The sequence below is a fragment of the Gluconobacter cadivus genome (assembly GCF_015244745.1).
Lineage (GTDB): Bacteria > Pseudomonadota > Alphaproteobacteria > Acetobacterales > Acetobacteraceae > Gluconobacter > Gluconobacter cadivus.
In genome coordinates this window covers 230,686-283,934 of the sequence record NZ_JABCQI010000003.1, presented here as the reverse complement: position 1 = coordinate 283,934, position 53,249 = coordinate 230,686, and the positions used below count along the sequence as shown (strand labels likewise).

General features: G+C 59.8%; 47 protein-coding genes (1 of these 47 running past the window's edge). 17 read left to right on the top strand and 30 right to left on the bottom strand.

Going from position 1 to position 53,249, the window contains the following annotated elements; translation table 11 throughout:
• Positions 1 to 150: 150 nt before the first annotated feature.
• The 3 genes from HKD28_RS06850 to HKD28_RS06840 form a co-directional block, all read right to left on the bottom strand.
• Positions 151 to 543: a hypothetical protein gene (locus HKD28_RS06850; protein WP_194267671.1), complete on the bottom strand. Its 393-nt coding sequence runs from the start codon at positions 541 to 543 to the stop codon at positions 151 to 153.
• 127 nt (positions 544 to 670) lie between these two features.
• The gene (locus HKD28_RS16045) at positions 671 to 1,030 is read right to left on the bottom strand and encodes a transposase (protein WP_207728893.1); all 360 of its coding nucleotides are present in this window, start codon (positions 1,028 to 1,030) and stop codon (positions 671 to 673) included.
• Positions 1,031 to 1,228: 198 nt separating this feature from the next.
• Positions 1,229 to 2,125 carry a LysR family transcriptional regulator gene (locus HKD28_RS06840; protein ID WP_194267670.1) on the bottom strand — a complete coding sequence of 299 codons (897 nt, stop codon included), beginning with the start codon at positions 2,123 to 2,125 and terminating at the stop codon, positions 1,229 to 1,231.
• Positions 2,126 to 2,239: 114 nt separating this feature from the next.
• Between HKD28_RS06840 and HKD28_RS06835 the strand changes: the two genes are divergently transcribed.
• From HKD28_RS06835 to HKD28_RS06810, 6 genes are all read left to right on the top strand, one after another.
• Positions 2,240 to 2,452, top strand: a complete 213-nt coding sequence (locus tag HKD28_RS06835; protein WP_194267669.1) for a hypothetical protein — start codon at positions 2,240 to 2,242, stop codon at positions 2,450 to 2,452.
• A gap of 103 nt (positions 2,453 to 2,555) precedes the next feature.
• Positions 2,556 to 3,233, top strand: coding sequence for a peroxiredoxin-like family protein (locus HKD28_RS06830; protein WP_194267668.1), 678 nt, complete (start codon positions 2,556 to 2,558; stop codon positions 3,231 to 3,233).
• A 101-nt stretch (positions 3,234 to 3,334) separates the two neighbouring features.
• Positions 3,335 to 4,054 carry a glutathione S-transferase family protein gene (locus HKD28_RS06825; RefSeq protein WP_194267667.1) on the top strand — a complete coding sequence of 240 codons (720 nt, stop codon included), beginning with the start codon at positions 3,335 to 3,337 and terminating at the stop codon, positions 4,052 to 4,054.
• Complete coding sequence (gene yghU, locus HKD28_RS06820) at positions 4,051 to 4,947, top strand: glutathione-dependent disulfide-bond oxidoreductase (RefSeq protein ID WP_194267666.1); 897 nt, start codon at positions 4,051 to 4,053, stop codon at positions 4,945 to 4,947. The genes HKD28_RS06825 and yghU overlap by 4 nt, the downstream gene beginning before the upstream one ends.
• A gap of 135 nt (positions 4,948 to 5,082) precedes the next feature.
• The gene (locus HKD28_RS06815; protein ID WP_194267665.1) at positions 5,083 to 5,784 is read left to right on the top strand and encodes a response regulator transcription factor; all 702 of its coding nucleotides are present in this window, start codon (positions 5,083 to 5,085) and stop codon (positions 5,782 to 5,784) included.
• 1 nt (position 5,785) lies between these two features.
• Entirely contained in the window at positions 5,786 to 7,162 is a 1,377-nt protein-coding gene (locus tag HKD28_RS06810) for a sensor histidine kinase (RefSeq protein WP_194267664.1), read from the top strand.
• Here HKD28_RS06810 and HKD28_RS06805 read toward each other — a convergent pair.
• Both HKD28_RS06805 and HKD28_RS06800 read right to left on the bottom strand, forming a co-directional pair.
• Positions 7,152 to 9,188 (bottom strand): TonB-dependent receptor, encoded by a 2,037-nt coding sequence (locus tag HKD28_RS06805; protein WP_194267663.1) that lies wholly within the window; start codon positions 9,186 to 9,188, stop codon positions 7,152 to 7,154. The genes HKD28_RS06810 and HKD28_RS06805 overlap by 11 nt on opposite strands.
• Positions 9,189 to 9,536: 348 nt before the next feature.
• Entirely contained in the window at positions 9,537 to 10,520 is a 984-nt protein-coding gene (locus HKD28_RS06800) for a nitrilase-related carbon-nitrogen hydrolase (protein ID WP_328749460.1), read from the bottom strand.
• A 98-nt stretch (positions 10,521 to 10,618) separates the two neighbouring features.
• On the opposite strand from HKD28_RS06800, the gene HKD28_RS06795 reads away from it, so the two are divergent.
• Positions 10,619 to 11,542, top strand: a complete 924-nt coding sequence (locus tag HKD28_RS06795; protein WP_194267661.1) for a LysR family transcriptional regulator — start codon at positions 10,619 to 10,621, stop codon at positions 11,540 to 11,542.
• On the opposite strand, the gene nagB is transcribed toward HKD28_RS06795, so the two are convergent.
• The 4 genes from nagB to HKD28_RS06775 are packed head-to-tail and all read right to left on the bottom strand — an operon-like array spanning position 11,539 to position 15,648.
• Positions 11,539 to 12,273, bottom strand: a complete 735-nt coding sequence (gene nagB / locus HKD28_RS06790; protein WP_194267660.1) for a glucosamine-6-phosphate deaminase — start codon at positions 12,271 to 12,273, stop codon at positions 11,539 to 11,541. The two genes, HKD28_RS06795 and nagB, sit on opposite strands and share 4 nt — an antisense overlap.
• Positions 12,270 to 13,379, bottom strand: a complete 1,110-nt coding sequence (nagA, locus tag HKD28_RS06785) for an N-acetylglucosamine-6-phosphate deacetylase (RefSeq protein WP_194267659.1) — start codon at positions 13,377 to 13,379, stop codon at positions 12,270 to 12,272. The genes nagB and nagA overlap by 4 nt, the downstream gene beginning before the upstream one ends.
• A complete protein-coding gene (gluP, locus tag HKD28_RS06780; RefSeq protein ID WP_328749456.1) occupies positions 13,376 to 14,665 on the bottom strand; it encodes a glucose/galactose MFS transporter in 1,290 nt (429 codons plus the stop codon). Before gluP ends, nagA begins: the two co-directional genes overlap by 4 nt.
• Entirely contained in the window at positions 14,662 to 15,648 is a 987-nt protein-coding gene (locus tag HKD28_RS06775) for an N-acetylglucosamine kinase (protein ID WP_194267658.1), read from the bottom strand. The genes gluP and HKD28_RS06775 overlap by 4 nt, the downstream gene beginning before the upstream one ends.
• A gap of 359 nt (positions 15,649 to 16,007) precedes the next feature.
• Between HKD28_RS06775 and HKD28_RS06770 the strand changes: the two genes are divergently transcribed.
• A complete protein-coding gene (locus tag HKD28_RS06770; RefSeq protein WP_235993348.1) occupies positions 16,008 to 18,161 on the top strand; it encodes a TonB-dependent receptor in 2,154 nt (717 codons plus the stop codon).
• 20 nt (positions 18,162 to 18,181) lie between these two features.
• Here the strand turns inward: HKD28_RS06770 and HKD28_RS06765 are convergent, their stop codons facing one another.
• From HKD28_RS06765 to HKD28_RS06695, 15 genes are all read right to left on the bottom strand, one after another.
• Entirely contained in the window at positions 18,182 to 19,405 is a 1,224-nt protein-coding gene (locus HKD28_RS06765; RefSeq protein WP_194267656.1) for a DUF1501 domain-containing protein, read from the bottom strand.
• A 3-nt stretch (positions 19,406 to 19,408) separates the two neighbouring features.
• Positions 19,409 to 20,716, bottom strand: a complete 1,308-nt coding sequence (locus tag HKD28_RS06760; RefSeq protein ID WP_194267655.1) for a DUF1800 domain-containing protein — start codon at positions 20,714 to 20,716, stop codon at positions 19,409 to 19,411.
• Positions 20,717 to 20,813: 97 nt separating this feature from the next.
• On the bottom strand, positions 20,814 to 22,028 hold the full coding sequence (locus tag HKD28_RS06755) for a glutathionylspermidine synthase family protein (RefSeq protein WP_194267654.1): 1,215 nt from the start codon (positions 22,026 to 22,028) through the stop codon (positions 20,814 to 20,816).
• Between the two features lie 9 nt (positions 22,029 to 22,037).
• A complete protein-coding gene (locus tag HKD28_RS06750) occupies positions 22,038 to 22,334 on the bottom strand; it encodes a hypothetical protein (protein ID WP_194267653.1) in 297 nt (98 codons plus the stop codon).
• A 63-nt stretch (positions 22,335 to 22,397) separates the two neighbouring features.
• Entirely contained in the window at positions 22,398 to 24,971 is a 2,574-nt protein-coding gene (locus HKD28_RS06745; protein ID WP_235993347.1) for a TonB-dependent receptor plug domain-containing protein, read from the bottom strand.
• Between the two features lie 97 nt (positions 24,972 to 25,068).
• On the bottom strand, positions 25,069 to 26,337 hold the full coding sequence (locus tag HKD28_RS06740) for an ArgE/DapE family deacylase (RefSeq protein ID WP_328749450.1): 1,269 nt from the start codon (positions 26,335 to 26,337) through the stop codon (positions 25,069 to 25,071).
• A gap of 111 nt (positions 26,338 to 26,448) precedes the next feature.
• Positions 26,449 to 27,183, bottom strand: coding sequence for an amino acid ABC transporter ATP-binding protein (locus HKD28_RS06735; protein WP_194267650.1), 735 nt, complete (start codon positions 27,181 to 27,183; stop codon positions 26,449 to 26,451).
• Positions 27,180 to 30,053, bottom strand: coding sequence for an FAD-dependent oxidoreductase (locus HKD28_RS06730; RefSeq protein ID WP_194267649.1), 2,874 nt, complete (start codon positions 30,051 to 30,053; stop codon positions 27,180 to 27,182). Before HKD28_RS06730 ends, HKD28_RS06735 begins: the two co-directional genes overlap by 4 nt.
• Positions 30,053 to 30,784 (bottom strand): amino acid ABC transporter permease, encoded by a 732-nt coding sequence (locus HKD28_RS06725; protein ID WP_194267648.1) that lies wholly within the window; start codon positions 30,782 to 30,784, stop codon positions 30,053 to 30,055. Before HKD28_RS06725 ends, HKD28_RS06730 begins: the two co-directional genes overlap by 1 nt.
• 38 nt (positions 30,785 to 30,822) lie before the next feature.
• The gene (locus HKD28_RS06720; protein ID WP_235993346.1) at positions 30,823 to 31,689 is read right to left on the bottom strand and encodes a transporter substrate-binding domain-containing protein; all 867 of its coding nucleotides are present in this window, start codon (positions 31,687 to 31,689) and stop codon (positions 30,823 to 30,825) included.
• The gene (locus tag HKD28_RS06715) at positions 31,673 to 32,563 is read right to left on the bottom strand and encodes a dihydrodipicolinate synthase family protein (protein WP_194267647.1); all 891 of its coding nucleotides are present in this window, start codon (positions 32,561 to 32,563) and stop codon (positions 31,673 to 31,675) included. The genes HKD28_RS06720 and HKD28_RS06715 overlap by 17 nt, the downstream gene beginning before the upstream one ends.
• 14 nt (positions 32,564 to 32,577) lie before the next feature.
• Positions 32,578 to 33,351, bottom strand: coding sequence for an amino acid ABC transporter ATP-binding protein (locus HKD28_RS06710; protein WP_194267646.1), 774 nt, complete (start codon positions 33,349 to 33,351; stop codon positions 32,578 to 32,580).
• Entirely contained in the window at positions 33,338 to 33,991 is a 654-nt protein-coding gene (locus HKD28_RS06705; protein ID WP_194267645.1) for an amino acid ABC transporter permease, read from the bottom strand. Before HKD28_RS06705 ends, HKD28_RS06710 begins: the two co-directional genes overlap by 14 nt.
• Positions 33,988 to 34,647 carry an amino acid ABC transporter permease gene (locus HKD28_RS06700; RefSeq protein WP_194267644.1) on the bottom strand — a complete coding sequence of 220 codons (660 nt, stop codon included), beginning with the start codon at positions 34,645 to 34,647 and terminating at the stop codon, positions 33,988 to 33,990. The genes HKD28_RS06705 and HKD28_RS06700 overlap by 4 nt, the downstream gene beginning before the upstream one ends.
• Entirely contained in the window at positions 34,644 to 35,444 is an 801-nt protein-coding gene (locus HKD28_RS06695; RefSeq protein WP_194267643.1) for a transporter substrate-binding domain-containing protein, read from the bottom strand. Before HKD28_RS06695 ends, HKD28_RS06700 begins: the two co-directional genes overlap by 4 nt.
• A gap of 127 nt (positions 35,445 to 35,571) precedes the next feature.
• Here HKD28_RS06695 and HKD28_RS06690 point away from each other — a divergent pair, with 127 nt between their 5' ends.
• The 6 genes from HKD28_RS06690 to hydA are packed head-to-tail and all read left to right on the top strand — an operon-like array spanning position 35,572 to position 41,404.
• Entirely contained in the window at positions 35,572 to 35,835 is a 264-nt protein-coding gene (locus HKD28_RS06690; RefSeq protein ID WP_194267642.1) for a (2Fe-2S)-binding protein, read from the top strand.
• Complete coding sequence (locus HKD28_RS06685) at positions 35,822 to 37,243, top strand: NAD(P)/FAD-dependent oxidoreductase (protein WP_194267641.1); 1,422 nt, start codon at positions 35,822 to 35,824, stop codon at positions 37,241 to 37,243. The genes HKD28_RS06690 and HKD28_RS06685 overlap by 14 nt, the downstream gene beginning before the upstream one ends.
• Positions 37,240 to 38,394: an NAD(P)/FAD-dependent oxidoreductase gene (locus HKD28_RS06680; protein WP_194267640.1), complete on the top strand. Its 1,155-nt coding sequence runs from the start codon at positions 37,240 to 37,242 to the stop codon at positions 38,392 to 38,394. Before HKD28_RS06685 ends, HKD28_RS06680 begins: the two co-directional genes overlap by 4 nt.
• The gene (locus HKD28_RS06675; protein WP_194267639.1) at positions 38,391 to 39,332 is read left to right on the top strand and encodes a dihydrodipicolinate synthase family protein; all 942 of its coding nucleotides are present in this window, start codon (positions 38,391 to 38,393) and stop codon (positions 39,330 to 39,332) included. Before HKD28_RS06680 ends, HKD28_RS06675 begins: the two co-directional genes overlap by 4 nt.
• Positions 39,332 to 39,985, top strand: a complete 654-nt coding sequence (locus tag HKD28_RS06670) for a GntR family transcriptional regulator (RefSeq protein WP_228125387.1) — start codon at positions 39,332 to 39,334, stop codon at positions 39,983 to 39,985. Before HKD28_RS06675 ends, HKD28_RS06670 begins: the two co-directional genes overlap by 1 nt.
• Positions 39,986 to 40,015: 30 nt before the next feature.
• Entirely contained in the window at positions 40,016 to 41,404 is a 1,389-nt protein-coding gene (hydA, locus tag HKD28_RS06665; protein WP_194267638.1) for a dihydropyrimidinase, read from the top strand.
• A 34-nt stretch (positions 41,405 to 41,438) separates the two neighbouring features.
• On the opposite strand, the gene HKD28_RS06660 is transcribed toward hydA, so the two are convergent.
• Both HKD28_RS06660 and HKD28_RS06655 read right to left on the bottom strand, forming a co-directional pair.
• Positions 41,439 to 42,230: a deaminated glutathione amidase gene (locus HKD28_RS06660; RefSeq protein WP_228125386.1), complete on the bottom strand. Its 792-nt coding sequence runs from the start codon at positions 42,228 to 42,230 to the stop codon at positions 41,439 to 41,441.
• Positions 42,231 to 42,508: 278 nt separating this feature from the next.
• Positions 42,509 to 42,667 (bottom strand): hypothetical protein, encoded by a 159-nt coding sequence (locus HKD28_RS06655; RefSeq protein ID WP_194267637.1) that lies wholly within the window; start codon positions 42,665 to 42,667, stop codon positions 42,509 to 42,511.
• A 58-nt stretch (positions 42,668 to 42,725) separates the two neighbouring features.
• Here HKD28_RS06655 and HKD28_RS06650 point away from each other — a divergent pair, with 58 nt between their 5' ends.
• The gene (locus tag HKD28_RS06650; RefSeq protein WP_194267693.1) at positions 42,726 to 44,657 is read left to right on the top strand and encodes a hypothetical protein; all 1,932 of its coding nucleotides are present in this window, start codon (positions 42,726 to 42,728) and stop codon (positions 44,655 to 44,657) included.
• A 22-nt stretch (positions 44,658 to 44,679) separates the two neighbouring features.
• Here HKD28_RS06650 and HKD28_RS06645 read toward each other — a convergent pair whose 3' ends face one another.
• From HKD28_RS06645 to HKD28_RS06635, 3 genes are read right to left on the bottom strand one after another with little or no spacing between them, the layout of a single operon-like run.
• Complete coding sequence (locus tag HKD28_RS06645) at positions 44,680 to 47,757, bottom strand: efflux RND transporter permease subunit (protein ID WP_194267636.1); 3,078 nt, start codon at positions 47,755 to 47,757, stop codon at positions 44,680 to 44,682.
• 9 nt (positions 47,758 to 47,766) lie between these two features.
• Positions 47,767 to 48,930, bottom strand: coding sequence for an efflux RND transporter periplasmic adaptor subunit (locus HKD28_RS06640; protein ID WP_194267635.1), 1,164 nt, complete (start codon positions 48,928 to 48,930; stop codon positions 47,767 to 47,769).
• Complete coding sequence (locus tag HKD28_RS06635; RefSeq protein ID WP_194261940.1) at positions 48,927 to 50,099, bottom strand: TolC family protein; 1,173 nt, start codon at positions 50,097 to 50,099, stop codon at positions 48,927 to 48,929. The genes HKD28_RS06640 and HKD28_RS06635 overlap by 4 nt, the downstream gene beginning before the upstream one ends.
• A gap of 285 nt (positions 50,100 to 50,384) precedes the next feature.
• Here HKD28_RS06635 and HKD28_RS06630 point away from each other — a divergent pair, with 285 nt between their 5' ends.
• The gene (locus HKD28_RS06630) at positions 50,385 to 51,068 is read left to right on the top strand and encodes a Fe2+-dependent dioxygenase (RefSeq protein ID WP_194267633.1); all 684 of its coding nucleotides are present in this window, start codon (positions 50,385 to 50,387) and stop codon (positions 51,066 to 51,068) included.
• A 287-nt stretch (positions 51,069 to 51,355) separates the two neighbouring features.
• Positions 51,356 to 53,113, top strand: a complete 1,758-nt coding sequence (locus HKD28_RS06625; protein WP_194267632.1) for a putative bifunctional diguanylate cyclase/phosphodiesterase — start codon at positions 51,356 to 51,358, stop codon at positions 53,111 to 53,113.
• A gap of 55 nt (positions 53,114 to 53,168) precedes the next feature.
• Here the strand turns inward: HKD28_RS06625 and HKD28_RS06620 are convergent, their stop codons facing one another.
• A protein-coding gene (locus HKD28_RS06620; RefSeq protein WP_194261728.1) for a TonB-dependent receptor crosses the window boundary here: on the bottom strand, positions 53,169 to 53,249 show its 3' end. 2,226 nt of this gene lie beyond the right edge of the window; 81 of the gene's 2,307 nt are visible here — the last part of the coding sequence; the start codon falls outside the window, past its right edge; it ends in the stop codon at positions 53,169 to 53,171.

Below are 53,249 nucleotides of genomic sequence, written 5' to 3'. Positions count from 1 at the left end.
ATGAGCTGGAAAGGCTCCAAGAAAAACGCAGCCAAGCACCAGCGAGCCGAGAGGCCGGCTTGATTCAAAAGAAGTATTCATGTGTTCGTTCTGATCTGAAAAACGCAGAAAGCCTTCCATCGCAGATGCGATAAAGGCGCTAAGTTTTTGTCAGATCAGGTTAGGAGGTCCTTGAGCATAAATGCCCGATAGCCGCCATAGAGGAGGCCCCCGCACGGGCGGGAAACACCAGAAAAAACTCCGCCCTGTCACAGACATGACGAGGAAAACAGCAGCGACGCATCCGATTATCAGGATCGTCAGCAGGTCGTCGACCACTGCAATCCCATCACCAACATCCGCTGCGTGATGATGATCAGGACTATGCGGACCAAAATCCTGGCTGTCGCAAAGGGTCGACAAGTTGGTGAACTGTTTTAACGGATCGTTGAGCAGGAACTGCGGTAAAGGCAGACTTCCAACGCTGAGGCGAATAATGATGGCAAGCAGAACCAGCGGCCAAAAGACCAGACTCCCTCCGCTATGCCGCGCACTTCGCATCATTCTTCTTCATTTAAAGCGGCTTGCAACACTGCGCCAGATGGAAATGTATTTTTCGACCGTTTGGGTTGTGATGCACGAAGCCCCAATAACGCCAACGCGGGGATTCAGGGACATTGGCCTGCAGGTGTCAAGACGGGGGGCGAAGGGCGCCTTCAGCCCGGCAGACTAGTGCTCTTAGGGGTGCCAAGCGGCGCCTGTGTAGAAGAAGCGGTCGAGGCCTACAGTGAAGATCAGGCAACCATAGAGACTGTGTTCTCCTTATGGGTCCCCCTTTTTCGTCGGCTGCTTGGCTATGACCTCGAACGAGCATACTGTCGATCATGTGTTGCCAGTCATCGGTCAGGCCGAGTTCGACCAGCGTTTCCAGCAAGGCATCCCAGACGCCTTGCTCAGCCCATCGACGGAACCGGACATAGACCGAGTTCCATGTTCCGTAGCGCGCGTGCATGTCCCGCCATGGGCAACCGACACGCAGGACATAAAGCATTCCATTGAAAAACAGGCGATTATCCTGTTCTGGTCGTTAGAAACGGCCATTTTCAGGCGTCAGTAAGCCGCCAATGATTGCCCATTCCTCGTCCGTCAGATCGACACGTATCTACAGGTCTCCGCAAAGACCAGTTTTGAATCACGTCCCAAACAGCCTGAAAAGACCTTCTGTCAACACACCCTAACACCGCGCCTTTCACACAGGCGAAACATCTGCGGCCTTCATGATGCTTTCCACAAAATCTCCGAAATGGCGCGCCTTGGCTGTCATCATCCGTCCTGCGGGAAAGACAGCCCAGAGATCGATCGAAGGCAGAGTCCACGCTTCGAGAACACGCACGACCGCTCCGTTTTCGAGTTCCGGCGCAAACATCCAGTCCGACGCAATGGTCAGGCCCATATCCGCCAGAACGGCCGCCCGCAGCCCCTCGGCCGCACTGACCTTGAGCCGTCCGCTGACAGACACCGACACCGCCGCACCATCGCGCAGGAATGACCACACACTCGGTAACTGGCTATAAATAATGGCTTCATGGTTCGCCAGATCCGCAGGAGAGCGAAGCCTTCCGGCACGCTTGAGATAGGCAGGCGTGGCAAGAACAGAACGTCGACCCGTTACGACCTTCCGGGCGATGGCGGTGGAATCCGAAAGCGTTCCCATCCGCAGGGAAATATCGACGCCTTCCGCCACAAGGTCGATCATTCGGTCATCAAGAATGATCTCCACTGTCAGGTGGGGATGTTCTGCCAAAAACCTCGGCAATTCCGGAATAATGTGCAGCCGTGCGAATGTCGTTGCCGCGGAAACCCGCAACCGGCCTGACAGACCCGCACCCGCTCCCTTGGCTGCAAGTTCCGCTTCATCAGCCTCCTGAATGGCATTGCGTGCCCGCTCGTAGAAATTCTGCCCTGCCTCGGTCGGCGTCAAACCATGCGTGGAGCGGATCAGCAGACTCACCTGCAGACGGGCTTCAAGCTGTGCGATGGTCTTGGACACCGCCGGTTGCCCCACCCCAAGCTGCCGGGCAGTTGCCGAGAACGAGCCTGTATCCACCACGCGGATGAACGTGGCCATTGCCTGATAACGGTCCATGATATTCCTCCAGGGAATGATCCTTATCGCCCCAAGCCATCTGACATGTCGAGTATGGAATAGGCATCTCTTGTGCATCACCCCGGACAAACCGGGTTTTGCAGGATCTCAGAGATGTTCGGTTCACTCATACGCACCATGTCCGGCCCCATCGTCACCGACAGTCTTCTGGCTTTTCACCTGTCAGGCAGCCTGCTGAACGTCGTCTCGATCCTAATCGGGCATGTCATTTCCGGCCCGTCATCTTCAGATCGTGGAAAACTTACCGACGCAGCACCGAGGCTTTACGGACCCACCGATTGCCCAAGCGCCGGAATCTCCAGCTGACGATTATTCCGGCACGGAATGACCAATAGTCCTCCATGCCATCATCCCTGAAAAACGCAGTCGCCCTAACGTCAGGCGTCGCCTCATTCCAAAGGAAAGAACAATGTCTCTTCAAGCAAAACTCGATGCCTTCAAAGCGGACTTCGAAGCAGGCAAGCCGCCTTACAATGTTCCCACGTCAGTCATCGAAGTCATGCATCGTGCGACCGCTGAACTGGTCGCTTCAGGTGCAGCCGAAAAAGCTCTCAAAGCTGGCGACAAGGCGCCGTCTTTCACGCTGAACGATCCGGATGGCAATCCGGTGTCCTCTGCCGATCTGCTGGCCAAAGGCCCGCTGGTCATCAGCTTCTATCGCGGCGTGTGGTGCCCGTACTGCAACATGGAACTTCAGGCCCTTGAAACGGCGCTTCCGTCTTTCCGCGAACTGGGCGCGAACCTGATTGCCATTTCCCCGCAAACAGCCGTGAACAGCCGCAAATCGGTCCGTCAGAACCATCTCGACTTCCCGATCCTGTCAGATACGCATAACGACGTTGCAGCCGCATTCGGCCTGCGGTTCGCGCTGCCGGACTACCTCGTCGACCTCTACACCAACCTGAAAAACGATCTTCCGTCCTTCAACGGTGACGACAGCTGGACCCTGCCGATGCCCGGCCGTTTCGTTATCGGACAGGACGGTGTGATCCTCTATGCCGAGGTCAATCCGGACTATACCCGCCGCCCGGAACCGGAAGACATGCTCCCTGCCCTTCGGAAAGCTGCCCAGTCTCCGGCAAACTGACCCTTAGTCTTCTGGCGTCCGGGTATAACCTTCTCGTTCGGGGTCATCCCGGTCGCCATCAGACAAAAATTTTTCCTGTATTGGCCCAAGGGAAGTGGCACATGATTGATTTTTACTATGGTCCGGGCCCGAACCCGCTCAAAATTGCGCTGTTTCTGGCTGAAACCGGCCTGCCCTTCAAAGCCAGACCCGTCGATACTTATCGCGGCGCCCAGCATGATGCCGCATTTCGGGCCCTCAATCCCAATGGCAAGGTGCCGGCCCTCGTGGATACGGATGGTCCAGAGGGCAGGGCTGCGATCGTGTTCGATTCCACAGCCATTCTCCTTTACCTCGCCGAAAAAACGGGACAATTCGTCGGAGAAGCGCAGGACCGTCCCCAGCTTCTGTCCTGGCTGATGTTTATTGCAACAGGTCTCGGCCCTTTCTCAGGACAGGCTGTGCATTTCCAGCATGCCGCCCCCAAAGGGCTGGACTACGCGGTCAATCGATATCGCCGGGAAGCAGAACGGCATTATCAGGTTCTGAACGATCATCTGGAAGGGCGATCTTTCATCGTCCGCGATCGTTATACCATCGTCGATATGTCCGCATGGGGCTGGCTGGACCGGGCCGTAAGAGTCATGAACGCTGAAGACCGTCCTCTTGAACGCTGGCCCAATCTTGTCCGTTTCATGGACATGATCAATGCTCGCCCGGCCGTTCAACACGCGCAAGCCATTATGAGCGGACACGCCTTCAAAACCACAATGGACGAAGAGGCGCGTCAGGCCATGTACCCGACCAGTTTTTCCCCAGCGTCAAAAGGAACAGTGTCATGAGCGAACCTTCCGATTATACGCCGTCCAAAGTCTGGACCTGGACGGCACCAAGCGGCGGCAAATTCGCCAGCACAAACCGCCCGACAGCAGGCGCGACACACGAACAAACGCTCCCTGTCGGACGACACCCCCTCCAGCTCTATTCCCTGGGCACGCCCAACGGAGTGAAAGTCACGATCCTGCTCGAAGAACTGCTTGCTACGGGTCACACGCAGGCCGAATATGACGCATGGCTTATCCGTATCGGCGAAGGCGACCAGTTCGGCTCCGGCTTTACGGACATCAATCCCAATTCCAAGATTCCGGCTCTTGTCGATCATAGCGGCGATCAGCCTCTGGCCGTTTTTGAATCCGGATCGATCCTGCTGTATCTGGCCGAGAAATTCGGTGCCTTTCTTCCCAAAGATATCGCGCATCGGACAACGTGCCTGAACTGGCTTTTCTGGCAGGTTGGCAGCGCGCCCTATATCGGCGGCGGATTTGGACATTTCTATGCCTATGCCCCGGAGAAAATCGAGTACGCGATCAATCGTTTTACCATGGAGGCCAAACGGCAACTGGACGTGCTTGATCGGCGCCTTGCGGAAAGTCCTTTCATAGCAGGGCCAGACTATACAATCGCCGATATGGCCATTTTCCCGTGGTATGGTGGCCTGGTGGAAGGCTGGCTCTACAATGATGCGGCCACGTTCCTGAGCGTACAGGACTATCCCCACCTCAAGGCATGGGCAGACCGCCTTCTGGAACGCCCAGCCGTGCAACGTGGACGGATGGTCAACCGGACATCCGGAGCCCTCTCCAGCCAGCTTCATGAACGTCACGACGCTTCCGATTTCGAGACAAAAACGCAGGATCGCCTTGAGAGGCAAAAGGAAAACTCTTCAAAGCCCTGACCTCACCGCTACGGCCCTCTTTCCCGATGTCAGCCTTGCCGTAATGCAGGGCTGACATTCCATCCACACACTCCTATTATATCTGGAGCGCTCGATCGGCTGAAAATACAACTTTGCACCATCACTCGGCAGGACATGATGAACGCGCCTCCGTCACATCCCCAGAATATTATCCTTCTGATCGAAGATGATCTGGATACAGCCGATTACATTGAAAAAGCCCTGTCAGGGCCGCACACCACAATCAGCATCGTTGCGGATGGACAACAGGGTAAAGACACGGCCATATCAGGCCACTGGGATTGCATTATCCTCGACCGACGCCTGCCACGCCTCGACGGGCTTTCCATCCTCAAAGACCTGCGCGCCATCGGTATTCAGACGCCCGTCCTGTTCCTGACAACAATGGACGGAATTCATGACCGTGTCACCGGACTGCGAAACGGCGCCGACGACTACCTCGTGAAGCCTTTTTCCGTTCAGGAACTCTCCGCACGTCTCGAAAATCTGCTGCGCAGAACACAGCAATCCTATGATCAGACCCGTCTGGTTTTTGCCGACCTTGAAATTGACCTCCTGACGCGTGAAGTCCGCCGGGGTGGAGAAAAACTCTACATTCAGGCGCAGGAACTCAAACTTCTGGAATATTTCATGCGACACCCACACATGACACTGTCACGCGAAATGATACTGCAAGCCGTGTGGGACATCGACTTTCCAGTCCATACCAATCTGGTGGACACCCATGTCAGTCGGCTGCGGGAACGTCTGGGCAGAGACGCCCCGCCCCTCCTCCAGACACTCAAGGGACAGGGCTATATGTTGAAGCGCATCTAGCATGCCAGCCTCTCTTCACAGCGCCCCGCTCCGCCTGCCGGTTTTACGCAGCTCATCCTTTCGGATCATCGCCATGTTCGCGGGGTGCTTTCTCTTCACAGGCATAACCGTAACCGCGCTCTCCGGCTATCACAGCCAACGCCTGCTCTCACAGCAGACAAAGCGCATTGTCGCAAATGAACGCGACGAAGCCCTGTCCGAAGCACAGGGCCAAGACGTCACACATCTGCAATCCACGGTCAAAGAACTGGTCCTGAACGAACCAGGATTTTACTATCTGCTACAGAATGCGCAGGAACAGGTTGTCGTCGGAAATATGTTTCATCTGCGCCCCATCACGGGCTGGAGATGGCTGTCATGGACGCATCGGACGCACCCGCCTGACCATCATCCTGTCATCGGTTACGGAACCGCACTGAATGACGGCGGTTACTTCTTTGTTGGAATTGACGCAACCCCTCTCCAGTCGCTCCGGCACGATCTCTGGCTGACACTGGCCTGGAGCGCACTCATGTTCCTTCTGATCGGACTGGGCGGCGGATTTCTCCTCAGCCGCCTTGTGCTCGGCAGGATTGAAGTCATCAGCCAGACGGCACGCAAAATCATGCGAGGCGATATTTCCCAAAGACTTGCCCTGAATGGAACAGGCGACGAATTCGATCATCTCGCCCACAGCCTCAACGCCATGCTCGACAGAAACGAAATACTGATCGCCAGTGTCCGTCAGATCAGTGACGACATCGCACATGATATGCGCCGCCCTCTGGCACGACTGGGCCAGAATCTCGACAAGGCCCAGACCGCCACGACCCATGACATCCAGAACACTGCGATCACACAGGCGCAAAACAATCTTCAGGACGCACTGGAAATTTTCTCGTCTCTTTTAAGACTTGCACAGTTCGAAGCCGGAGACCGTATTCCCGATCGCCAGACACTGGTCGTTGCAGATCTTTTCAACACGCTCGCTGGCCTCTATCAGCCCGTCGCACAGGAACAAGAACAGACACTGACAATTCTCAGCCCCGCCCAAAACCTGACACTTGAGGGCAACCGCATCCTTTTAACACAAACACTCTCCAACCTTATCGAAAATGCCATCAACCATTCGCCATCCGGAACGGTTATCACTCTGTCAGCTCGCATGCAGAACAACAGGATCATCATAACCGTTTCAGATAATGGCCCCGGCATTCCCGCCGAAGACCATGAGCGCGTTTTCGAAAAGATGGTCCGGCTCGACACCAGCCGAACCGTCCCCGGCACCGGATTAGGCCTCAGCATGGTCCGGGCCATCGTGAACCTGCACGGAGGCTCGATCCGGCTTGCGGATAATCATCCCGGCCTCCGCTGCGAGATCATTCTCCCTACATCTTGAAACTCAACTGGAACGTCACCGCACGCCCCGCAGCGATGCGCGAGTAATTGGTATAAATCCGATCATAATAACGCTTGTTTGTCAGGTTCTGTAAATTGGCCTGAAGATCCAGAGTCCGTGTAATCTGATAATCCGCAACCATATCAAGGCGCACATATTCCGGCACCCAAGTCAGATTATTAACGTTGGTATAGCGCTTGCTCATATATGTAATACCACCGCCCGCCTTGAGATGCGGCAACACGCGGTATGTGCTCCACAACGCCACGGAATTTCCCGGCGTATACGGAAACCGCTTCCCCACATTCGCATGCGTTGGCCCACCATTGAGAACCGTACTGTCAAGATACGTCCAGCCGCCGAACATTTCCCAACGTGGCGTTATGTTCCCCGCAACGTTGATCTCAGCACCACGAACCCGCTGGGTTCCCGCATTGATCTGATTGCCATATCCATCAGAAACCTGCGCATTCGTCATCTTGCCGTCAAACAGAGATCCGGTGATCGAAAAACGACCGTTGAACAGATCCGCTTTCGCTCCAACTTCGATGTTTTTGCCATTCTGCGGCGCCAGCTTGGTATTCGCCGTCGACAAAGCAATCTGCCCATCCGCACCTGCATCCACACCCACAGGGTTGGACGCGGTCGCATACGAGAAATACAGACTGACCGGCTTGATCGGTTTATAAACCGCACCGGCCTGATAATTGATGAAGCTCTGATTATTACTCAGACCCACATTCCCCTGCACGGCAGACGTCATGAAACGATCGAACCGCACGCCTCCGTTAATCAACAGATGATCGTGCCACATGCTCATCGTATCAAACGCATAGGCAGACCCGGTATCGACATTGGTATTCAAAGGCGCGATCCCAGGCTCGCCAACAGAATAAGAGCCTGTCCAAGGATTTGATGAACTCCAGCGCCCTGCATTCGGTGCGAGAATACAGTTATAAGCGACGGTGCATGGACCGCCATTCCGGAGGTTATTTCCAGCAGAATCCTTGATGTAATATTCATTACGGGTCAGACGCTCACGCGAGACTTCAATTCCCGTATTGATCGCATGATGAATAAATCCGGTATCGAATTTCCCCGACACCATGGCTTGTTCCTGAAAATTGTCCGTATGGAAAAGTCCTGATTTCGCCTCCAGCAAAATGGTCTGGTTTGCCGGAGACGCGCTCTGCCACTGGGGGTTGGTCGCAATGTAATCATATTGCGTACTGGTCCACTGCAACGTATTGCGAAAGACGAAATCATGCCACAAATCACGCTCAAGTATGATCTGCCCCAGATCCGTGGTGCTCCGTTCAAAATCGCGATCCTGCAATCCCAACACCGTATGCCGGGGAATATTCAGCGGCTCATGCGTCGTTTTACTATAAGGCGCTGAATAATCCGGCATGTCGAATGAATAGAGATGGTAATACCCCAACGTCAGCCGGGTCGGTGTGCCAAGCCCGAATGACAGGGAAGGCGCAACACCCCATTTGTGCCCACCCGCTGGCGCCCGCCCTGCCGTATCACCATCATCCCCCATCGCATTCAAACGAAACGCCGTGGAAGAGCCAATCTGGCGATTAATATCAACGGTTCCACGCTTGTAGGACGCCGTACCAAAACCGATCTGCCCGGATGTCAGGCTGCCAAGCTGGGCTTTTTTCGTCGTGATATTAATCTGCCCACCCAAACCACCACGCCCCCCATACACAGACCCCGGCCCTTTCAAGACCTCCATCTCGTCAACATCAAAAACCTCGCGCTGGCTAACGCCACTATCGCGCAGGCCATCGATGAACATATTGCTGTAAGACCCAAATCCACGAATGACAGGATAATTCCCGCCCGGCACGGCATAAGCGTCCCCACCCCGAAAACTGACCCCCGGGACAGTGCGCATGGCCTCTTCAAACGACGTCGCATTGACCAGTTTCATCTGCTCCTGCGTCACCACGGAAATGGATCTCGGCGTATCCAGCAAAGACGCCGTCAGTTTTTTATTCGGAGAAGTCCCGGTCAATTGCGGATGATTCTTCCCCCATACCGTCAAACGCTCCTGCCCGCCCGAGACCTTACTGCCCTGATAATTCAGCCCGTGGGCAGCAGTGTTCTGACCAGACGAAGGCAAATCATCTGTCGACGCGCCATAAGCACGGGACTGCAAAACTGTTCCTGCAAGACATCCCAACAGAAACGAACACGAGCGGAGACGAGAAAAATGCAGAGGGGCAGGCATGATGCTTTAATTCCAGATGCGAATGACTCGCATTGGCTACATTTCTTCTCACCTCCCGACAATGCCAAGTTGCCAGCATTGGGAATGTTTAATTTTACTGCTTCACCCACATCTTCACGTCAGCCCGTCCCCTTAAGAACAGGGCTTGACCGTTGCTTCTTCTTTACAATCCGGCAGAGCTTCCACAGCTTCAGAGAATGATACCGGACGCCGTGGTGCGTCATGAACCCGCAGACTGAAAATATCGGGACGGGCATAATGGCCTGCCACGTCCAGATCGTATTTCCCCCGGATCACATCATCCAGATCGATATCCGCCGTAAGGATCGCTTCGCGATCATAGATCGGTCCGGCAATGATGTCTCCAAGCGGACTGACGATCACACTGCCCCCCCGAATAAGCACGGTGTCCGGGTTATTGCCCTGATGACAGGCATACTCCTCCGGCGCATCCGCACGCGTCATGTACTGGCAGGCACTGAGAACAAACGTTCGTCCTTCATAGGCAATATGCCGCATGGAAGCCTGCCAGATGTCGCGCTCATCCACCGTGGGCGCACACCAGAGATTGATGCCCCGGGCATACATGCTCTGACGCAGGTCCGGCATATAGTTTTCCCAGCAGATCGCAGCCCCGATACGTCCAATATCCGTCTCAAAAACCGGAATGGTCGAGCCGTCGCCCTGCCCCCAGACCAGCCTCTCGGTTCCCGTCGGCATCAGCTTGCGATGTTTGCCCAAAAGCGCCCCGTCAGGTCCGAAAAAGAGCGCCGTACAATACAACGTCGCCCCATCACGTTCGATGACACCAACAACGAGATGGGCCTTCATTTTCGCCGCAAACGAGCCGATCCGCGCCGTTTCTGCGCCTGGCACGTCAATGGCAGATTTCCAGTAACGCAGATAATCCTCACGCCCTTCCAGAAAACGACTTCCCAGAATTGCGCCGAAACTCAGCCCTTTTGGATATCCGCCAACATACGCTTCCGGAAAAACTGCAAGCTCAACACCCTGTGCGGCAGCCGCATCACAATGGGCTTCCATCCGATCCAGTGTCCGGGGCGTGTCGAAAAGACAGGTTCCCGCCTGAATAACGGCGACGCGACGCTGGCTCATGTCCGGATCTCTCATGCATGTAGCGGATTACAGTGAGAGGAAGAGTGGACTTTCTCCCATTATCGGGCAAATTGATTGTTTTGATAATCAAAATCACCATGGTCGATATTTCACGCCTCGATTTCAATCTGGCCACCACGTTTCTGGCACTCTGGGAAGAACGCAGCGTCTCCAGAGCGGCACGCCGACTGTCCCTGAGTCAATCCGCCGTCAGCGCCTCTCTGGCCCGCCTGCGGGAAGCGGCGGATGACCCTCTGTTCGTCCGCACACGTGACGGCATGCAACCAACCCCTCGGGCAATTGCCATGGCAGAACCGCTGCAAAACGGAGCGACACTGATCCAGACCGCGTTCTCAACCGTCACGGCATTTGATCCGGCAACCAGCCGACAGCATTTCTCTTTGGGAATGTCCGACGATTTCCAGATCGCGGCTGGCCCCCTGATTGCACAACGTCTGGCAGCGGAAGCCCCACGGGTTTCCGTGACATTCAGACAGGCCAACAAACACCGGGTCGAGGCTCTTTTCGAAGCAGGAGACATCGATTTTGCCGTCGTCGCACAGCCCAATATACGCTCCGGATTACAGCATCAGGAGATCGGACAATCCGGTTACGCCTGCCTGCTTGATCCAACCGCCTGCGGCCTCACACTTCCCCTGAAACTGGAAGATTACCTCACTCTGCCACATCTTCTGGTGTCCTTTTCCGGACGGGAGGGGATCGTGGACCATGTGTTGAAAACTCTGGGCCACGCGCGCCGGGTACAATCGGCACTGACGCATTTTTCTGCGCTCCCCCCTTTCCTGATCGGAACGCGCGCCATTGCTACCCTGCCCCTCCATGCCGCGCAGAGCCTCGCTGCCGTCTCTGGCCTGACCGTCTGCGCGGCACCCATCGATTTGGGAGACTATTCTGTGTCGCTGCTCTGGCAACGGACAGCGGATAACCTCTGGATGCGCCAGATCATCAGCGACGCCTTCCGGGAGGCACTCCCGAACATGGAAGCGATCTGTCCGTCCTAACGCCGCCAGATCCGGGCCGCGGCTTCGTCCAGAATCACCGTCGCATCGTCATGAAGGCGGATGGCCGTGGCACTGACAGCCTCGCTGATCGGACCGTTCAGCGCCTCGTCAACGATCGCCGCCTTGCCCTCACCAACAGCCACCAGCACCAGACGGCGCGCTTCCAGGATCGTCCCCACCCCCATCGTCAGAGCGCGTTCCGGCACACGCTCCGGATCATCGCCGAACATGGCGCTGTTCTGCCGTCGCGTCACATCATCCAGATGGACAACCCGCGTCCGGCTGTCGAACGCGGAGGGCGGTTCGTTGAAACCGATATGCCCCGTCTCGCCAATGCCCAGAAGCTGCAACCCAAGCCCACCGGCCGCGCGAATGGCGGCCTCATAGCGCGCGCACTCAGCCTCCAGATCCACAGCAACACCATTCGGAACATGCCCCTGCCCTTCGGCCATGTTCACATGCGAAAACAGATGCTCCTGCATGTAGTGGCTGTAGGAATTCGGGTCCGTCGGCGGCAGACCGACATATTCGTCCAGATTGAACGACGTCGTGCCGGAAAAATCCAGCGTCCCCGCGTCATGATCCCGTACCAGAAGCTGGTAAATGCTCTCCATCGTGCGGCCCGTCGCCAGCCCCAGAATAGGCGCCTGAGATCCGCGGATTTCCTCCGCGATCATGTCCGCCGCGCGTTGAAACGCCTGACCGGGCGTGTCCGTGACGATGATTTTCATACCCTGCGCTCTCCATTGACCCAGACTTCGCTGACCTGAAACCTGTCATCCAGAACCGTGAAATCCGCCAGAAGATCCGGCGCAATCGCCCCCCGGTCCTGCAACCCGAGATAGGCCGCAGCATTCGTACTGACCAGACGCGCCGCCTTCGGAAGCGACATTCCGGCATCAAGAGCATTCCGCAACGCCTGATCCAGCGTCAGAATGCTCCCCGCAAGCGTGCCATCCGGCAGCCGCACCACCCCGTTACGGATCATCACATCCTGCCCGCCAAGCTGGCTCGGACCATCCGCCTCACCCGTACCCCGCATAGCATCCGTCACGAACAGCAGCCGCTGCCCCATCATCCGCTCCGCCAGCCGGAAGCTGGCAGGATGAACATGATGCGTATCGAAGATCATTTCCCCATAAGCCACATCACTGCACATCAGCGCCGTTACCGGCCCGGGACGCCGCCCCTCAATCGCCGACATGGCGTTGAACAGATGCGTCCCTCCAACGGTTCCCCCGGCCGCACAAACCAGACAGATCGCCCGCTCGGCACCTTCGAAATCCGTGGTGGTATGCCCCAGACTGACCCGGACACCCGCCTGCGCAAAGGCCTTCATGGCCGTCGGCGCGTGGTCCAGTTCCGGCGCGATCGTCACAACACGCACACACCCCGTCGCAACGGCTTCCGCCACCCGCTCGGCGGTCGGCTCGATATTGAACGGCGGCTGGGCCCCCAGCTTGTGCGGACTGACGAACGGCCCTTCCAGATGCGCGCCATGAATGCGCGGCCCACCCTCTACGCCCCGCTCACAAACTTCCGCCACCGCCCGCAGCGCGTCCATAACCTCCGCCCAGGGCGCGGTGATCGTCGTCGGCAGGATCGTCGTGGTTCCGTGGCCCAGATGAAAGCGCGAGAGCGTCTCGATGGCCGCAACCCCGTCCATCGTATCGGCCCCACCGCCACCATGGACATGACCATCAATAAAGCCCGGCAGGATATAGCGCTCCGGCACTCCGGACTGAGGCACGATCTCGCGGATATGACTGTCGAAATCCACCCGCCCCGAAACAATACGATCGCGCAGGACGATCCTGCCCTCAAGATGCGCCATCATGGCTCCTGATCCAGTGGTAAAAGCCCCGTCCGACCATAACGCTGCGCGTAAAGTAGCAAGGCCAGATAAGACGGCAGAACCAGCAGCGCAAACATGCCCTGAAAGCCCACGAACGGCTTGAGAATGACGTAAATCTGCGGAATGATCGCCCCGCCACTATACGCCATGACTAGCAGGGCGGATGCGAGCGGCGTCCACGCCCCCGCCCCCCGGATGGCAATCGGGAAAATCGAGGGCATCAGCATGGCATTGGCCGCCCCCAGCAACGCCACGCACAGAACCGAAACATAGCCCTGCGTCAGAAACGCCGCGACCGTCAGTCCCGCGCCCAGAAAACAGGCCAGTTCCATAAGCCGCTCCTGCGTCACAATCCGCGGCACAACCAGAAACCCGAGAATATATCCCCCCAGCATCCCGGCCAGCGTCAAGGACGTGAAAAAGCGCGTCTGACTGAGCGGCATACCAAAACCCTGCCCATAGGTCCCAATGGCGTCCCCGGCCATGACTTCCACGCCGACATACAGGAACATCACGACGATCCCGAACATCAGATGCGGCCGGAAAATACGCCGACTCCCCTCCAGAGGCCCCGGCAGCGCAGGCGCCTGCAAATCCGGCAGCGGGCAGAGCGCCACGCCGATGGCCGTCAGCAGCAGAACAACAGCCATCGTCATGTAAGGCGCATAAATCGCCTGCACGAACCCCGACAGAAGCGCATTGCGCGCCACAGGGTCCGTCGTCTCCTGCGCCCGCTGGGACAGCGTCCCAATATCCCCCATCACCACAGTCGCCAGAACGATGGGGGCCAGAATTCCCGCGCATTTGTTGCACACGCCCATAATGGCAATGCGCTGTGACGCTCGTTCGGACGGCCCTAGCAGACTGACCAGCGGGTTGATCACCACCTGCATCAGCGACAGCCCGGCCCCCATGACCAGCAATCCGGTCAGGGCACCCCCATAAAGACGCATGGCAATAAACTGTCCGAACAGCGCCACGCCCGCCGCACATAACACGAGCGAAACAGCCAGCCCCCGACGCAGACCAAGCCTCCGGGCCACGAAAGATGCAGGCAGGGAAAACAGGAAATACGAAAAATAGAAGACCATCGGCACGAGAAAGGCGCTCGTATCGCTCAGATCAAACGCCACACGCACGAACGAAATCAGCGGACCGTTCATCCAGGTCACAAAACCCATGATGAAGAAAATCGCCGCAGCCACACCCAGAGGCGCCAGTCCATAATCCCCGGTCAGCCCCCTGCCGGACTGGACAGGCCCCGTCACGACGTCAGCCCCGCATCACGCAGTGCAACAGACACGCGCTCAATCCACGCATCATCCACATCCCACCCGGCCAGACGCGCGGCATTGAGCAGCCCCCCTCCGACCGGCGGAAGACGCGGCGGCACAGGCGCACCATGCCGAACAGCAACGCTTTCCCGAAGAGACCGGCTCTGGAACGTTCCTCCGGCATAACTCCACGGCAGCGATGTTTCGGGAAAATGGCGCTGGGCTGCCTCGATATGGGCGCAAAGATGATCCGCCGCCTCACGCATCAGCCGCCGGGCCGGTTCCAGCCCGCCCTCGGCCAGATCCGAAACAATCCGTGCCAGAGCCGCAACACTGGCCCTCGGATGACGCAGCGCCCCGTACCATTCCAGAAGCGCCGTCCCACACGCTGCTTTTTCAGTCGGAAGTCCCATCGCCGCCACGAACGGCGCGAAAAACGCATGATCCGCCTGATTGCGCCCATCCAGAAGCGCCGTCAGCAGCGCCAACGCCTGACGCCCGATCCAGAACCCACTGCCCTCGTCCCCGAACAATCCACCCCAGCCGCCAATCTTGACCTGACCGCCCCGACCATCCGTAGCCCATGCCACCGACCCCGTACCCGACAGAACCAGAACCCCGGCGGCGCCCGCGAAAGCCCCGGTACAGGCCATCTCCACATCGCTACAGATGTTGAAAGGCCCCGCAAAAGCGTTCCCCACGACATCGCTCTGTTCGCGCCCCAAAACCCGCGTCTCCTCATACCCCGCAAGCCCCAGAGACAGAGCAGCTGTCGTGGAGGGAAGCTGCCTCAGCAAAGACTGCAACACATCCTGCCATCCGGCCTGATCAAACGGATTGGACCCTGCCCCCCGAAGCACTGGCCCCAGCGATCCGTCCCTTCCCACAACAGCAAGAAGCGTCTTGGTCCCCCCACCGTCTATGGCGGCAATGCAGGGCTGATGAAGGGGCATTAGGACCGGAGAAGAGACTGGCATGTTTTGACGCTTCGCTTGAGACAACAGAGGCAGAAAGAAAGACGGGCGAGCATGGCGGACGAATGATCGCATATCCAGTACCGTAATGATTTTTATCGCTTTTCAGACCACCCTGACAGAGGCTTTTCAGCTCCAGCCTCTCCCGATCTTTCGATTAGCCCCCAAGATAGATCCTCTGCTGATTGATATAGCATATTGCATATCATAACGCTGATGCTTTAAGTCTGAGCCTGCCCCCTAATTCCGGGTGGCTGAACCCCACGCCTCAGGCCACCCGCATGCACTCCAGCATATATAGCAAATACTATACCATGATCAGTTTACTATCGTGCCGGAAATGCTTCCGGACCTGCGGTTTGATGGCCGTCAGCCTGACCCTCATCGGCACGGGCTTCGCCAACGACATCCCATCCAAACACAAATCCCGGACCATCAAAAAAGCCGATCCCGCGAAAAAACCCGCCCCTTCCGAACACATCAGCGTCGTCGGACATCTCAACAGCGAACGCGCCCGCATTTTCCCCGGCCTCGGCGCCGTGGACTACACCATCGACCAGCGCCAGATCGCGACCACACCCGGCGGCCAGAACGCGGTCTTCAGCCAGATCCTCCTCCGCGTCCCCGGCGTCGTTCTCGACAGCTATGGGGAAGTCCATGTCCGCGGCGAACATGGCGGCCTGACCTATCGCGTCAACGGCGTGCTGCTGCCAGAAGGGCTGAACGGCTTCGGACAGGAACTCGACACGCGCATCATCCAGTCCGTGGACCTGCTGACCGGCACGCTGCCCGCGCAGTTCGGCTTCCGCACCGCAGGCGTGGTGGATGTCACGACCAAAACCGGCGACAGCCTCAAACACAATCAGGTCTCGCTGTATGGCGGCAGCTACAACACCTTCGTCCCGTCCGCGCAGTTTGGCGGCCAGCATGGAAAACTGGACTATTTCACCACCCTGTCCTTCACCCGCAACAATATCGGCATCGAAAACCCGAGCAACACGTTCCGCGCCATCCATGACGTGACCGAACAGGAAAAAGCCTTCGCGTATCTGTCCTACCATCTCGACGACGCAAGCCGGATCACGCTGCTGACGAGCGCCTCCTACGCGGATTTTGAAATCCCCAACTCGTTCAAAACGTTCGACACAACCAGCCCGGATTACACGACCCTGTACAATGTCGCGGGCGTCAATCCGCATGACCCGTCCATGAACTGGGCCAATCTGAACGACAGCCAGACCGAACAGAACTATTACGCCGTGCTGTCTTACCAGCGCACGACCGAGAAACTGAACCTTCAGGTTTCACCCTATTTCCGCTACGGCCGGATCGACTACACACCGGACCGTGACCGCGACCTGCTCTATCAGGGCGTCTCGGAACACGAAGTCAACGACTTCACAACCGGCGGCATGCAGGCGGATCTGTCCTACGACATCGCCCCCCATCACACCCTGCGGGCCGGTCTGCTGGGGCAGTACACGTCCGAACGTCTGGATACCGATACGCTGGCCTTCCCCGTGGACGACGCCGGAAACCAGACGTCCGACATCGCAAAACGCATGATCGACAATACTGGCAACTGGTCCGTCGAAGCGGGTGCCTATATTCAGGACGAGTATAAAATCACCCACACCCTGACCTTCAATTACGGCATCCGCTACGACCGCTTCGCCTCGTCCTTCGACAATGAAGGACAGTTAAGCCCGCGCGCGAACATGGTCTGGAAACCCACCCGCACCACGACGCTGCATCTCGGCTATTCGCGCTATTTCGCCCCGCCGTCCCCGCAATATGTCTACCCGTCCACACTCGCGCGCTTTGCAGGCACCACCAACGCGGCCGCGAACATGATCAACAACGCCACCAAAGTCGAGAAATCGAATTACGTCGATGGCGGCATCCTCCAGCGCATCACACCCGAATTCCAGATCACGCTCGATGCCTACGCCAAATGGGCGCATGACCTCACCGATCTCGGACAGTTCGGCCGCGCGGTCATCCTCGCCCCCTTCAGCTACAAACGCGGCCGCGTCTATGGCGCAGAATTCGGCAGCTCATGGCGGCATGGCCCCTGGTCGATGTACGGCAATTTTTCCTACGTCAAAACTTCAGCCCGGGACATCAATTCGGCAGAGTACCAATTCGATCTGGTCGAACTCGCCTATATCCGCAACCACGCAATCCAGCTCGACCATCAGGGCGAATTCACCGCCACCGCAGGCGCATCCTGGACCACGAAACACGACATGGCCTATGTCGATTTCGTCTATGGTTACGGCCTGCGCAGCGGCTTCGCCAATCTGGAAAAAGAGCCGCAATACGACGTCTTCAACATCGGCTATCAGCACACCTTCACGAAGGTCCCGGTCGGGCATGACATCAAAATCCGCGCGGACGTCATGAACCTGTTCGACAAACGCTACCAACTTCGCAATGGCAGCGGCGTCGGCATCTATCAGGCCCAGTACGGCCAGCGGCGCGGCACGTTTTTCTCAGTCGTCTCGGAGTTCTGAACGGATGGAAGAACCCGGCCTCACACCGGAACAACCAGCCCCCGCGCAGGTTCCACAGCCGCCCCCGGAAAGACCGTCCCCACCGCATGCTGCGGCAGATGCAGATGATCGCACAGCACCCCCGCCACGACCGACCGCAGATCGGTCGTCGGCGCAAGGTCCCGGTTCTCGAACAACTGCCCGGAGCGCAGACCGGGCCACGTCCCCCCGACCTTCCCGCCCGCAACCGCGCCACCCGCCAGAAACGCGACCGTCCCCGTCCCGTGATCCGTCCCGCCCGTGCCATTGATCCGCACGGTCCGCCCGAATTCCGTCAAAGCCAGAACCACGGTGCGGTTCCAGCTCTCGCCCAGCCCCTGACGCAGCGCCCCAATGCCGCGGTCAAGCTGCGCCAGCGGTCCGCCCAACCGCCCGAGCTGCCCGGCATGGGTGTCCCACCCCCCGATTTCCAGCGCCGCCACACGCGGACCATGCGCCGTCGCCAGCATCTCCCCCGCTGCCGTGGAAAGCTGCGTAAACGCGTCGATTTTCCGCGGCTTGCCCGCAGCATCCACGCCCGGCGCAGCAGCCATACCCTCCTGCGTCATGGCGGCATCCGAAAATCCCCGCGCTTTCAGAGCATTCCGCAACGCCGGTCCCGTCACAGGGTCGGACGCATTCAGCGCCAGAATCTGACCATAAAGATCCGCATCCGGATGCTGGCTCCCCGCAGGCGCATAGCTCCCAACCCGCGCCGAACCGCGCAGCAGAAGCGGCACCGTCAGCCCCATCGCCAGCCCATACCCATCCGGCCGGTTCGCCTTGCCCTGAAGCACGGAAACAGCCCGGTTCAGCCATCCGCTCCCCAGACGCTCATCCGCCCCGCTCTCCAGATAATCCTGCGCCTCGAAATGCGATCGGCTGCGATAATGCCCCGCAACGGCATGGATCGGCAGCATCTGCCCCTGACCATACAGCCCATGCAGCGTCACGAGAGATGGATGCAGCCCGTAAAACCCACCCAGATCGAGCAGCCCGCCCTCCTGCCCCGGCTCTGGCAGAACCAGCGCCCGGCGATACGACGCCAGATCCGGATCTCCATACGGCGTGACAGCCGACAATCCGTCGAGCGCGCCCCGTAGCAGGATCACCACCAGACGCGGATCATCCGGCCCACCGGAAGAGCCTGCAAAAGCGAGAGAAGACCGCCCGAGCGTCCAAGCAGACGTCAGACCCAGCAGAGCGGTACGACGGGAAATCATCATGGCTCAGCGCCTCTGGAATTCAGGAGAGGAAAACAGCAGGGCCAGCGCATCCTGACGCGACCCGGCATGATGCATGGCCGTGCGGGTCTGCGGTCGCAGGGCCGGACCAAGGGCAATATCGGCAACATCCATTGGATCGCCGGTCCGGACATGCGCCGCCACGCGCCAGGCCCAGTCCGTCCGCGCCAGCATGTCCGCAGGCGCGGACCAGTCCGCCGCATCGTCGCTCCAGCCATTGGGTAGCGGCGCGGTCCACAGCGGCTGCCCGAGCGACGCAAAACCCGAAACCAGTTGATGTGCCGGAGAATGCGGATCGCCCGGCTGGCTGGGCGCGCCCCCCACGGACAACGCCCGCAGAACCGCCGTGACATAATCCATGGGAGAGCGGAACTTGCCCCCGCCCAAAGCCGGTTCCGGCAATGCCCCCAGCGCCAGAGACGCCGCCCGCAGATCCCCACCACTGGCCTGCAAAACACTCTCGACATGCCGCACGGAGGCCGGCGCTGGCGTATCCGAAACGAAATGCCGGACCATCTGCGTCGCAATATGACGGTAGGTCGCCGGATGCGTGCCCAGAAACTGCAACGCCTGCACGCCGCCGTCCTCGCCTTCGGGGAAAGCCTGTCCCATGAGCGTTTTCACACCCGGCTCATGGGCCTTTTCGCGGAACACAAACCCCGGCTCGTCGGCCTTCAGATCCACGCCCCATCCCGTCAGGATCGCGGCAAAAGACGTCACATCCGCCTGACTGTACCCGGACGCAGGCGAGACGGTATGCAACTCCAGACATTCGCGGGCCAGATTTTCGTTCAATCCGCGATGGCTTTTGCGCCCCGCCGCGCTGTCCGGCCCGATGGAGGACGCATTGTCCAGATACATCAACATCGCCGGATGCCGCATGACCGCCAGCAGCATGTCCGAAAAGCGCCCCGTCACATGCGGACGGATCGCCTCGCGCATATAAGCGCCCACAACGGCGCGCGTACTGCCCTGCCGCAGACTGACCGTGAAATGATTGAACCAGAACCAGACAAGCCGCTCCCGGAACGGCTGCTCCGTCAGCAACAGATTGTCCATCTGCGTTGCGACTTCAGCCTGAAAGATCGGCTTGACCAGCGGATCGCCCTGCATCTTGGCCTTCCGCTGTTCCCGCAGCGCAACCAGCCCGTCCGCACACGGCCCCACACCCGCAAACACGGCCCTGTCCGGCTCGGTCAACTGACCCGCCAGCCAGTCCTGAACGGACAGACCGGAACTGGAGCCATCCCGCTGGCCCCACCCAAACCTGTTGATTGCGCTGACTGATCGCATGGCATCCTCGCGAAACGGGGCGATAACGGGAGTCGGCACCCTACAGAACGCTGGGCCGTCCATGTGGCAAAAGATGGGCCGTAACATGTGAAGTTTTTTAGAAACGCTTCCCCAACACTCCGCGCCATCGCGCCAGCCTGCCCCGCTCTTCGCGCACCAGATGTGGCACGATGGGCGATGTATGCCGCACAATCGGGTCCGCACTCTCCCGCATCGTCAGTCCCGCAAACCGCTCCCCCACGATCCACGCCCCGACCGACGCCGTCACCCCGTCGATCCGGTGATCCGCAAATTCCTGAAAAATTCTCGGATACGCCCCATACGTCCCGCCCTCGGCACAAACTGTCCGTCCGCCTGCAACGATGCGCACATTCTCCCCGCCCCGGGCATGGATCGGTTTTTCCACATAAGGCGCCCCGGCCTTCCCCCCACGCCCGCGACGCAGATCCTCGGGCGCATATCCCGCCGCCAGCAGGTTGGGATGCCCGGGATACCGCCGCCACAAAGCTGGCAAAAGCGCCTTGTTCGACAAAAGCGCCGTCCAGGGCGGATTAAGAAACATACACCCACACTCCCGCAGATGCCGCGCCCCGGAATCTCGAAACATCAACTCCCACGGATACATGCGGATCATGCTGCGAACGATCCGCCCCCGATGCAGAAGCTGACCATCCTTCGTCACCTCCAGATCCCGCAACTCGCAGTGAACCGCCTCCAAGCCCGCCTGCTCGGCCCATTCCCGGTAATAAACGGCATGCGTGGTGTCTTCGAGATTGTCGGGATAGGGCACGATATGCACCATGTGCCCTATCCGCCCCGCACGCCTCAGCCCGGCCAGACGCTCCACCAGAGCCCGCGCATCCAGAGGCGCATGACCATCAGCCCCGCCGCATTGCTGGTGCCAGAATTCCTGCATCCGCGTGCTTTCCGGCAGTGTCGCAGGCGTATCGGCATTATATTCAATCAGCTTTGGTCGCCCGTCGCACCACGCCAGATCAAACCGCCCGATCAGAAACGGGTCCCCCCGCCTCCAGGAATCCCGCACCACATCCTGCATGGCGGCCGGAATATGAAACGCATCCAAACCACCAGGCTGCCGAACGGCCTCGTCCACAACCTCCAGACAGAGCCGATGCAGCGTTTCGGCCACGGTCTGAACACGCGCCACCGCCTGCGCATCGAACTCGTAACGCACGTCCTCACGCCATGCGAAACTTCCATCCGTATTGCGATAATAATGATAACCGAGCCGATCGGCCTGACGCTGCCAGTCCGGCCTCGCACAGGATATCAGACGGCGGATCTGCCCCACGGACCGACCCTATTCGCCCCCGCCCGCATGTCCGCCCGCGCTTTCCCCAAATCCGGCATGCCCCGCGGACTCAGCCTCGCCGTCGCCATGCCCGGCACGACCGTCACGGTCCGTGCCAGAAGAGATATACACACCATGCCCCGAAGAACTGCCCTGCTCGGGGCAGTTCTGGGGCGCCTTGTCAGATGCTGCCGCGCAGGGGTCCGGCTGCGCCGCCTGAGGATGCCGCATCGTCAGGCCAAGAACCCCCAGCCCGACAACCAGAGCGCCCGCCCCTACACCCCACGCAATCCCGTTTTTCATCATTCATCTGCAGATATGTTTGCCTGATACCAACCGTAACACATCCACAGACGAAGATAAGAGCCCTCAGAGCGTGAAGTTCACACGCCCGTAATAATACCCACCCGTCATCGGCACCTGAGACGAGAACGTATCATAAGGATTGGCACCAAGCTGGTTCAGCTCACCCGGCAGCTTGCGCGGACGGATATTGAAGATGTTGTTCGCCCCCACCGCCAGATGCCAGCGCGAATTGACGCGATACCCGATCTCCAGATCCGTCAGCCAGCGCGGAGAGTTCTTGAACTGCGCAAAACAGCTGCTGGACTGCTGAAGCTGCTTGCCATCAATTGGACAGATCGCCGCCGTAGGCGTCCAGTCCTGATACGTCATCATACCGGTCGTTTCGCCATAACGGGTCTGGCGCAGGTTCACGTCCCATTTCCCGATTGTCCAGAACGCATTCAGAATGATCTTGCTTCGCGGATAGGCCGTCGTGAGGTAAGCGATATTCTGAGCATTCAGCAGCGGTGATCCCGTTGCAGACATTCCGTTATGCGACAGACGCGTACGGTTCAGGTCCAGCGCCATCGACAGGCTCAGATTGCCGAAGCGATGCATGCGGAACATGTAATCCGCCTTGATATCCAGACCCTGCGTCCGCGTGCTGGCACCGTTCGTGAAGTAATAGGTCTGCACGGCGTTTTCGGAAAGCTGCGTCAGAGCCGGAAGCGAAACGCCCATGCCTTCCAATGCTGCAATCGCAGCCGGACCCGTCACGTTACCACCCTGCACGACGCGATCGCGGATGTTGATCTGATAGACATCGGCCTCGACATGGAAACCATCTATCGGCTCAAGAACAATGCCACCTGTCGCACTGGTCGAGCGTTCGGGCTTGAGGGGAGACGCCCCTGTCGCACGCGCTTCGGAAGACGAAACCGGCAACAATCCCAACACCGATGTCGGCCCGACATTGATGGCGCTGTAATGCTGTTCTGCCATCGTCGGCGCGCGGAAACCGTTGCTGATCGTCGCACGCAGGCCAATACGCTTGGTGATATCGTAACGCGTGGAAACCTTGCCGTTCTCGGTATTTCCGACGTCGGTATAGTGTTCGAAACGACCGGCGAAATCGAGATCCCAGTTCTTCAGCAGATGGAAATCGCCATCCAGATAAGCCGCCCAGACATCACGATCCCACTTGCCAGCGTCCTGCGGCGTCAGCCCCGCCAGCGCAGAAGTGCCGCCATATTCGTAAGACGCAGGTTCGCCCGCTAGAATGGTATACTGTTCTAGACGCTGTTCGCCACCGAAAGCCACCGTGACAGGAACCACGTTGGCAATCTTGAAGTTCCGGCGCAGATCGAGATTGTTCGTCCACTGCGCCAGACGGAAATTGGAGGTCCGCACGGTCGTCGGTGTGTAGCCCGTGGCGGCGTACATGTTCGGATTGGTGGTGTTCTGGTTAGAAATCTTGTCCAGATCCTCACCCCAGGTGCTGCTCAGATCCCAGTCGAAACCGAGGAGATGACGACCCTTCAGGCCCAGCGTCGCAGCATAATCGTTCTCGTCGATCGTCTCCAACGGCGAATAGCCATATGGAAACAACTCTGGATTGCTGGCGCTGGCACCCGAGGGAACACGATAATTCTCATACGCTTCCGCATGGCGGTGCGCGTAGGTGATCTGCCCGTAAAACTGGATGTCATCGGTCAGGTTCTTGCCGAAATCGATCCCCAGATTTTCGCGCGTTTCTTCCGGCGTACTCATGATCTTGTTGGAGTTCTTGGGCACTTTGACCGACCCGGTATACAGCTCGTTCGCTGCCCCCGGTGGGACATAACCCGCCAGACGATTATCAACCGTGTTGGTTACGAAATGGTCCGTATGGTAAACCTGTGCCGCAATATGAGCATAGCCGTCACGGCCGAGTTTGAATCCACCATCAGCGTTGAGCTGGTATTGCCAACCATCGCCGTTATAGGCGTTTGCCCCCGTCTGGGCGCTCATATTCAGCCCATGATCCTGCTTTTTGGTGATGATGTTCACCACACCGGCAATAGCGTCAGAGCCATACATCGCAGCGGCGCCGTCTTCGAGAACCTCGATATGATCGATCATGTTGGACGGGATCATGTTCAGATCCACGGGCGTCGCGCCAAAATTCGGACCGGCATCGGCATTGATGTTGGCCGTGGTGTGCCGACGCTTGCCATCCAGCAGAACCAGAACCTGATTCGGATTGAGGCCGCGCATCCGGATGAAGGACGTCAGTGCACCGGCGTCATTGCCCATCGTGCTCATATTGATGGACGGATAGGTCTTGGTCAGCGCATCGGCGAGGTTCATCATGCCTGAGCGACGCAGCGTCGCACTGGACAGGACCGTGATCGGGCTGGTGCTTTGACGGGCGTGGCGGTTGGACGCATGCGTTCCGGTGACGATCACGCCTTCTTCGCTTCCGGCGATGACATCCGCAGGCCGATGTTTCGCCGCAGACGACCTGCGCGTCTTCGGAGATACCGTTTTGGACGGTGCTTTGTGGACGGAGGCCTTCGCCGGTTCCGGCACGGCTTTTTCCGAGGCTGCAAAAACCGATCCACTACAGACGCTGACGGAGAGGAACGTAGAGTAAAGCGCAAGTTTCCTGATGTTCATAATCGGCTCCATCGCCCTGGCGCAGCACAGGGATATCAGTCAGAAACAGTCGGATCGCATAACGGAATTATGCGGGATTTTTATTCCGAACTCGGAATTACTCGGATTCAGAACGTAAAAGGCGGGAAAGTGCCGTTGCGACAACCTTCGTCGCACGACGCATATCTTCCAGAACCACATGCTCGTTCGCACGATGGCCATTGGCATCCTGAAGACGACGCGGACCAGCCCCGTATAGAACGGTCGGATAGCCCGCATTGCTGTAAATTCTGGCATCCGTGAACAACGGCATACCCTTGACGGCAATCCGTTCCCCGAACACCGCTTCGGCAGCGTCCTGCAAGGCTCCGATCAAAGGGGCCTGCCCCTCATCCGGAACCAGTGGCAACGCCAGAAGATGCTGCGTTACGACGCAACTCACGCCCGGCACATCTGTCGCATTCACAATAAGCTGCCGCAGATCCGCCTCGACCTCGGCCGCTTTTTCGTCTGGCAAAATCCGGCGCTCAAGCCGGAATGTCGCCTGTTCGGGCACGACGTTTGCTGCAACGCCGCCATTGATCGTACCAATGACGAGCGTCGGCGATTCAATCCCCGGAATGGAACAGACCGTCTTCGCCAGCCCGTCCCGATAGACGTACAGAGCCGTCATCACACGACACGCCGCCTCAATGGCATCGGCGCCCGTCTCGGGCCATGCGGAATGCGCCGCTTTGCCCGTGAAAGCCACATCAAGCTGAAGGCTGCCATTATGGGCAATCATCACGTCATAGGTAAAACCGGCACTGATGACGTAGTCGGGAGTGCTCAGCTTTTCCGAGAGAAGCCAACCCGGCCCGACATGACCACCGATTTCCTCGTCATAGGTCAGATGAAGCTCGACCGTGCCGGACAGGTCAGAACCGGCTTCCTTCAGCGCGCGCAACGCAAAGGCATAGGTTGCGAAGTCTGACTTCGAGACCGCGGCCCCCCGTCCATAAAGCCTGCCATCTTCAATGATGCCGCCATACGGATCATGCACCCAGCCCTCGCCAGGGGGAACCACGTCCCCATGCGCATTGAGCGCAATGACAGGGCCGCTGCCATTTCCGAAACGCTCCCGGATGATCAGATTCGTTGCGCTCTGCATACCGTGCCGTTGCACGAAGTCCTGCGGGACAGCATGACATTCAACTTCAAAACCGAGTGCCCGCAGCCTGTCGGCGGAAAACCGGGCGTGCGGCGCGCAGTCACCGGGCGGATTATCCGACGGGACGCCGACGAGATCCTGAAGGAACGGCACCTGACGCAGTTCGAAATCCCGGTCGATGACATGACCCAGACGTTCGCTCGCCGTTTTCTCACAACAGGAAGTCTTTTCAAGCACAGCGCCTTCTCCCACCGGATCGCCTGACAGTCCTCAGCTCATATTCTCTTTGTATACGAACTGAATTCGATCCTGAAGCGGAATGTTGCCTCTTGCTGAAAATATTTCCTTTTAGCTGGGGTGCGCCTCCTCAAACCGCAGAAAAGCCTGCGCTCTGGCCGAACAGCGCCCTGCAAAAAAATCTGCCGCCGGGCAGTCATCGACGATCTCGCCCGCATCCACGAACAGAATCCGCGTCGCGACCTGACGCGCGAATCCCATCTCGTGGGTAACGCACATCATGGTCATGCCCTCGCGCGCCAGCTCCATCATGACCTGAAGGACTTCCTGCACCATTTCAGGATCGAGCGCCGATGTCGGCTCATCGAACAGCATTACATCCGGCTTCATCGCCAGAGCGCGTGCGATCGCCGCCCGCTGCTGCTGGCCGCCGGACAGGGCGATCGGATATTTGTCCGCATGCTGTTCCAGCCCGACCCGGCGTAGAAGCGTTTCCGCATGCTCGCGAAGCTCTTCCTTCCCCCGTTTCTGGACCAGACGCGGGGCCAGCATGATGTTGTCCAGAATGCTCAGATGGGAAAAAAGCTCGAAGCTCTGAAAGACCATCCCCGCTTTCGCCCGCAGCGCCGAATGATCGGTGTTCGCGGAACGCACGGCCATGCCATCAACGTAGATCTGCCCGCTCTCGAACGTCTCCAGCGCATTGATGCATTTGATGAGCGTGGACTTACCCGAACCCGAAGGGCCGCAGACAACCACAACCTCCCCTCTGCCGATCTCCGCCGAACAGCCCTTGAGCACCTGAAAGGCGCCATATGATTTCGTCACAGTATCCAGCGTGATCATGACGGATCTCCATAAAAGCGTGCGGGAGAAAAGATCTCCAGATCAGGACGTTCGGAGCGGCGCAGAACCATATCCGCGACATGCCGCCCCATGGCCGGAGCGAGCGTGACACCATTGGCCGTTACGGCCGTGAAAAAGCCCGGCACGTCCGGACTTTCTCCAAGGATCGGAGCCCCGTCGATATCGATGTTCATCGCAGCCCAGCTCCGAACGACATTCACGGCCCCCAGCGCCGGAACCAGCCTTTGTGCCACCCAGAGATTTCCTTCCAGATTTTCCCGCAGCGGTCGCGGATGCCCGTGCACCGGATCAAGCCCCGCACTCCATCCCCCGCCGATCAGCAGCGAGCCATTCGTGGCCTGTTTAAGCGTGAGATGCCGGCTTGCATGGGCCAGAAGCGAAAAGACCAGCGGAGCCACAGGCTCGGTCACGATCATCTGCAACGGGGCACCGAAAACCGGCAGCCGACGTCCGACCAGCCCGGCGACTTCTCCCGCATAGGCACCGGCCGCATTCACCACCGCTCCGGCCGACCAGCGCCTTGACCCCGCGCTGACATGAAACCGTGTGCCGTCGGGCTGGATTGCGGACAAGGCTGTGAGTTCCTCAACCCGCACGCCCGCGCGCCGTGCCCGCGCCAGAACAGCCTGCGTTGCCGCCATGGGATTGATCTTGCCTTCCTCGGAGCAATACGCCCCGCCCAGAAAGCCATCTCTCAGATTGGGCTCGATCCCGTGCAATTCGTCCGATGCCAGAAGCCGCGCATCGACGCCAAGGGCCTGTTCGACCGCGACCTTGCTACGCAGACGGTCCATATCGGCTTCGGTTTCCGCCACCACCAACCCGCCGCTGACCTTGATCTCCAGATCGCGATCGAACGTTGTGCGCAGCGCCTCCCACATGCGGATGGATTCCCGCTGCAACGCCAGCGTCCGCGCAGGCATGGACGGTCCGTCCGTATCCGCGCTGGCGTCGAATGCCATGAGCTGCGCGTGCAGACTGCCCGCATTGCCGCCCGAGGCCAGCGCTCCTGCCCGACCACGTTCGAGCACCACGACACTTTTCCCGGCTTCGGCGAGAAACAGCGCCGTGAAAAGCCCGACGATCCCGCCACCCACGACCACGACATCCACAGTCTCGACAGCGCCGAAAGCCGATGGCCCCACTGCTCCCAGCCCCGATGGAATGGAAACCCGGACATGCCCCCGCCATTCCGGTTTTTGACGCGCGAGGGCCGCAACCGGAACCGGACGCAGGGGGATCTGCGGTGCGGTAAAATCCTTTTCGTTTTTCGGTTCCGGCAGCATCTTCATCAGCGAAGCCTGACAGAACCGCCCCTGACACCGCCCCATTCCGGCCCGTGTCGCTCGTTTAAGAGACGCCAGATCGGTGATCCCATCTTCCGACACGCGGGCCCGGACAGTCCCTGCGGTCACGCATTCGCATCGGCACAGGATGGTCGTCTCCTGCGGGGACGGCAGCGAGACAACCGGATCATACAGCGTCCACAGAAGCTCCTGAAAACGCGCATTATCGCGATATACCCGCCGACTGCGTTCCAAACCGGACGGGACCGGTTTTCCTGCCCGTTCCAGCAGTCTGGCCGCACACAGCACCCCTTGAGCCTGCGCCAGAAAAGCACCCCCAAAACGCCCGGCCTCACCAATAACGGACACATCCGCCTGATCGGTCTTTCCGTCTGGTTCTCGGCCCGTCTCGGGATGGCTCACAGGCCAGTTCCGGATCTGCTGTCGGCAGCCCAGAAGCCGTGGCAGTTCGCTGGCAGGAACGAACCCGTCTCCGAGGCAGACAGTCTGCGTCTCGATCCAGCGTTCTGCGCCTCCCCGCTGCTTCACCGCCACGCGCTCGACACGATCCTCGCCCTCGATGCGGGTCACAACGCTTCCCCACAGCACCGGTACCCCGGCCCGACGCAATGTCGCCAGATGTCGCATCCCCACGAGCGCAAGACGGGGCGACGCCACCGATAGCCGTGTGGCCAGAAAGGGCCGCTTTACGGCCGCAGGTGCTGAATCCACAACGGCCGCCACATCCGCTCCACGCCGGACCAGTTCCGCCGCAAGCTGAAGATTGAGCGGGCCATTCCCGGCAATAACGATCCGCCCCGGAGCCACCGCTTCATAGGCGCGCAGCATTGTCTGTCCGGCCCCCGTCGTGATGACACCTGGCAACGTCCAGCCCGGTCGGGCCGCAGGCGTTTCCTGTGCACCCGTCGCCACGATGATATGCTGCGTGCGGATATAGAACGCCTCACCATCCCGCAGCCCACCGATGACGAGAGCGCCCTCTTCGCGATGGGCGCTCCAGACGAGCGTGTCGTACCACAGCCGCGCGCCACTGGCCCGCATGGCTTCAATCAGGTACCTCCCCTTGCGACCCTGATCATCCTGCCGTTCCGGATGCACCGCGTTCTGTTTGAAATACTGGCCGCCCGGAATATGGCGTTCATCCACGATGAGAACATCCATCCCACCGCGCGCCAGTTCGGTCGCTGCAACCAGACCCGCCGGGCCCGCACCCACCACCAGTACATCGCAGGCATGTTGAGCCAGACGCTCCTCACCCTTCGCCAGACAGGCTGAAACAGCCGCATCCGGAAGACGGTCATTACTGCGAACCCGCATCCCGTCCCGCACCGGCGTCATGCATCCCCGGCGGGACATCTGCCCGTCCACCTCTAGCAGACACTCCTGACAGGCCCCGATCCCGCAGAACGGACCACGCTCCGATCCATCCGGCGCCGTCCGGTGCGCAATTCTGCCTGCGGCCATCAGCGCAGCCGTCAGGGTCTGTCCGGGTTTTGCGGAGACGCTGGTGTCATTGAACGTGAAGTTCAGCCGGTCCGACATCAGCGCGCATCCTGCGTCGTCGCGGGAAATTCGATGGCCTCAACCGCTGCGGTTTTCTGCTGGCGACGATAGGGCCGCTCCGCATAATGCTCGATCCGCCGTTGCAGGAAGTCCCATGCCGTTGTCATCAGCAGGTAATACAGCGCCGCCACGGAAAACAGCTCCAGCACCATGAACTGGTCTTGCACCAGAATCTGGCTGCGCTGCATCAGTTCCTCCATGGAAATGACCGAGGTCACACTGGTCGTCTTGAGCAGACCATTCACCGAATTGCCCAGCGGCGGGATGATGAGCCGGAACGCCTGCGGAAATGCGATGCGCCAGGCGATCTGCCGCTCGCTCAGGCCCAGCGCCCGTGCCGCCGCGATCTGGCCGGTTGGCACGGCATTCAGCCCCGCACGGATAATTTCCGCGAGATACGCTGCCTCGTTCAGTGTCAGCCCAATAATCGAACACGCCAGAACACTCAGCCGGATATCCAGCTTCGGCAGACCGGTATAGATCACGACCAGTTGGACCAGCAGCGGTGTGCCCCGGAAAAACCAGACATAAAACCGCGCAGGCCAGGACAGCAGACGGCGCTGCGAGCGCTTCATGACCGCAATCAGCAGCCCCAGAAGAAACCCCATCACCATCGAGACGGCCGTCATATAGACCGTGATAAGCGCGCCCCGGAAGATATAGGGGCTGCCGAGATAGGTGAAGAAGCCGTGCCAGCTCCAGATCTGCATGTCGATGCCCCGCGTTCGTATCGTGTTTGTGTGTCGTATCAGTGCATGTCGGACGGATGGGACGGTCCTGAAACCACAATCCGTCCGGGAAAGGGTACGACGCCATAAGGCGCCATAAGCCGCTCCAGCGTTCCGTCCTCACGCATGGCTTCCAGAACATCCGCCAGACGCTGCGCCAGAGCCGGGTCCCGCAGTGCCAGAGCAACGGGCGTGGGATACAGCCCTTTCAGAACAGGCTTCACGCCACCCTGAAGAGCGTTGCGCCGTGCGACCGCATCAATGGAAAACACCGCCGTCACCTGCCGCGCGCGCAGGGCCGCAAAGGCGATGCCCACGTTCTGGAACGTCTTGATATCAAAGCCCGGCCGTCCGGCATTCCGCAGGGCCTGATCGGCCTCGCGGGCATGGTGTTCTTCTATTCCACCCATCTCGACCCCGATCGAAGAGCCGGACAGATCCTCAAGTCGTGCGGGATGCAGCGCGGAATCATCGTTGAGAGACACGCTGATCGCCTGGATTTCGTAGGGGATCATCTCCATCAGCCGCGCCCGCTGGGCAGTGTAGAACATCCCCGTATTGATGACGTCCCACCGTTTTTCGAGCAGCCCGAGTGTGAGCTGCGCAAAGGACGTCGAGAGCGTGACCGGCGTCAGACAGAGCCTGCGGGCGATTTCGTTGCCGAGTTCGATCCGCATTCCGGCGATCTGCCCGTCCACCGTCACATATTGCAGAGGCGGCAGCGTCGGGTTGGTCGCCATGACCAGATGCGGCGGAGAGATCAGCCCCTCAACAGCCTGCGGACACGGTGCCGCCTGCGCCCCGAAAGCCAGGACCGCACAGAGCAACCCCGCTCCCCGGATCAGACCTGACACAGGACCGCCCCCCATATCAGACGCTTTCTTCAAACCGGAGGTCCAGATCGCGGACGATCTGAAGAGCGCGGGCATCATCCGCTTCCGGCAGCGGCAGACGCGGCGCGCGCGGACCACCGACATCGAAGCCCATGTGCTTCAGCAGAGCTTTCGTTCCCGAGACATACCCCTGCCCGCCCACGAACTGGATCAGCGGCACATGGCGGAAATACATCTCCCGCGCCTTTCCGATGTCCTTGTAACCGTCACAGAGATTAAAAATCTCACTCATGACATGCGGCGCCACGTTGGAGGCCACTGCGACCCACCCGATGGCGCCTTCAAGAAAGCTCTCAAAGCCCATGATGCCGCCAAAGACCGAAAGCCGGTCGCCACACAGACGAATGATGTCCCGCACGCGGGTTACATCCATCGTGGATTCCTTGATCAGGCAGCAGTTGTCGATATGGGACAGACGCGCCACGAGTTCCGGCTTCAGATCCACATTCGCCGTGGCCGGGTTGTTGTAGAGCATGATCGGCAGCCCAATCGCATCCGACACCCGGCGATAATGAACGAACAGTTCGTCATCCGTTGGCGTGGAATAGAACGGCGGGATGATCATGACGCCATCAGCCCCGAGCTTTTCGGCCTCCTGGCTGTAGCGGATCACGTCATAGGTGTTTTCCGCACCTGTTCCGATGAACACCGGAACGCGGCCTGCAGCCTGCTCGATGACGGTCTGTGCAACCAGTGTGCGTTCGTCATCCGTCAGCGACAGGAACTCGCCGGTTGAACCCAGCGGGATCAGACCTGCGATGCCCTGTGCGATCTGCCAGTCGGTGAAGCGCCGCAGCCCCGGAACGTCAACGCGTCCTTCGCTGTCATAAGGCGTGATCATGACGGTATATGTGCCACGAAACTTCATGGGTCTTTCCTTCCTCAATGTTCCGGGTCCGACCGCGATCCGGCCGGGTCCGTGGCGGCATCACCGCCATGGGTATTCATGAACGCCGCAATATCGGGCTGTTGCGCCGCATCCCCGCACCCCGTTCCGACGGCTCTGACCTGACCGTCTTCCAGAAGAACGATCCTGTCCGACAGCGATGAGACGACACCCATCGCGTGGGAAACCTGAATGATGGTCATGCCGTCCTGCGCCAGATCGCGCAGCAGCACGCCGACATCACGCACCTTGTGCGGATCGAGCGCCGATGTCGGCTCATCGAGCAGAAGCAGCGCCGGGCGAAGCATGAGCGCGCGTGCAATCGCCACACGCTGTTTCTGGCCGCCCGACAGATCGGCTGGCAGCACGTCCGCCTTGTCCGCCAGCCCCAGACGCTCCAGCAGCGCGCGCGCTTCGTGCTCGGCCTCCCGACGCGAACGCTTCGCCACGACCGTCGGCGCCAGCGTCAGGTTCCGCAGAACCGACATATGACCGAACAGTCCGTATTGCTGGAACACAATCGCAGCCTGCTCCCGCAGAATGCGCGCAGAGGCAGGCGCGGCCATGTCCACAATGCGCCCGTTCACGCCCATCTGCCCCTGCCAGACCGGCTGAAGCCCGATCAGCGTCCGCAAAAACGTGGTTTTCCCGGAACCGGACGGCCCGATGAAACTCACGATGTCCCCGCGTTCGGCCTCAAATCCAGCGTGACGCAGGGTTTCGTTTTTCCCGTGGCGGACGCAGACGTCCCGGACATCAATGTACGGCAATACGTTTCTCCAGCAGGCGGCTCAGGCAGGTCAGGGGATAGGAAATCGCGAAATAGAGCAGCAGAACCACACAGAAGACCTGCGTTGAGGGCAGGCCGCGATTGGTCAGGATCACCCCAGCCTGGCTCAGCTCCACAACTCCGATCTGGGAGGCCAGCGCCGTGTCCTTGATGAACAGCACCAGATACCCCACCGCGGGCGGCACAACAGCGGACATCGCCTGCGGCCCGATCACATACCGCCACCGCGCCCAAAGCGGCAGGTTCAGGACCAGTGCGGCTTCGACCTGCTCCACCGGAACCGTTTTGACCCCGCCATGCAGGATTTCGCAGAGATAGGCCGCAGCAATCAGACCAATGGAGCCAATCGCAACAACAGTTGCCGACACATCCAAGCCCATCATGCCCGTGCAGAAAAAGACGATATACAACGTCACGATGAACGGAATGCGCCGGATGGTCTGAACATACACCACCGCCAGAACCCGCAGCGGTATCATGACCCGTATTTCGGACAGGCGAAGCGCCGTGAGGATGATGGCGCCCGCAATCCCGAGAATGCCGCCGCCCAGCGACAGCACGACCGTCCGGGCCATCGCCTGAAGCAGAAGGGTGATGTCATACTGCGAGAATGCGATCATACCATCCGCTCCATCGTGCGGCGGAACAGCGCAAACACGCCCGTCAGCGCGAAAGAGAGCAGGGCATACAATCCGCCCGTCACGAGCATAACTTCAAGGATGCGGAACGTTGTCGATCCGATATCATAAGCGCGGCCCGTCAGATCCTCGACGCCGAAAATGGACGCCATGGCACTACCCAAAATCATGATCTGAAAATGGTTGGCCAGCGCCGGAAACATTGCACGCCCCGCATAGGGCAGGATAACCCGCAGATAGGTCTGACGCCGGTTCAACCCCAGCGTCAGCGCAACTTCATGATAGACAGGAGGTACCCGCGCCATGCCCGCTCCGAGGATATCCGCCAGATAGGCCGCCGCATTGAGCGTCATGCCGATCACGACTGACAAAAACGGCGAGACCATCAGCCCCATCAGCGGCAGACAGTAAAACACAGCAAAAATCTGAGAGAGCTGCGGCGTGTTGGTCAGGGCCGTGCTGTAGCTGCGACTGAGCCTGCGCCACGCGCCCTGATTTTCAAACCGCAGAACAGCGAGTGCGACCGCGAGCGACAGTCCGAACACAAAGGCCAGCGTCGCGATCAGGATTGTCACCCCGACACCGCCCAGAAGAAACGGGAGATGCGCGAAAACGGGACGGAAATCCAACCTCGTCATGGCGCGTGCCCTGCACCAGCGGGATCGAACCAGCGACGATGGATCTGCTCCAGACGTCCGTCGCGCTCCATCCCGTCAAGGATACGATTCACATCCGCACGCAGGGCCACGTCCTGCTGTGACATCCCAATGCAGTCATCCCCCACGGGCGGCGCAAATCCCCGGATAATCCGCCAGTGTACCTGAGGCTGCGACGGCAGGTAGTGTCCGACATATTCGATGACATCCACCATCGCATCGCCACGCCCCTGCGCCAGCGCACGAATGGCATCGGCATAGCTCTCAAGCAGCAGCATCGGCGCCTTGGGAACATGCTGTTGCAGATACGCAACCGCCGTTGACCCACGCACCTCAATCAAGCGGTGTGCGCCCGATTCAAGATCCGCGAAAGACGTGATACCCCGATCTTCGGGAGCAATAACCGCAAACTGCTCGGAATAAAGTGGCCGCGAAAATGCAATGACATCCGCCCGTACAGGCGTCCGCGTCAGACCGCCCAGAACGATGTCGACTTTCCCGGCCATCAGATAGGGAATGCGACCGCTGGAAGCGAGCGTCACAAAGCGCGGCTCAACACCCAGACCCTGCGCAATCGCCCGACCGATATCGACATCATATCCCACAAGTTCGTTGTGATCGTCATATTCCCCAAGCGGGGGCAGTCCGGACTCCACACCGATATTGATGTGCCCGCTCGCCCGGATGGCGGCACTGTCCCTCGCCTGCACGCCACCGCCCCACAGGACGACGGATGCAGCACAGACCCCCAGCAGAAGACTGTTCCGGATCGCTCTCAAGAAAGGTTTCCCTGCATGTTGTGCGACTTTGGGGTTGCGGTGACCCGATCACTGATCTAATCCAGATATACGTTCTGTATACGATAGAAAACCCTTTAAAAGAAATTTCTTCTCCGGACCGATCCTGATGGGAAACAAGATGCCTCCTGTAACCTTCACCTTCCTGAACAACACCGTCGAAGGGGTCGAGGGAGAACCGGTTGCAGCAGCCCTCAGACGCGCCGGAATTACGGAACTCGGCCGGTCAGGCGTCGATGGAACACCCCGTGGAGCGTTCTGCTTCATGGGAAGCTGTCAGGAATGCCGCGTCCGCATCGACGGCGCCGTCGCCTATGCCTGCAAAGCTCCCGTCCTCCCGAACATGACCGTCACGCCCTATGTCCAGTCCTGATTTTTCTCCCGTAACCGTCATCGGTGGCGGCATTGCCGGTGCGACCTCTGCCATCGCCCTGTCCCGACATGGCTTCCCGGTCACCCTGATCGACGAACAGCCTGTCGCAGGCGGCCAGATCTTCCGCGCCCCCTCACCTTATGCACGTCGGGTCGTGCCGCCCAATCACGAATTTTCCGGCGGCGACACTCTGCGCCAGAAACTGGCCGCATCCAGCGTGGATGTCCGGTTTTCCACCCGCGTCTGGGGCGTGTCGCCCACACTAACGCTCGACCTGCTCGGACCGGACGGCATCGACCAACTCCCGGCCGCAACGCTTGTCGTCGCCAATGGTGCCACCGAACGTTTTCTGCCATTTCAGGGCTGGACGACTCCGCGCATCATCGGTCTTGCGGGCGCCAGCATCCTGATGCGCAACGGCGGCACCCTGCCCGGCCAGAGTGTCGTGGTCGCGGGTTCGGGGCCGCTCCTGTTCTCCGTCGCCCATCAGGTTCTTGAACTGGGCGGCCGGGTCGTGGCTATCGTGGATGCCGGTCATCGTTCGGACTGGCTGCGTCTTGGTGCCATGCTGTCGCTCGACCCGGCACGCCTGACGCAGGCCACAAGCTGGATGCTGCGCCTCAGAAAGGCTGGCATCCCGATCCATCATCGCGCCCATATTTCGGAAGCGCAGGAAACGGAGGCCGGCCTGCTTCTGACCGTTACCGAAATGGATCATCCCGAACGCCGCCACCTCTATGCGGCCGACGCGGCGGCCTGCGGATATGGCCTCAAACCCTCGACTCTCATCACCCGCACGGCAGGCGTTCACCACCGTTACGATCCGATCGGCGGCTATCTCGAACCCGTAACGGACAACGCAGGCCGCACCAGCCGCCCCGATCTTTATGTCACGGGGGACGCTGCCGGAGTCCGGGGTATGGCCGTGGCCCGTCTACGGGGCCTGATCACGGCTCATGCCATCGCCCATGACCGGGGTGTAATCTCCACGGAGACTTATGAAACCCTGACACGCACGCCTCTCCGTCAGCGCCGTCGTCTTGAGGCCGTTTCGCGCCGGATGCTGCCTCTGATGAACGCCGGCAGCGCCATTCCCGCCCATCTTCAGGACGACACCATCGTCTGCCGCTGCGAACGCGTGAAAGCCGCGACCCTGCGTTCCGCCATTCAGGCCGGAGCCGAAGACCTGAACCAGCTCAAAGCCTGGACACGCTGTGGCATGGGCCCGTGTCAGGGCCGCATGTGTGAGGACAGCGCCCGCGGCCTGCTCGCGGCGGCCTGCGGCAAAACCCCCGAAGAAGCAGGCAGCTTCACAGCGCGAATGCCCTTCTTCCCCCTCCCGCTCACAGCCGTGACCGGAGATTTCACCTATTCCGATATTCCCCTTCCGAAGGCAGCTCCCCTATGACTCAGGCGCTGCACAGCAGACCGGATGTCTTTGATACGGTCGTCGTGGGGGCGGGCGTCATGGGCGCCACAACTGCGCTTTTTCTTGCCCGCGCTGGCCAGAAGGTCGCCCTGATCGACCGGGAGGACATGTTCCGGGCGGCATCCGGTGTCAATGCTGGCACCCTGACCCTGCACATGACCCGAGCCCAGCTCATTCCCCACGCCATCCGTGGCCGCGAGATGTGGCTCGACAGCGCTGAGTGGCTCGGAGAAGACGTCGGCGCCCTCGCCACACCCGGCCTGTCCATGGCGTTTACCGAAGCCGAAGAGGAGCTTCTGCGCCAGCGCGCGCATGTCCGGCAGGAGATGGGTGCGCCGATTGAAGTCCTGTCAGCCCAAGAGGCCATCAGGATCGAACCCGGCGTAAACCCGACCCTCCGCGCCGCCGCCTACTGCGCGCTGGACGGCCATATCCCGACCTATCGCGTCGGCGGGGCCTATGCCCGCGCCCTCAGGCAGGCCGGGGTCACGATCATCGAGAACAGTCCGGTTGAGGGCATCTGCCCCGTTACGGGCGGAGGCTACGACGTTCAGATGACCGGCCGCGCGCACCCCGTACGGGGCCGCAGGATCGTGCTCAGCACCGGAGCCTGGCTGGAAAAGATGCTGGGCTGGCTCGGATATGACATTCCAATCCGCTGCCTCATCAACCAACTTGTCGTCACGGAAACGCTGCCGCCCGTCATGAGGAGCGTGCTGAGCATTGCCAATGGCCTTCTGTCCCTCAAGCAGTTTGCCAATGGCAGCGTGCTGATCGGTGGCGGCTGGCAGGGCGAGGGCAACATCCATCAGGGCGGCACCCGCGTCATTCCCGAAAACCTGCGCGGCAATGTCCGTCTGGCCCAGCATGTCGTCCCACGCCTCAACGAAGCGCAGATCCTGCGCGTCTGGCTCGGTCTCGAATCCGAAACACCAGATGCCATGCCCCTGATCGGTGCGCTGACACCGGATGACGATGCTTTCGTTGTCGGATGTGTCCATTCCGGATTTACGAGCGGGCCATATATGGGCCGCCTGCTTGCCGAGCGCATTCTGGGCGGCGACCCGGATCTGGGCGCGTTCGACCCCACCCGCTTCTCCTCCCTTCCCGCCACTGGAACACACCCATGATCCCCGCCTCCCTCACGCCATTCCGGGGCGTATATGCCGCAACACTGGTGCCCTTTCTGGAAGACGGAACGCTGGATGAGGCACGCTTCATACAGCATCTGTCGGACTGCACCCGTGCCGACGGCATCGTGGGCATCCTGTGCAACGGTCATGCGGGCGAGAACCATCTCCTGACCCGCGAGGAAAAGCGCCGCGTCGTGGAACTGGCCGCCAACACCATCGGCAAAGACCGCATCATCGTCTCGGGCATCCTGTCCGAAGACCTCGACGAAGCCTGTCTTCATGCCCGTGATGCCATCGCGGCCGGAGCGGACGCGCTGCTCGTGTTCCCGCCGTTTTCATGGGCAGTCTCACAGGATCACGACGCCATCATCGCCCATCACGCCGCGATCTGCGAGGCCGTCGATGCCCCGATCATGCTGTATCAATCTTCCGTCGGCAGCGGCGGCATGGCCTATTCCCTTCCCATTCTGGAAAGCCTGCTCAGGCTCCCCGGCATCGTCGCCATCAAGGAAGGAAGCTGGGAAACCAACGCCTATGACAAACACCGCAGGCTGGCCGCGCGCGTGGCCCCGCATGTAGACGTCATGGCGTCGGGAGACGAACACCTCCTGCCCTGCTTCGCCATTGGAACGACCGGCAGCCTCGTCAGCCTCGCGGCCATCCTCCCCGTGGCGCTCGCCAAATTGTGGCGCGCGATGCAGAATGACGACCTGCCCGCTGCGCGCCGGGTCCATGACGCCATCCAGCCGCTGGCGAACCTGATTTACGGTCGTGCGCCCTCGGGCCGGGCTACGCTGCGTCTGAAGGCCTGTCTGGTCATGCAGGGCAAATGGCCCTCCTGCCGCACCCGCAAGGCTTCTGATATCATCGCCCCCGAAGAATGGCAGGAGCTGTCAGCAGCCTTGCACGATGCAATGGCACTGGAAGGACCGTAATGGGCGATTATATGGTGGCCGAACGCGAGCTGAATCTCGCGGAACTGGCCTATACACAGATCCGGCGCATGATCCTTGAAAAAGAACTCCCCGGCGGAATGTCCGTCGTGGAGGGGCGCTTGGCGGATCATCTCGAAATCTCGCGCACGCCCGTTCGCGAGGCCCTGATGCGACTCGCCGCCGAGGATCTTCTGGTCAAGCAGGGCTCGCGCTCGTTTGCAGTGCGGAACGTCTCGGCTACCGAATTCTTTCAGGGCATCCATATCCGTGAGATCCTTGAAAGCGAGGCCATCAACCTGTCATTCGACAGGCTTGATCGCAAAGTGCTGGAAAATCTCCGCCGCGAAGTCATCGAACTTGGCGAGACACCCGAACAGACCGCCGCGCAGTGGCAACTCGACGACCGCATCCATCTGATGTTTCCCAAAGTCTCGGGCAACACGGTCCTGCTCCGTTCCATCAACGAACTGCGGACCCTGACGCGCCTGTGTGAAGTCAGCTACCCGCTCGGACGTGTTCCCGCATCCACGCGCGAACATCTGGCCATTCTGGACGCGCTGCTCGACGGCGACAGCACCGGCGCGCGCGACGCCATGGTCATGCATCTGCGCAATGTCGCGACAGACTGCATGGACATTCTCAGGGGCGGCTGACCACCCCTGCCCATTTCAGGAGAAACCGTCATGACGACTTTTGACATCGTTATCCGCAACGGCATGATCGTGACCGCCACGGATAAATATACTGCCGATATCGGAATAAACGGCTCAAAGATCGTCGATATCGGTTTCGACCTGAAAGGCCATGAGACGATTGATGCCACCGGCCTGCTCGTATTGCCAGGCGGAATTGACGGTCATTGTCATATCGAACAGGAAGAAGCCGACGGCACGATCCATGAAGACGATTTCGTCTCCGCCACCGGATCGGCACTCCTGGGCGGCACCACAACGGTCGTCTGCTTCGCGTCCCACGTCCCCGGCCGGGGCCTTGTGGAGCAGTTCGACGCCTATCGCGAAAAAGGCGCCAATTCCCGCATTGATTTCGCCATCCACCAGATCATCACCCGCACTGACGAACAGACCATCCGCGACGACATTCCCGTCGTGGCCGAGCGTGGCGCGGCAGGATTGAAGGTCTTCATGACCTATGACGATTTCCATCTGACGGACGGCCAGTTTCTTCAGGTTCTGGAAGCGGCCCGCAAAAGCGACATCATCGTATCCGTCCACTGCGAGAACTATGACGCCATCCGTCACCTGATCCTGCAGCATCTTGCAGAGGGCCGCACCGAGCCGCACGGACACGCAACCTCGCGCCCGCCTGCCGTAGAACGTGAAGCCACATATCGCGCCATGACAATGAGCGAACTGGTTGACCAGAAGATCCAGATCTTTCACGTCTCCTGCCCCGACGTCGCCGAAGAGATCGCCCGCGCACAGTCCCGGGATGTGAAGGTCGTGGCGGAAACCTGTCCGCATTACCTGACCCTGACGGAAGACGACCTCAAGCGGGACGGTTTTGACGGGACGAAATATATCTGCAGCCCGCCTCTGCGCACGAAAGCCGCTCAGGACGGCATGTGGCAGTATCTTCGCAACGGTGTCATCAGCATCATTTCTTCGGATCACTGCGGCTATACGTTCGATGGAGCCGTCGGTAAGGGGCGCCACGGCCGGGATGCGGATTTCTCGCTGATTCCCAATGGTATGCCGGGCCTCGGAACACGCCTTCCGGTCTTCTACGATGCCGCCATCAACGGCGGAAAAATCGACCTGACGGACTTCGTGCGCCTGACCGCCACCACCCCGGCCCAGCGCTATGGTCTCTATCCCGAAAAAGGAACGATTGCTCCGGGTTCGGACGCAGATCTTGTCCTGTGGGACCCGAACAAATCCGTCACGATCACCAACGCCCTGTTTCAGAGCAATATCGACTACACGCCCTATGAAGGACGGCAGGTTCAGGGATGGCCGGTCAAGGTGTTCCAGAGAGGCGTGCTGGCCATGGACAACGGCACCGTCACCGCTCAGCCCGGCACGGGACGCTTCCTCAGGTCACGCCGGGACTGAGGCTTCCGCCCCAGCCTCATGAGTGAAGGCCGACTTACCGGTCGGCCAGAACCGGATCAGCGAAGCGGCGGTTTTCCAAAACAGGGAGTACGCGCCGCGCATGGGCGATCCGCTCACGATCCAGTGTGGCAAAACCCAGAGCGGGCGCTTCACCCAACGCGAGCGTAATCACGCCCAGCGGATCGACCACCATGCTGGCGCCGCAGTTGCGCGCGCCACATTCTCCGACCGCCACGACATAACAGGTGTTCTCCAGAGCCCGCGCCACGGCCATGATTTCCCAGTGCCGTTCCTTCATCGGACCTCTGACCCATGCCGCAGGCAACAATATCGCCTCAGCCCCCGCCAGAGCGAGATGGCGCGCCAGTTCCGGGAAGCGCACATCATAGCAGGTCATCAGACCGACCTTCATGTCACCGATCTGCACGACAGGCGGCAGCTCCAGCCCCGGCGATGTCCGCTGGGATTCCTTCATGCTGAACGCATCATAGAGATGCAGCTTGCGATACTGCGCGATAAACGCCCCGTCGCGCAGGACAAACTGCGTGTTGTAGAACCGCCCGTGCCCGTCCGGCACATTCACACATCCCGCCACGGCAATGCCCTGGCTGGCGGCACGCAGTCCTTCCATGAACGGGCCATCCAGCGGCTGTGCCGTCTGAGGCAGAAGCTCCGGATTGTTGATGTCCTGCGCCAGAATACCTTCGGGCAGGAGCAACAGTTCAGCGCCGCCCGCCTTTGCCTGCGCGATCAGATCCAGACATTGCCGCTGGTTGGTTTCCCAGTCCGGCGCAACAGCAAACTGTCCCAGAGCAACTTTCATCATCGCATTCCATTTTCCAAAAGAGCGGATACACGCCTACATCTAGGCTCCCACCATGCCCGACCCGTACGTCACGGTGAAGATGCAGGAGGTTGATACTTTTTATTACAGGAACAAATTCCTCAAACAGGAATCAGGAAAAAATAAATTCTAAAACAAATTCCGGAAAATAAAACATAAATTCCGAATAATATAATGTATTAATAATATTAATCAGCTTATCTCCTTAAATTTTCAGACAAGTTTTATCAAAATTTATCCTGATTTTTTCTTTCCTCAGTTCAGACCAACATTCCTATCTTTAAAAAAGACTTCACGATTCCGTTATGTTGGTCAGATCCCTCCGAGAATATTGTCATTTTCTCGCCCATCCATTGCGGTTTCCGGCCTTCTGCCATTCCTCTGAAAATATTTTTAAGAGCTATCAGGCCCGTGTTCATGCACATGCTCCTGACATCTTTTGACACGGGGGATTACTTGATTCTGCTCACCTTTCACATGCTGCGGTCCCTGCGTTATTCGGGACGCACATCCCTGTTTCTTGGAACGGCTCTGGGCGCACTCGCACTGAGCGCACAGGCACGCGCCGACGACGATATTGTTTCGAAAATGGAACAGGAAATGAGCCGCCTTCAGGCCGCTCAGGCCCATGTGCAGGAAGAACAGCGCGCCATCAATCACGACATGGCCCTCCTGAAAGCAGAAATCGCCCGACACCACGCCTCAGGCGCATCACCGATCCGCACCACCGCCCCCCATGCCGAACAGATCGCTACACAGGAAAACCATTCCGGGCACATCATCACCGCATCCGTCCATCATCACGGCAACAAAACGACTGAAGCATCCGAAACCTCCGGTGCCGAGCGTGAAATGACAGCAGCCTCCGGTTCGGAGCCAGTGCGTGGCGCTCATGCGCGGCGCGACAGGGTGTCCCTCTCGCCAAGCGGACGTGACCTGATAGACACCGGCAAAGGATCTGAACTTGCCGTTGTGGGGCATCGCGCCGAAGATGTTCTGGTTCATTTCGCAGAGAACGGCGTCGGCCCTCATCCGCGTGAAACCGTTGGCGCACAGTCTGCGGGTGCGATTGGCGATCACGGGGTTTTCCATCTTGGCCCCGTCACACTCATGCTGGGTGGTTTCGTCGATACCGCCGCTGTGCTCGAAAACCGCCATATCGCTTCGGACACGTTCAATTACTGGCAGGACATGCCGTATCCGAACGAGCCGCGCTATCACACCAACAATTTCACGGGCGGCGCGCGTTACAGCCGCCTGTCCCTGCTGGCACGCGGCAATATTGATGCGGAATCAACGATTTCCGGCTTCTTTGAATCCGATTTCGGAGCCGGTGCGGTCACGACTGACCCTTACGAAAGCAACAGCTACTCCTTCCGTCTGCGTCAGGCCTATCTCGCCTATGACGACAACACGGAAGGCTGGCATTTCCTTGGCGGTCAGGCCTGGAGCCTCCTGACTCCGGGCCGTGCAGGCATCGTCGCGCGACAGGAAAGTCTTCCGGAAACGATCGAGGCGTCCATGCTCGCAGGCCAGACATGGTCCCGGCAATGGCAGGTCCGCATCGTGAAGGATTTCTTCCATCACCGCCTCTGGACCGGCCTTTCCATCGAAAACCCCGCCACGCTGTATGATACAACCGGTTTTTCAAACACGAACGGCGCTGTTGCGATGCCCAATGGCTCGACCGTCACGATCGGCGAAAACGGCGTTGGACTGACCAATGATACGACCAATTTTTCCAACGAAATCGCCCCGGATGTCATTGGTAAGGTCGCTTACGACCCCGTCTGGGGTCACTACGAAATGGAAGGCATCCTGCACTTCCCCCATGACCGCGTAACCATGGGCCATACCGGCCATAACAACACCGCTGTCGGCGGAGGAGCGGGTGGTTCCATGATCCTGCCCCTCATCCCCGGCAAACTGGAACTGCGTATGGCTGGCCTCGCGGGCTGGGGCATCAACCGCTACGGCTCCGTGCTTCTGCCCGATGCCACGCTCAAGGCCAATGGCAGCCCTGATCCACTCTTCGGCGTTCAGGCGCAGGCGGGCATCATCGCGCATCCCAATCCGCGGATTGATGTGTACGGCTATTTCGGCACTCAGCGCGTCGGCCATTCCTATTTCAACGAAAACGGCGGGTCTTACGGCTACGGCAACCCCGCCTATTCCAACGCTGGTTGTCTTCAGGAACTCTCCACCCTGTCCTGCACCGCCAACACACGCGGCGTATCCGAAGTCACGATTGGCGGCTGGTGGCGCTTCTTCAAAGGCAAGTTCGGTACTGTCGAAGCGGGCACACAGCTTGCCTATTCCCGACGTCAGATCTGGTCCGGCATCGGCGGCGATCCGCATACCAGCATGAGCCAGATCTTCTTCGACTTCCGCTATCTGCCCTTCCAGTAAGAGCCCCCTGCACGGGGCAGATTCACTTCTGCTCCGGTGCGTCCTGATCGTCGCGGCCAAAGAACCGCGCATAAAGCGTCGGCAGCACAAACAGCGTCAGGAGCGTGGAGGACATCAGCCCTCCAATCACGACAGACGCCAGAGGTCGCTCGACTTCCGCGCCCGATCCCCCCGAAAACGCCATCGGGAAAAAGCCCAGACTGGCTACGGATGCCGTCGCCAGAACCGGTCGCAACCGGCTCCGGGCCGCCTGAAACGCCGCATCCGCCGCTGCCAGTCCCTGTTCCCGGAACACACGGATCTGGCTGACCAGCACCACACCGTTCAGGATCGCCACGCCAAACAGTGCGATGAACCCGATCCCCGCTGCAATGCTGAAGGGCAGCCCCCGCAGCGCCAGCATGAAAATGCCGCCCGTCGCCGCCATCGGCAGGTTGGCAAACACGAGCGACGCCGCGCCGAACGATCCCAGAGCCGCCACCAGCAGCAGGAAAATCAGCGCCAGCGCGATCGGCACGACAATGAACAGACGGTGCAGCGCCGATTGCAGGTTGCGGAACTGCCCGGCCCAGACCATCCGGTAGCCCTGTGGCAGTTTCACAGTCTGCACCACCGCTTTCTGCGCGGCCGCCACGAACGAACTGACGTCCCGCCCGCGGATATTGGCCTGAACGATCACCCGGCGGTGGATGTTGTCCCGGTCGATGCGCGGCACGCCATCCGACAGCACGATATCCGCGACCTGTGACAGCAGAACCCAGCCCTTCCCATCCGCCCGGCGCACCTGCAGATGCCCGATCCTGTCCGGCGAACTAACCGCATCCGCCCGCAGACGCACCTGCGTCGGAATGATCGCGCCTTGCACCGTCACGGGCTTGCCCACATGACCGCCCACGGCCTCCACCACCGCCAGAATATCCGGCACAGCGACCCCGAGCCGTGCTGCCGCATCGCGGTTCACGTCGATATGCAGGAACGGCACCGTCCCGCTTCCCTGCAACGCGACATCCGCCGCGCCCCGCACGGTTTGCAGCGTCGTGACAACCTGTCCGGCAATCCGGTTCAGCTCCGACAGGTCATCGCCATAGATCGAAATCGCAAGCTGTGTCCTGACCCCGGCGAGCAGATCGTCCATCCGCATCTGAATCGGCTGTGACCACGAATATGCTGCATCCGGCAGGGTTTTCTGCAGGGCGTCATTGATTTTCGTGACCAGTTCCGTCTGTGTGGACGCCGTTTTCCATTCGTCATGGGGACGCAGGAAAACGAACGTATCGGTCTCGTTCGTCCCCATAGGGTCGGTCGGGATCGCCGCCGTCCCCGTGCTGCTCACAACCGTCCGGACTTCAGGGAAAGAGCGCAGGATCTTTTCCTCCGCCGTCACGCTGGCCAGCACCGTCTCCAGCGAAGCCCCCGGCAGGCGCGTCGAAGTCACGACCAGCGAGCCCTCTTCAAGCTGCGGAACGAATTCTCCACCCAGTCGTCCGCCGATCAGTACCGCCGTAATAAATGCGACACCCGTGACGATCAGCAGCCGCCCGCTATGATGCTCGGTCCAGCGCAGGGCGGGTTCATAATACCGGCGCACGGTCCGGACAAATACGGTTTCCCGGTCCGCCTGAACCTTGCGCATCAACATTGCCGCAAGAACCGGCACGCAGACGAAGCAGTAAACCAGCGACGCCAGCAGGGCCATGATGACGGTCTGCGCCATCGGCCGGAACATCTTGCCCTCGATGCCCTGAAGCGTGAGCACCGGCAGATAGACCATGATGATGACGAAAATCGCGAAACTCACCGGTCGCACCACGGCGCGCGCCGCATCCGCAGTCAGCGCGGCAAAGGGCTTTCCCTCCCGGTTCTCGCCGCGCTCGACCATGATATGCTCCACCACGACGAGCGAACTGTCCACGATCATCCCGAAATCAATCGCGCCCAGACTCAGCAAATTGGCCGACACGCCAAACAGCCGCATCCCCGCCATCGCCGCGACCAGCGACGCCGGAATGACGGACACGATCACCAGCGCCGCCCGCCAGTCGCCCAGAACGACCACCAGCACGAACAGCACCAAAACCGCGCCGATCAGCAGGTTTTCCTTGACCGTATGGATGGTCTGGCCCGTCAGATCCGCCCGGCTGTAAAACGGCTCCAGCGTGACACCCGGCGGCAGGGACTGGCGGATCGTCGGCAGGACATGCCGGATCGCATCCAGCGTCGCATTCGAACTTGCGCCGGTCTGCATCATCACAACGCCAATGACCGCCTCGCCCTGCCCGTCCCGCGTCACGGCCCCAAGCCGCGTGCGCGGCCCTGCGGACACAACGCCCATGTCCCGCAGCCGGATCACATGACCATTCGTGCCGAACTTCACGGGGATGGCGCCGAAATCCGCCAGACTGCCCACGAGCGCGCGCCCGACCACGACATTCTGTTCGGCATGATGCGCGATCCAGCCCCCACCTGACGAGGCGTTATTTGTGTCCACAGCCTGAACGATATCGCCGATCGACACGCCAAACGCCCGCATCCGCGCCGGATCAACCGCCACCTGATATGTCTCGACCGACCCGCCATTGACGTTGACATCCACCACGCCCGGCACCAGCCGAAGCTGCGGCACGACCGTCCAGGTCATGAGCCGGTTCAGTTCCATCAGCGATAGGCCACCGCCCCGGATCTGGAGCTGCATGATCTCACCCATGCCCGTCGCAAGTGGTCCCATAGACACACTCACGCCCGGAAGCGTGATGCTGTCCCGCGCCGCCTGTAGTCGTTCCGACACCCGCGCCCGATCCAGATCGATATCCGTCGCATCATCGAACTGGAGATAGACCGCCGACACACCCGTCCGCGACACGGACCGCAGATCCGTCACGCCCGGAATTCCGGTCAGGCTGGCCTCGACGGGGAAGGTGATGAGCTTCTCGACCTCTTCCGTCGCCAGCCCCGGCGCCGTGACAGAGACCATGACCTGTTTGGGCGAAATATCCGGTACCGGCTCGACCGGCAGACCCGGCACGGTCATAATCCCGCCGATCATCAGCGCGACGAGCAGCCCCAGCAGGACAAAACGGTTGGACTGGAAAAAACGCAGCATGAAACCCGCTCAGTCCGTATCCAGCCCGCTGACGAGCGACATGGATTTCAGGGCAAAACTGCCTTCCGTCACCACGTTGTCCCCCACCTTCAGAGGACCCTGCACGACGGCGCTTTCATCGGTAGCCAGCCTGACCCGGACTTCGCGCGGCGCATACTGGCCTTCCGACGTCTGAACATAAACAAGGTCATGCCCCTCGATCGTCTGCACAGCATCGGCCGGGACGATCATGCCCTCGACTGCCTCGCTGGTTTCAAGGGTCGCATCCAGCATGACCCCCGGCCTCAAAAACGCCACAGGCCGGTCCACGACACAGACGACCTTGACCAGCCCCGTCACCGGGTCTGCAACGCCGTCGATCGTCGTAATCTTCGCCCGGAACGGCTCGGCCCGCGCATTGCCCGAAGGCCGTACCGTCACGACGCTTCCTACGCCTAATCGGGATACCTCGTCGGGCCGCAGATCCGCGACAATCCACACGCCCGACAGATCTACAACCGTCGCCACGGCCTGCCCCGGCGTCACATCCGACGCTACGGAGGTCTGGATGGACTGTACGACACCCCGCACCGGCGAAATGAGCGTGGAGGCCTCGTCCTGCACGATCTTTTCCGTCACGGAAGTGAACTCTTCTGTCAGGCGATGCTCGATCAGCCCGATATCTGCTTCCCGCGCCACAACCATGCTGCGGGCCTGCTGCACCGCCGCCTGACGCCGCCGCACTTCCCCGACCGACACCGTACTGCCGACAAGCGCCTGCCCCCGCCGGTAAGCCAGTTCGGCCTCCCCGAGCGTCGCCTTCGCCGAAGCCAGAGCCGCCTGATCCTGCTCCATCTGAAGATGCAGCACATGCAGCGAATGATCGGTGTAATCAATAAGTGCCTGCCCCGGCTCCACGGTCTGCCCCGGTGTCACCCGGACCGCCGTGACCTTGCCGTCGCCGCTCGCACGGATCACGACCGTCCGGGACAGATCCGCGCTCACCTGAGCCAGCGCCGAGACCGTGTCATGCAAGGTTCCCTGCCGTACGATCACGGTCCGCAGACGCTCCGCATCCCGCGCCTGCGTCCCCAGTGTCAGCGGCTGCATCCAGCCCGGCGTTTCAACCGCATGCGCGCAACCCACAGCACATGCAGCCACTCCAACAAGCAGAAAACGTGAAAAGCGGCTCATGGAATGGTCCCCGTAGCAATGCCCATCCGGATAACGGCCGCATGCCAGGCAATCTCCGCACGATTCAAATCCAGAAGCGCACGATACGCATCCGTCCGGGCGCGAAGCGCTTCAATAAGCGGCGTCTCACCGACCCGCCAGGACCGCTCCATCCCGTCTGCTCGGTGCAACATGGAACTGGCTTCGATACGGGCGTTGGAACGCGCGCCGGTCGCCGCCACCAGCCGCGCCCGGACCTGCGCCATTTCGTTCCGCACGGCCCTGCGTGCCTCGACTTCCTGTCGTGTCGCAGCCGCCATGCGGTCCCGGGCGGCGGATTCCTGTGGCGTATTCGTCACCGCACTCGGCAGCGGCACCCGCAGATTAACACCCACCTGCGTGTCCCACGGACTGCCATACTGCCCCTGATCGATCGCATCGACGCCCACTTCGGGGTTGGGCATAAAGCTCCTGCGGACCAGCTTCATCTGATTCTGCGCCGCAATCACGGCCTGATGCGTCGCCCGCACCCGCGGATCAATGTCTTCGACCCAACGTCCGTCATTCGCCCGTGTCAGCGCCAGCCAGTGGTCATCCGCCTGCGTGATATCCGGCACACCGGGCAGGCCGGTCAAGGTCCGCAACTGGCTCGCGGTGGTTTCGATGTCCTCGGCGGCCATGTCCGCTTCAGTCCGGGCCTGAGCGAGCTGGGCCTCCACAGCCTGCTGGTCGGACATCGCGGTTTCGCCCGAACGCTCGGCCCGCTGCACATCGGCCTCGATCCGGCGCAAGGCGGACACTGTCGCCAGTGCCGCAGTCTGCCGACGCATCGCCATGATCGCAGCCCCCGTCGCATCCACGACCCGCACCGCAACAGACATGCGCTCTACATCCAGACGAACGGTCGCGGTTTTGGCTTCAGCCTTCGCAACATTCTCGGTGGCCGTGCCCTGACCCGGCAGCCAGAGCGGCACCGAGACACCCCCCTGCCAGGTGATATAGCCGTGATTATCCCCGCTGATACGGTCGTCATAATATTCACCGCTCAGCGTCGGGCCGCCCGCAAACCAGGACTGCGCCGCCTTCGCCCGCGCATCCGCGGACTCCTGATTGGTCTCAAGCTCGATCCGGACGGGATCGTTTTTCCAGGCCGCAGCAATCGCATCATGCATCGAAAGGGGTGCGGCCATACTCCCTTCGGCACGGCCATAATCTGCGCCTGCGACACAGATTATGGTCAGAACCGCCACGCTGGCCAACAGCCTGCGCGACCCTCCTGCACATCGCGCAACGCAAAGGGGATGAAATGCCATTCCCGTCTCATCCCCCGACCGACAGGACGTGTCAACGGACGGAAATGCGACTCTTTTGCCCGGTTCCGTATGCCGCACGGGGCTCCAGCGCCAATTGCTCCCCTTCCCAAACGATCTTATGACTCCAAGCTAAGAGTTATTCTCATTTGAGGCCCGCCACCTATGCTGATCCACATTCCGAACGTCCTTACTCCCGAACAGGTCCGCCATTTCCGCGGCAGACTGGAAGCGGCCAAATGGACGGATGGCCGCATCACCGCCGGAGAACAGTCTGCACAGGCCAAACTGAACCTCCAGATCCCGCAGGACTCTGCGGAATGCCGGGAACTTGGGGAAATCGTCCTGCGCGCCCTGGGCCGCAATCCGACATTCAACAGTGCAGCCCTGCCGTTGCGCGTCTATCCGCCGCTCTTCAACCGCTACGACACCGGCATGCATTTCGATGCCCATGTGGACAATGCCATCCGCCCCATTCCCGGAACCGGGCTGCGCATCCGCACCGACGTGTCCTCCACGCTGTTCCTCACCGGCCCGGAGGAATATGAAGGCGGCGAACTCGTCATTCAGGACACTTACGGCACCCAGAGTGTGAAACTTCCTGCCGGGGATATGGTGCTCTATCCCTCGACCAGCCTGCACAGTGTCAACCGCATCACCAGCGGCAGTCGCTGGGCCTCGTTCTTCTGGTCCCAGTCCATGGTACGTGACGACACGAAACGCAGACTACTCTACGACTTCGACTGCTCCATCATCGAAACCCGCAAAGCCCTGCCGGACAGCCACCCTGCCGTCCTCGGCCTGACCTCGACCTATCACAACCTTCTGCGGCAATGGGCGGAACTCTGAATCCGACCGTAACATTCCCGGTTATCGACACATATAAAAACAGGAAAGCGGGTTCTCAAGCGCATATCAGAGGCGTTATGGAAGACCAGATTGCTGACGCGGTCTGACAAAAACCATCTTTATTGAAAGAGATTAAATAAAAACTGACATCATCCGCGCAGAAAAGAAAAAATCCTGCAACAAATCCGGGAACGCTCCACCCGAACAGACCCGGACAGCCTTTTAACGAACGTTTAATTATTGTAGGATAATAGTCAATTCTCCTATCGAGAGAGTCAATTCGGGTGATGGAAAAGCAAAAGGATGACTTCAGGGAAAGCCTGAATTCTGTCCAAAACTGGCCTCAGGGCGCCCGTGATGACTTTGTCCTTCACGCCCTGGACTGTTCCGCTATTGTCGCCATCACCGATACACGCGGTCGCATTCTTTCAGTCAACAACCGGTTTGAGGAAATCAGCGGTTATACCCGTGACCAACTCATCGGAAACGACCACCGCATGCTGCGTTCAAAGCAGCACGACAAGAAATTCTTTCGCCAGATGTACCGCACGATCGCCTCAGGGAATGTCTGGCATGGCGAGATCTGCAATCGTCGTCAGGATGGCAGTCTTTACTGGGTCGACACCACAATTGTACCCCATATTTCGGAAAGCGGAAAAGTCACGAGCTATGTGGCCATCCGCTTTGACATCACTGACCGCAAGCAGGCTGAAAACCATCTCAAATCAAGTCGGCAGAAATTACAGAAAGTCGTCAATACCGATTTCCTGACCAAGATTTCCAACCGACTGCATTTTTCCCATATCCTGCGCAAGACCCTCCGCACGAGCACCGCAAGCCATCTCTGTCTGGCCCTGCTCGACATCGACACCTTCAAAACAATCAACGATACGTCCGGCCATGATTCCGGCGACCGCCTTTTGCGCAAGGTCGCCGAAAAACTGCAGGAATTCGAAAGCGAGAACTGTTTCATCGCCCGCATCGGCGGTGATGAATTTGCCGTCCTCATGACAGGCGACACTCTGGCTCTTTTTGAAACGATCCTTCAGGACATCCTGGAGCAGATGCGTTTCAGCATCCGCAACCGGACCATGACCCATGCCTGTACCGTGAGTATCGGTTATGTGTCCGTGCCCCTCTCCGATGCGCGGGAGAAAACCCTCCTGAAATGCGCCGATCTGGCACTTTATGCCGCAAAGACCGAAGGCCGGAACCGCATGCGGGAATACCATCCCGTCATGGAGGAAAAACTGGACCTCGCGGCCCGTCTGCGTCGACGCGTTCAGACCGGTTTGCGAGATCAGAGCATCAAAGTCTTCTATCAGCCGATTTTTTCCCTCAGCATCCCCGGGCGTATTTCATTTGAAGCCCTCCTGCACTGGGACCACCCACAACATAAAGTACTTTCTCCGCAGTATTTTCCTGAGGTGTTTGAAGACCACAGCCTGACCATGACCCTGAATACTTTTGTAACGCACAGGGTTATGGAAGATGTGAGCAGACTTCGCGAACAAAACATCCGCTTTGAGCGCATCGCCATTAACATCACCTCCTGCGATTTCGAGAATACCGACTTTTTCCGGAAACTCGACAGCCTCGCAGATGGCATGAATGTTCCGCTCAATTCTCTGGCGCTCGAAATTACCGAAAATATCTTTTCCCGACCGCACCACCAGCAGGTCGAGCGCGAACTTGATACCCTGCATCGCAAGGGGGTCCAGATTTCGCTGGACGATTTCGGCACGGGCTTTGCGTCCCTGACCCAGCTCAAAACCATCACGTTCGACTACGTCAAGATCAACCGCGCATTTGTGGCAGGCCTGGAGCGTCACGGGACCGATGCGGCAATCATCAGGGGGGTGATCGACATCGTCCACAGCCTCGGACGCAAGGTGGTCGCCGAAGGGATCAGGAGCGCCTCACAGGTCCGCGCGCTTCTGGAAATGGAATGTGATTTCGTGCAGGGAGATTTTCTGTGCGAAGCGGTGCCTGTGATGGACATCCCAGATGCACTGGAAAAAATCCGGTACAAGGCGCTTCTGTAAAGGGCCTTGTACCAGAGAAATCTGACGAGAACTTTAACCCGTCAGACCATATTACTTAGAAACGCTGATCAATACCGGTCAGGATCGTGCGGCGCAGACCATATTGCGGTGCCCCAACGCCGATGCCGCTACCGTC

Excerpts from the sequence above, each read along its gene's own strand:
- HKD28_RS06850 (WP_194267671.1), bottom strand. The coding sequence starts at position 543 with ATGATGCGAAGTGCGCGGCATAGCGGAGGGAGTCTGGTCTTTTGGCCG.
- HKD28_RS16045 (WP_207728893.1), bottom strand. The coding sequence starts at position 1,030 with ATGCTTTATGTCCTGCGTGTCGGTTGCCCATGGCGGGACATGCACGCG.
- HKD28_RS06840 (WP_194267670.1), bottom strand. The coding sequence starts at position 2,125 with ATGGACCGTTATCAGGCAATGGCCACGTTCATCCGCGTGGTGGATACA.
- HKD28_RS06835 (WP_194267669.1), top strand. The coding sequence starts at position 2,240 with ATGTTCGGTTCACTCATACGCACCATGTCCGGCCCCATCGTCACCGAC.
- HKD28_RS06830 (WP_194267668.1), top strand. The coding sequence starts at position 2,556 with ATGTCTCTTCAAGCAAAACTCGATGCCTTCAAAGCGGACTTCGAAGCA.
- HKD28_RS06825 (WP_194267667.1), top strand. The coding sequence starts at position 3,335 with ATGATTGATTTTTACTATGGTCCGGGCCCGAACCCGCTCAAAATTGCG.
- yghU (WP_194267666.1), top strand. The coding sequence starts at position 4,051 with ATGAGCGAACCTTCCGATTATACGCCGTCCAAAGTCTGGACCTGGACG.
- HKD28_RS06815 (WP_194267665.1), top strand. The coding sequence starts at position 5,083 with ATGATGAACGCGCCTCCGTCACATCCCCAGAATATTATCCTTCTGATC.
- HKD28_RS06810 (WP_194267664.1), top strand. The coding sequence starts at position 5,786 with ATGCCAGCCTCTCTTCACAGCGCCCCGCTCCGCCTGCCGGTTTTACGC.
- HKD28_RS06800 (WP_328749460.1), bottom strand. The coding sequence starts at position 10,520 with ATGAGCCAGCGTCGCGTCGCCGTTATTCAGGCGGGAACCTGTCTTTTC.
- HKD28_RS06795 (WP_194267661.1), top strand. The coding sequence starts at position 10,619 with ATGGTCGATATTTCACGCCTCGATTTCAATCTGGCCACCACGTTTCTG.
- nagB (WP_194267660.1), bottom strand. The coding sequence starts at position 12,273 with ATGAAAATCATCGTCACGGACACGCCCGGTCAGGCGTTTCAACGCGCG.
- nagA (WP_194267659.1), bottom strand. The coding sequence starts at position 13,379 with ATGATGGCGCATCTTGAGGGCAGGATCGTCCTGCGCGATCGTATTGTT.
- HKD28_RS06775 (WP_194267658.1), bottom strand. The coding sequence starts at position 15,648 with ATGCCAGTCTCTTCTCCGGTCCTAATGCCCCTTCATCAGCCCTGCATT.
- HKD28_RS06770 (WP_235993348.1), top strand. The coding sequence starts at position 16,008 with ATGGCCGTCAGCCTGACCCTCATCGGCACGGGCTTCGCCAACGACATC.
- HKD28_RS06765 (WP_194267656.1), bottom strand. The coding sequence starts at position 19,405 with ATGATGATTTCCCGTCGTACCGCTCTGCTGGGTCTGACGTCTGCTTGG.
- HKD28_RS06760 (WP_194267655.1), bottom strand. The coding sequence starts at position 20,716 with ATGCGATCAGTCAGCGCAATCAACAGGTTTGGGTGGGGCCAGCGGGAT.
- HKD28_RS06750 (WP_194267653.1), bottom strand. The coding sequence starts at position 22,334 with ATGATGAAAAACGGGATTGCGTGGGGTGTAGGGGCGGGCGCTCTGGTT.
- HKD28_RS06745 (WP_235993347.1), bottom strand. The coding sequence starts at position 24,971 with ATGAACATCAGGAAACTTGCGCTTTACTCTACGTTCCTCTCCGTCAGC.
- HKD28_RS06735 (WP_194267650.1), bottom strand. The coding sequence starts at position 27,183 with ATGATCACGCTGGATACTGTGACGAAATCATATGGCGCCTTTCAGGTG.
- HKD28_RS06730 (WP_194267649.1), bottom strand. The coding sequence starts at position 30,053 with ATGTCGGACCGGCTGAACTTCACGTTCAATGACACCAGCGTCTCCGCA.
- HKD28_RS06725 (WP_194267648.1), bottom strand. The coding sequence starts at position 30,784 with ATGCAGATCTGGAGCTGGCACGGCTTCTTCACCTATCTCGGCAGCCCC.
- HKD28_RS06715 (WP_194267647.1), bottom strand. The coding sequence starts at position 32,563 with ATGAAGTTTCGTGGCACATATACCGTCATGATCACGCCTTATGACAGC.
- HKD28_RS06705 (WP_194267645.1), bottom strand. The coding sequence starts at position 33,991 with ATGATCGCATTCTCGCAGTATGACATCACCCTTCTGCTTCAGGCGATG.
- HKD28_RS06700 (WP_194267644.1), bottom strand. The coding sequence starts at position 34,647 with ATGACGAGGTTGGATTTCCGTCCCGTTTTCGCGCATCTCCCGTTTCTT.
- HKD28_RS06690 (WP_194267642.1), top strand. The coding sequence starts at position 35,572 with ATGGGAAACAAGATGCCTCCTGTAACCTTCACCTTCCTGAACAACACC.
- HKD28_RS06685 (WP_194267641.1), top strand. The coding sequence starts at position 35,822 with ATGTCCAGTCCTGATTTTTCTCCCGTAACCGTCATCGGTGGCGGCATT.
- HKD28_RS06680 (WP_194267640.1), top strand. The coding sequence starts at position 37,240 with ATGACTCAGGCGCTGCACAGCAGACCGGATGTCTTTGATACGGTCGTC.
- HKD28_RS06675 (WP_194267639.1), top strand. The coding sequence starts at position 38,391 with ATGATCCCCGCCTCCCTCACGCCATTCCGGGGCGTATATGCCGCAACA.
- HKD28_RS06670 (WP_228125387.1), top strand. The coding sequence starts at position 39,332 with ATGGGCGATTATATGGTGGCCGAACGCGAGCTGAATCTCGCGGAACTG.
- hydA (WP_194267638.1), top strand. The coding sequence starts at position 40,016 with ATGACGACTTTTGACATCGTTATCCGCAACGGCATGATCGTGACCGCC.
- HKD28_RS06660 (WP_228125386.1), bottom strand. The coding sequence starts at position 42,230 with ATGATGAAAGTTGCTCTGGGACAGTTTGCTGTTGCGCCGGACTGGGAA.
- HKD28_RS06655 (WP_194267637.1), bottom strand. The coding sequence starts at position 42,667 with ATGAACACGGGCCTGATAGCTCTTAAAAATATTTTCAGAGGAATGGCA.
- HKD28_RS06650 (WP_194267693.1), top strand. The coding sequence starts at position 42,726 with ATGCTGCGGTCCCTGCGTTATTCGGGACGCACATCCCTGTTTCTTGGA.
- HKD28_RS06645 (WP_194267636.1), bottom strand. The coding sequence starts at position 47,757 with ATGCTGCGTTTTTTCCAGTCCAACCGTTTTGTCCTGCTGGGGCTGCTC.
- HKD28_RS06640 (WP_194267635.1), bottom strand. The coding sequence starts at position 48,930 with ATGAGCCGCTTTTCACGTTTTCTGCTTGTTGGAGTGGCTGCATGTGCT.
- HKD28_RS06635 (WP_194261940.1), bottom strand. The coding sequence starts at position 50,099 with ATGGCCGCACCCCTTTCGATGCATGATGCGATTGCTGCGGCCTGGAAA.
- HKD28_RS06630 (WP_194267633.1), top strand. The coding sequence starts at position 50,385 with ATGCTGATCCACATTCCGAACGTCCTTACTCCCGAACAGGTCCGCCAT.
- HKD28_RS06625 (WP_194267632.1), top strand. The coding sequence starts at position 51,356 with ATGGAAAAGCAAAAGGATGACTTCAGGGAAAGCCTGAATTCTGTCCAA.